68 protein-coding genes (2 of these 68 only partly in view) are annotated in these 54,318 nt (G+C 43.1%); 19 read left to right on the top strand and 49 right to left on the bottom strand.

Annotation, left to right across the window (positions count from 1 at the left end):
* The 4 genes from EAH55_RS29300 to EAH55_RS29280 all read left to right on the top strand — a co-directional run.
* Positions 1–1,359: the 3' portion of a glycosyltransferase family 2 protein gene (locus tag EAH55_RS29300; protein ID WP_121812813.1), read on the top strand. Its footprint begins 495 nt before the window's first position; the window shows 1,359 of its 1,854 coding nt (coding positions 496–1,854); its start codon lies beyond the left edge, outside the window; the stop codon is at positions 1,357–1,359.
* Positions 1,356–2,924 (top strand): hypothetical protein, encoded by a 1,569-nt coding sequence (locus tag EAH55_RS29295; RefSeq protein ID WP_121812812.1) that lies wholly within the window; start codon positions 1,356–1,358, stop codon positions 2,922–2,924. Before EAH55_RS29300 ends, EAH55_RS29295 begins: the two co-directional genes overlap by 4 nt.
* A 788-nt stretch (positions 2,925–3,712) precedes the next feature.
* Positions 3,713–5,101: an ATP-binding protein gene (locus EAH55_RS29285; protein ID WP_121812810.1), complete on the top strand. Its 1,389-nt coding sequence runs from the start codon at positions 3,713–3,715 to the stop codon at positions 5,099–5,101.
* Between the two features lies 1 nt (position 5,102).
* Positions 5,103–5,963, top strand: coding sequence for a DUF4435 domain-containing protein (locus EAH55_RS29280; protein ID WP_121812809.1), 861 nt, complete (start codon positions 5,103–5,105; stop codon positions 5,961–5,963).
* 182 nt (positions 5,964–6,145) lie between these two features.
* On the opposite strand, the gene EAH55_RS29275 is transcribed toward EAH55_RS29280, so the two are convergent.
* The 22 genes from EAH55_RS29275 to EAH55_RS29170 all read right to left on the bottom strand — a co-directional run bounded on the left by EAH55_RS29275 (position 6,146) and on the right by EAH55_RS29170 (position 24,646).
* Positions 6,146–7,213: an AAA family ATPase gene (locus EAH55_RS29275; protein WP_121812808.1), complete on the bottom strand. Its 1,068-nt coding sequence runs from the start codon at positions 7,211–7,213 to the stop codon at positions 6,146–6,148.
* Positions 7,214–7,590: 377 nt separating this feature from the next.
* On the bottom strand, positions 7,591–8,451 hold the full coding sequence (locus tag EAH55_RS29270) for a glycosyltransferase (RefSeq protein ID WP_121812807.1): 861 nt from the start codon (positions 8,449–8,451) through the stop codon (positions 7,591–7,593).
* An 83-nt stretch (positions 8,452–8,534) separates the two neighbouring features.
* The gene (locus EAH55_RS29265; protein ID WP_121812806.1) at positions 8,535–11,144 is read right to left on the bottom strand and encodes a hypothetical protein; all 2,610 of its coding nucleotides are present in this window, start codon (positions 11,142–11,144) and stop codon (positions 8,535–8,537) included.
* Between the two features lie 7 nt (positions 11,145–11,151).
* Entirely contained in the window at positions 11,152–11,961 is an 810-nt protein-coding gene (locus EAH55_RS29260; RefSeq protein WP_121812805.1) for a hypothetical protein, read from the bottom strand.
* Entirely contained in the window at positions 11,958–12,446 is a 489-nt protein-coding gene (locus tag EAH55_RS29255) for a hypothetical protein (protein WP_121812804.1), read from the bottom strand. Before EAH55_RS29255 ends, EAH55_RS29260 begins: the two co-directional genes overlap by 4 nt.
* The gene (locus tag EAH55_RS29250; RefSeq protein WP_121812803.1) at positions 12,439–13,269 is read right to left on the bottom strand and encodes a nucleotidyltransferase; all 831 of its coding nucleotides are present in this window, start codon (positions 13,267–13,269) and stop codon (positions 12,439–12,441) included. The genes EAH55_RS29255 and EAH55_RS29250 overlap by 8 nt, the downstream gene beginning before the upstream one ends.
* Positions 13,270–13,271: 2 nt before the next feature.
* Complete coding sequence (locus EAH55_RS29245; RefSeq protein ID WP_121812802.1) at positions 13,272–13,562, bottom strand: LysM peptidoglycan-binding domain-containing protein; 291 nt, start codon at positions 13,560–13,562, stop codon at positions 13,272–13,274.
* Positions 13,552–13,848 carry a hypothetical protein gene (locus EAH55_RS29240; RefSeq protein WP_121812801.1) on the bottom strand — a complete coding sequence of 99 codons (297 nt, stop codon included), beginning with the start codon at positions 13,846–13,848 and terminating at the stop codon, positions 13,552–13,554. The genes EAH55_RS29245 and EAH55_RS29240 overlap by 11 nt, the downstream gene beginning before the upstream one ends.
* On the bottom strand, positions 13,845–14,063 hold the full coding sequence (locus tag EAH55_RS29235) for a hypothetical protein (protein ID WP_121812800.1): 219 nt from the start codon (positions 14,061–14,063) through the stop codon (positions 13,845–13,847). The genes EAH55_RS29240 and EAH55_RS29235 overlap by 4 nt, the downstream gene beginning before the upstream one ends.
* Complete coding sequence (locus EAH55_RS29230) at positions 14,060–14,521, bottom strand: hypothetical protein (protein ID WP_121812799.1); 462 nt, start codon at positions 14,519–14,521, stop codon at positions 14,060–14,062. The genes EAH55_RS29235 and EAH55_RS29230 overlap by 4 nt, the downstream gene beginning before the upstream one ends.
* Positions 14,514–15,596 carry a hypothetical protein gene (locus EAH55_RS29225; protein WP_121812798.1) on the bottom strand — a complete coding sequence of 361 codons (1,083 nt, stop codon included), beginning with the start codon at positions 15,594–15,596 and terminating at the stop codon, positions 14,514–14,516. Before EAH55_RS29225 ends, EAH55_RS29230 begins: the two co-directional genes overlap by 8 nt.
* Positions 15,596–16,213: a DUF6046 domain-containing protein gene (locus EAH55_RS29220; RefSeq protein ID WP_121812797.1), complete on the bottom strand. Its 618-nt coding sequence runs from the start codon at positions 16,211–16,213 to the stop codon at positions 15,596–15,598. Before EAH55_RS29220 ends, EAH55_RS29225 begins: the two co-directional genes overlap by 1 nt.
* Entirely contained in the window at positions 16,213–18,003 is a 1,791-nt protein-coding gene (locus EAH55_RS29215) for a tape measure protein (protein WP_121812796.1), read from the bottom strand. The genes EAH55_RS29220 and EAH55_RS29215 overlap by 1 nt, the downstream gene beginning before the upstream one ends.
* Before the next feature lie 165 nt (positions 18,004–18,168).
* Positions 18,169–18,552, bottom strand: coding sequence for a hypothetical protein (locus EAH55_RS29210; RefSeq protein ID WP_162997096.1), 384 nt, complete (start codon positions 18,550–18,552; stop codon positions 18,169–18,171).
* 45 nt (positions 18,553–18,597) lie between these two features.
* On the bottom strand, positions 18,598–19,032 hold the full coding sequence (locus EAH55_RS29205; RefSeq protein WP_121812794.1) for a hypothetical protein: 435 nt from the start codon (positions 19,030–19,032) through the stop codon (positions 18,598–18,600).
* A 3-nt stretch (positions 19,033–19,035) separates the two neighbouring features.
* Positions 19,036–20,229: a DUF2586 family protein gene (locus EAH55_RS29200; RefSeq protein ID WP_121812793.1), complete on the bottom strand. Its 1,194-nt coding sequence runs from the start codon at positions 20,227–20,229 to the stop codon at positions 19,036–19,038.
* Positions 20,229–20,786, bottom strand: a complete 558-nt coding sequence (locus EAH55_RS29195) for a hypothetical protein (protein ID WP_121812792.1) — start codon at positions 20,784–20,786, stop codon at positions 20,229–20,231. Before EAH55_RS29195 ends, EAH55_RS29200 begins: the two co-directional genes overlap by 1 nt.
* Before the next feature lie 7 nt (positions 20,787–20,793).
* Positions 20,794–21,279, bottom strand: a complete 486-nt coding sequence (locus tag EAH55_RS29190) for a hypothetical protein (protein WP_121812791.1) — start codon at positions 21,277–21,279, stop codon at positions 20,794–20,796.
* Between the two features lie 5 nt (positions 21,280–21,284).
* Complete coding sequence (locus EAH55_RS29185; protein WP_121812790.1) at positions 21,285–21,761, bottom strand: lysozyme; 477 nt, start codon at positions 21,759–21,761, stop codon at positions 21,285–21,287.
* Positions 21,752–22,294: a phage holin family protein gene (locus EAH55_RS29180; RefSeq protein WP_121812789.1), complete on the bottom strand. Its 543-nt coding sequence runs from the start codon at positions 22,292–22,294 to the stop codon at positions 21,752–21,754. The genes EAH55_RS29185 and EAH55_RS29180 overlap by 10 nt, the downstream gene beginning before the upstream one ends.
* 103 nt (positions 22,295–22,397) lie before the next feature.
* Positions 22,398–23,516, bottom strand: a complete 1,119-nt coding sequence (locus tag EAH55_RS29175; RefSeq protein ID WP_121812788.1) for a hypothetical protein — start codon at positions 23,514–23,516, stop codon at positions 22,398–22,400.
* Positions 23,517–23,578: 62 nt separating this feature from the next.
* Complete coding sequence (locus EAH55_RS29170; protein ID WP_162997095.1) at positions 23,579–24,646, bottom strand: hypothetical protein; 1,068 nt, start codon at positions 24,644–24,646, stop codon at positions 23,579–23,581.
* Between the two features lie 249 nt (positions 24,647–24,895).
* Here EAH55_RS29170 and EAH55_RS29165 point away from each other — a divergent pair, with 249 nt between their 5' ends.
* The 8 genes from EAH55_RS29165 to EAH55_RS29130 all read left to right on the top strand — a co-directional run bounded on the left by EAH55_RS29165 (position 24,896) and on the right by EAH55_RS29130 (position 31,546).
* Positions 24,896–25,357 (top strand): transcriptional regulator, encoded by a 462-nt coding sequence (locus tag EAH55_RS29165; RefSeq protein ID WP_121812786.1) that lies wholly within the window; start codon positions 24,896–24,898, stop codon positions 25,355–25,357.
* A complete protein-coding gene (locus tag EAH55_RS29160; protein WP_121812785.1) occupies positions 25,357–26,880 on the top strand; it encodes a hypothetical protein in 1,524 nt (507 codons plus the stop codon). The genes EAH55_RS29165 and EAH55_RS29160 overlap by 1 nt, the downstream gene beginning before the upstream one ends.
* Positions 26,881–26,882: 2 nt before the next feature.
* Positions 26,883–27,296, top strand: coding sequence for a hypothetical protein (locus EAH55_RS29155; protein ID WP_121812784.1), 414 nt, complete (start codon positions 26,883–26,885; stop codon positions 27,294–27,296).
* Between the two features lie 21 nt (positions 27,297–27,317).
* Positions 27,318–28,676, top strand: a complete 1,359-nt coding sequence (locus EAH55_RS29150) for a phage portal protein family protein (RefSeq protein WP_121812783.1) — start codon at positions 27,318–27,320, stop codon at positions 28,674–28,676.
* A 35-nt stretch (positions 28,677–28,711) separates the two neighbouring features.
* A complete protein-coding gene (locus EAH55_RS29145) occupies positions 28,712–29,968 on the top strand; it encodes a PBECR2 nuclease fold domain-containing protein (protein ID WP_121812782.1) in 1,257 nt (418 codons plus the stop codon).
* Between the two features lie 98 nt (positions 29,969–30,066).
* The gene (locus EAH55_RS29140; protein WP_121812781.1) at positions 30,067–30,645 is read left to right on the top strand and encodes a hypothetical protein; all 579 of its coding nucleotides are present in this window, start codon (positions 30,067–30,069) and stop codon (positions 30,643–30,645) included.
* Between the two features lie 4 nt (positions 30,646–30,649).
* Entirely contained in the window at positions 30,650–31,183 is a 534-nt protein-coding gene (locus EAH55_RS29135; RefSeq protein WP_162997094.1) for a hypothetical protein, read from the top strand.
* Between the two features lie 15 nt (positions 31,184–31,198).
* Positions 31,199–31,546, top strand: coding sequence for a hypothetical protein (locus tag EAH55_RS29130; protein ID WP_121812779.1), 348 nt, complete (start codon positions 31,199–31,201; stop codon positions 31,544–31,546).
* 31 nt (positions 31,547–31,577) lie between these two features.
* Here the strand turns inward: EAH55_RS29130 and EAH55_RS29125 are convergent, their stop codons facing one another.
* From EAH55_RS29125 to EAH55_RS29115, 3 genes are read right to left on the bottom strand one after another with little or no spacing between them, the layout of a single operon-like run.
* A complete protein-coding gene (locus tag EAH55_RS29125; protein WP_121812778.1) occupies positions 31,578–31,787 on the bottom strand; it encodes a YodC family protein in 210 nt (69 codons plus the stop codon).
* A gap of 30 nt (positions 31,788–31,817) precedes the next feature.
* A complete protein-coding gene (locus EAH55_RS29120; protein ID WP_121812777.1) occupies positions 31,818–32,057 on the bottom strand; it encodes a hypothetical protein in 240 nt (79 codons plus the stop codon).
* A gap of 57 nt (positions 32,058–32,114) precedes the next feature.
* Positions 32,115–32,426, bottom strand: a complete 312-nt coding sequence (locus tag EAH55_RS29115; RefSeq protein WP_121812776.1) for a hypothetical protein — start codon at positions 32,424–32,426, stop codon at positions 32,115–32,117.
* 77 nt (positions 32,427–32,503) lie between these two features.
* Between EAH55_RS29115 and EAH55_RS29110 the strand changes: the two genes are divergently transcribed.
* Entirely contained in the window at positions 32,504–32,773 is a 270-nt protein-coding gene (locus EAH55_RS29110; RefSeq protein ID WP_121812775.1) for a hypothetical protein, read from the top strand.
* Here the strand turns inward: EAH55_RS29110 and EAH55_RS29105 are convergent.
* Positions 32,759–32,962 (bottom strand): hypothetical protein, encoded by a 204-nt coding sequence (locus tag EAH55_RS29105; RefSeq protein WP_121812774.1) that lies wholly within the window; start codon positions 32,960–32,962, stop codon positions 32,759–32,761. The genes EAH55_RS29110 and EAH55_RS29105 overlap by 15 nt on opposite strands.
* Before the next feature lie 328 nt (positions 32,963–33,290).
* Here EAH55_RS29105 and EAH55_RS29095 point away from each other — a divergent pair, with 328 nt between their 5' ends.
* Entirely contained in the window at positions 33,291–33,878 is a 588-nt protein-coding gene (locus tag EAH55_RS29095; protein ID WP_121812772.1) for a hypothetical protein, read from the top strand.
* A 507-nt stretch (positions 33,879–34,385) separates the two neighbouring features.
* Here the strand turns inward: EAH55_RS29095 and EAH55_RS31210 are convergent.
* The 18 genes from EAH55_RS31210 to EAH55_RS29010 all read right to left on the bottom strand — a co-directional run bounded on the left by EAH55_RS31210 (position 34,386) and on the right by EAH55_RS29010 (position 43,647).
* A complete protein-coding gene (locus EAH55_RS31210) occupies positions 34,386–34,733 on the bottom strand; it encodes a hypothetical protein (protein WP_208644977.1) in 348 nt (115 codons plus the stop codon).
* 200 nt (positions 34,734–34,933) lie between these two features.
* Positions 34,934–35,305 carry a hypothetical protein gene (locus EAH55_RS29085; RefSeq protein ID WP_121812771.1) on the bottom strand — a complete coding sequence of 124 codons (372 nt, stop codon included), beginning with the start codon at positions 35,303–35,305 and terminating at the stop codon, positions 34,934–34,936.
* A 4-nt stretch (positions 35,306–35,309) separates the two neighbouring features.
* Complete coding sequence (locus tag EAH55_RS29080; protein ID WP_121812770.1) at positions 35,310–35,705, bottom strand: hypothetical protein; 396 nt, start codon at positions 35,703–35,705, stop codon at positions 35,310–35,312.
* Positions 35,698–35,979: a hypothetical protein gene (locus EAH55_RS29075; protein WP_121812769.1), complete on the bottom strand. Its 282-nt coding sequence runs from the start codon at positions 35,977–35,979 to the stop codon at positions 35,698–35,700. The genes EAH55_RS29080 and EAH55_RS29075 overlap by 8 nt, the downstream gene beginning before the upstream one ends.
* Positions 35,979–36,407 (bottom strand): hypothetical protein, encoded by a 429-nt coding sequence (locus EAH55_RS29070; protein ID WP_121812768.1) that lies wholly within the window; start codon positions 36,405–36,407, stop codon positions 35,979–35,981. Before EAH55_RS29070 ends, EAH55_RS29075 begins: the two co-directional genes overlap by 1 nt.
* Positions 36,400–37,101: a P-loop NTPase family protein gene (locus EAH55_RS29065; RefSeq protein WP_121812767.1), complete on the bottom strand. Its 702-nt coding sequence runs from the start codon at positions 37,099–37,101 to the stop codon at positions 36,400–36,402. Before EAH55_RS29065 ends, EAH55_RS29070 begins: the two co-directional genes overlap by 8 nt.
* Before the next feature lie 4 nt (positions 37,102–37,105).
* Positions 37,106–37,330 (bottom strand): hypothetical protein, encoded by a 225-nt coding sequence (locus tag EAH55_RS29060; protein ID WP_121812766.1) that lies wholly within the window; start codon positions 37,328–37,330, stop codon positions 37,106–37,108.
* A complete protein-coding gene (locus EAH55_RS29055) occupies positions 37,330–37,683 on the bottom strand; it encodes a DUF4406 domain-containing protein (RefSeq protein ID WP_121812765.1) in 354 nt (117 codons plus the stop codon). The genes EAH55_RS29060 and EAH55_RS29055 overlap by 1 nt, the downstream gene beginning before the upstream one ends.
* A 75-nt stretch (positions 37,684–37,758) precedes the next feature.
* Positions 37,759–37,992, bottom strand: a complete 234-nt coding sequence (locus EAH55_RS29050; RefSeq protein ID WP_121812764.1) for a hypothetical protein — start codon at positions 37,990–37,992, stop codon at positions 37,759–37,761.
* 74 nt (positions 37,993–38,066) lie between these two features.
* The gene (locus EAH55_RS29045; RefSeq protein WP_121812763.1) at positions 38,067–38,300 is read right to left on the bottom strand and encodes a hypothetical protein; all 234 of its coding nucleotides are present in this window, start codon (positions 38,298–38,300) and stop codon (positions 38,067–38,069) included.
* A 2-nt stretch (positions 38,301–38,302) separates the two neighbouring features.
* The gene (locus tag EAH55_RS29040; RefSeq protein ID WP_121812762.1) at positions 38,303–38,944 is read right to left on the bottom strand and encodes a DUF3164 family protein; all 642 of its coding nucleotides are present in this window, start codon (positions 38,942–38,944) and stop codon (positions 38,303–38,305) included.
* Complete coding sequence (locus EAH55_RS29035; protein WP_121812761.1) at positions 38,941–39,249, bottom strand: hypothetical protein; 309 nt, start codon at positions 39,247–39,249, stop codon at positions 38,941–38,943. Before EAH55_RS29035 ends, EAH55_RS29040 begins: the two co-directional genes overlap by 4 nt.
* Before the next feature lie 11 nt (positions 39,250–39,260).
* On the bottom strand, positions 39,261–39,569 hold the full coding sequence (locus EAH55_RS29030; protein ID WP_121812760.1) for a helix-turn-helix domain-containing protein: 309 nt from the start codon (positions 39,567–39,569) through the stop codon (positions 39,261–39,263).
* Positions 39,570–39,974 (bottom strand): hypothetical protein, encoded by a 405-nt coding sequence (locus tag EAH55_RS29025; RefSeq protein WP_121812759.1) that lies wholly within the window; start codon positions 39,972–39,974, stop codon positions 39,570–39,572.
* Positions 39,975–40,134: 160 nt separating this feature from the next.
* Positions 40,135–41,034 carry an AAA family ATPase gene (locus EAH55_RS29020; RefSeq protein ID WP_121812758.1) on the bottom strand — a complete coding sequence of 300 codons (900 nt, stop codon included), beginning with the start codon at positions 41,032–41,034 and terminating at the stop codon, positions 40,135–40,137.
* A gap of 60 nt (positions 41,035–41,094) precedes the next feature.
* A complete protein-coding gene (locus EAH55_RS29015) occupies positions 41,095–43,137 on the bottom strand; it encodes a Mu transposase C-terminal domain-containing protein (RefSeq protein WP_121812757.1) in 2,043 nt (680 codons plus the stop codon).
* 64 nt (positions 43,138–43,201) lie between these two features.
* Positions 43,202–43,360: a hypothetical protein gene (locus tag EAH55_RS31105; protein ID WP_162997093.1), complete on the bottom strand. Its 159-nt coding sequence runs from the start codon at positions 43,358–43,360 to the stop codon at positions 43,202–43,204.
* A 20-nt stretch (positions 43,361–43,380) separates the two neighbouring features.
* Positions 43,381–43,647, bottom strand: coding sequence for a hypothetical protein (locus EAH55_RS29010; protein WP_121812756.1), 267 nt, complete (start codon positions 43,645–43,647; stop codon positions 43,381–43,383).
* 88 nt (positions 43,648–43,735) lie between these two features.
* Between EAH55_RS29010 and EAH55_RS29005 the strand changes: the two genes are divergently transcribed.
* The 3 genes from EAH55_RS29005 (at position 43,736) to EAH55_RS28995 (ending at position 45,874) form a co-directional block, all read left to right on the top strand.
* Positions 43,736–44,683 carry a S24 family peptidase gene (locus EAH55_RS29005; RefSeq protein WP_121812755.1) on the top strand — a complete coding sequence of 316 codons (948 nt, stop codon included), beginning with the start codon at positions 43,736–43,738 and terminating at the stop codon, positions 44,681–44,683.
* Between the two features lie 284 nt (positions 44,684–44,967).
* The gene (locus EAH55_RS29000; RefSeq protein ID WP_121812754.1) at positions 44,968–45,540 is read left to right on the top strand and encodes an REP-associated tyrosine transposase; all 573 of its coding nucleotides are present in this window, start codon (positions 44,968–44,970) and stop codon (positions 45,538–45,540) included.
* Positions 45,541–45,670: 130 nt separating this feature from the next.
* Positions 45,671–45,874, top strand: a complete 204-nt coding sequence (locus EAH55_RS28995) for a helix-hairpin-helix domain-containing protein (RefSeq protein WP_121812753.1) — start codon at positions 45,671–45,673, stop codon at positions 45,872–45,874.
* A 41-nt stretch (positions 45,875–45,915) separates the two neighbouring features.
* On the opposite strand, the gene EAH55_RS28990 is transcribed toward EAH55_RS28995, so the two are convergent.
* From EAH55_RS28990 to EAH55_RS28975, 4 genes are all read right to left on the bottom strand, one after another.
* Positions 45,916–46,848, bottom strand: coding sequence for a bestrophin family protein (locus tag EAH55_RS28990; protein WP_121812752.1), 933 nt, complete (start codon positions 46,846–46,848; stop codon positions 45,916–45,918).
* A gap of 31 nt (positions 46,849–46,879) precedes the next feature.
* Positions 46,880–47,371, bottom strand: a complete 492-nt coding sequence (locus EAH55_RS28985; RefSeq protein WP_114936225.1) for a hypothetical protein — start codon at positions 47,369–47,371, stop codon at positions 46,880–46,882.
* A gap of 739 nt (positions 47,372–48,110) precedes the next feature.
* Complete coding sequence (locus EAH55_RS28980) at positions 48,111–49,475, bottom strand: HAMP domain-containing sensor histidine kinase (RefSeq protein ID WP_121812751.1); 1,365 nt, start codon at positions 49,473–49,475, stop codon at positions 48,111–48,113.
* Positions 49,472–50,155 carry a response regulator transcription factor gene (locus EAH55_RS28975; RefSeq protein WP_114936227.1) on the bottom strand — a complete coding sequence of 228 codons (684 nt, stop codon included), beginning with the start codon at positions 50,153–50,155 and terminating at the stop codon, positions 49,472–49,474. Before EAH55_RS28975 ends, EAH55_RS28980 begins: the two co-directional genes overlap by 4 nt.
* Before the next feature lie 250 nt (positions 50,156–50,405).
* Here EAH55_RS28975 and EAH55_RS28970 point away from each other — a divergent pair, with 250 nt between their 5' ends.
* On the top strand, positions 50,406–51,554 hold the full coding sequence (locus tag EAH55_RS28970; protein ID WP_121812750.1) for a hypothetical protein: 1,149 nt from the start codon (positions 50,406–50,408) through the stop codon (positions 51,552–51,554).
* Positions 51,555–51,607: 53 nt separating this feature from the next.
* Positions 51,608–51,931 carry a toxin-antitoxin system YwqK family antitoxin gene (locus EAH55_RS28965; protein ID WP_121812749.1) on the top strand — a complete coding sequence of 108 codons (324 nt, stop codon included), beginning with the start codon at positions 51,608–51,610 and terminating at the stop codon, positions 51,929–51,931.
* A gap of 220 nt (positions 51,932–52,151) precedes the next feature.
* Here the strand turns inward: EAH55_RS28965 and EAH55_RS28960 are convergent, their stop codons facing one another.
* Positions 52,152–54,318 carry the 3' portion of a glycosyltransferase family 117 protein gene (locus tag EAH55_RS28960; protein WP_121812748.1) on the bottom strand. 971 nt of this gene lie beyond the right edge of the window, so the window shows 2,167 of its 3,138 coding nt (coding positions 972–3,138); its start codon lies off the right edge, out of view; it ends in the stop codon at positions 52,152–52,154.

The following is a 54,318-nucleotide window of genomic DNA, read 5'->3' as shown; positions in this document are numbered from 1 at the left end:
TTCACACCAACACAGCTCGCCCTTATTTTTGTTTTATGGGCGATTATCGCCATTGGCCTGTTCCTTAACTTTAAAACAGTATCCATCGGCATTAACCTTATCATTAGTTCGTTTTTCCTGGTGGCGATTATCTTTAAGCTGTTTTTAGCACTGGTAGGCTCGCGCTTTGAACTGCATCAGGCTGTTACCAAAAGCGACCTCAGAAACATTGTAAATGATGAGCTGCCCATTTACACCATATTGCTGCCCGTTTACAAGGAAGATAAACTGATTAAGAAACTCATCTGGAACCTTCAAAGTCTCGACTATCCGCGCGAGCAGCTGGATATTAAACTGGTTATTGAAGAGGATGATGACAAAACGCTGAACGCGGTAAAAAATCTCGACTTTCCATCGGTGTTTGAAGTTATTGTGGTGCCTTTCCACATGCCTAAAACCAAGCCCAAGGCCTGTAACTACGGTTTGCATTTTGCAAGGGGGCAGTACCTCACCATTTATGATGCCGAGGATATCCCCGATACCGATCAGCTTAAAAAAGTGGTGGCCCTGTTTAAAAAGCTGCCCGAAAACTATATCTGCATCCAGAGCGCCCTGAACTACTTTAACCGGAACGAGAACTTCCTTACCCGTATGTTTACCCTGGAGTATTCGTACTGGTTTGATTATATGCTGCCCGGTTTGGATACGCTTGATATCCCCATCCCGCTTGGCGGTACCAGTAACCACTTTAAAATGGATGCGCTGGTTGAGCTTGGCGCCTGGGACCCATTTAACGTAACGGAAGATGCCGATCTTGGTGTTCGTGCTTATGCCAAAGGTTATAAGGTAGCCATCGTAAACTCATCTACCTACGAGGAAGCCAACAACAACTATTGGAACTGGATCCGTCAGCGTTCGCGCTGGATCAAGGGTTACATGCAAACCTACCTGGTGCACATGCGTAACCCCGTGGCCCTTATAAAAAGGATAGGTTTTAAAGGCTTCCTGGGCTTTAACTTTTTTATCGGCGCCACATCTGCAACATTCCTGATTTACCCGGTGCTGCTCATCATTTTTGTGTGTTACCTGATATTTGATTTTTCAACCATCCGCAACCTGTTTCCGGATTGGGTGCTGTTCATGTCGATATTTAACCTCATGGTGGGTAACATCCTCATGATCTATATCAACATGATGGCCGTATTTAAGCGCCGTTATTTTGAGCTTATTTTGTTTGCTATAGCTAATCCCATTTACTGGCTGCTGCATTCGGTTGCTGCCTATATGGGTTTATATCAGCTTATCACCAATCCGTTTTACTGGGAAAAAACCAACCATGGTTTAAGTAAGGTTAATAACCCAACAAACGTTGTTAAATGAAAATTGCTAAAAGTACATACCTGTTTATTTTTACCCTTGCACTGGCAGGCTGGTACCTGTTTATAGGTATCTACCTTAACCAATTGGGCTACTATAACCAGGAGAGCCTGTTTTATATCGAAAAAACCAAAATAGTATTTGAGGGGCTTGGCAACCGCCTTAAGGTAATGGGCCTCACTGCGCCGCTGTTACCCTTTTACTCCACTTTTATATTCTCTTCGATAAACAGTTACCTGGCGCCGGTAATGGCATCGGCAATAGGTACGGCAGGTTTGTTCTACCTTATTTCACGCTCGTTTTTAATCAGGGTTAAGGACGATTTTTACCTGTTTATGGTAGCCATTCTGTTTGTGCTGCACCCTGGCATTATTTACATGGCCTGCTCGGGCAAAGCCATTTACCTGGTAGTTACGTTTTTGTACCTATTTTTCCTTAACCTGCTTAAGTTTTACCGCTCCAATACTACGTTTCACGTATCGGTAGCCAGTATGTGTTTGGTAACACTTATTTTTTGCGATTATCGCTTTATCTGGCTTACGCTGTTTTTTATTCCGCTGGTGTTGTCTATAACGCTGGCCAGCCTTAACCTGGGCGAAAAGGAATCCATTTTCAGGTTGTTCATGAGCTTCAACAGTCCCTCGTTAAGGCGTAAGCTCATTAATAAAACCTTTGCCATTTACGTGATATTGTTTATACTGCCGATAGCGTCGTTGATATGCTACAAGCTGCTTAACCAAACCCACGCCAGCGATCTTAATTACTTTATTGAAAGTCCGCTGGCTACCTGGAACGTTTTGGTTGATAAGCTTAATTACGATACCGTAGCCACTGCCGTGAATTATCAGCTGCCCGAACTCAGCATCCTGGTATCATTAAGGGTAATTTATTTTTGCCCGCTCATTTTGTTTGGCATGTACCTGCTGCGCGAAAGTACCTACCAGGTATTAACCGTTATCACCCTGTTTGCTTTTGTAGAGTTTTTGCACATTAAGTACGATAAGCTGTTCCTCACTTACCAGTATTATCTTATCTTTTTATTTGTGTCGTTACTGTGTATGGTGTTTAAGGTTCACACCATCAAAAACAAGCTGGCAGTTAAATTAGGACTTGCCTTTGTGATTGTATTGCAACTATATACCGGGTACATTTTTTTAACCCATTCGCTTATTACCGACGAGCGCCGCTTTATTACCACGCTTAACCGCTTGAACCCGAATACAGATCAAAGCGAAAGCAAGGAGATGGCGGAGTATATCAACAAACTACCCGACGATACGCACATCCTCATGGACGATGCCGTATCATACCCCATTGTAGCATTTACCAATAACGTAAAAAAGTTAACCCTGCCGTACCAACTTGATACGTTCCTATCGGCCATTGAAACCCCATACAAGTACGACGACTATATCCTGATAGCCACCGCTAAAAACCCGTTCACCGGCTACACCCAGCTCAATGATAAATACATCCCCGAAATCCGTAGGCTAAACAGCGGCGTAAACTACAAACGCGTTTACGAAACCGATAGCTGGATTTTGTATAGGGTGGTATCATTGCAATGATCAGTTTGCAGTTGGCGGTTTGCAGTTTTTTTAGTAGCAGTGGCTGTGAGCAGTAGGCAGTAGCAGTTGTTTTCAAGTTGTAGCAGTGGTGGCAGCAGTTGCCCTGGGCAAAAAAAATCCCCTCTTGAGAGGGGGCGCGGTGGAGATGTGCGGTAGCAGGGGTGTGTCTATACGCGCGACAGGTAAATGCTTTGCTCAGCACCCGGCTTAGCGAATGGGATGTTGAAACAAGTTCAAGATGACGAAATTTAATAATATGTCATTGCGAGCGATAGCGTGGCAACCGCATGCTATACAGGGCAAACGTGTACAATTGCCATATTGTTATTCCTGTCAAATAGAATTACACAACCCCTTAACCCCGAAATCAAAAATCCCCATTCCGAAATCAAAACAATGGCGTTCCCGTTAGCTAACGGGCCGGGCCGCCAACTGGCGGATACAAATCCTCGCCCTGGGCATTGCGCGCGAAGGCCTGCGCGGGCTGTGGGTTTTCCGTTGCAATCCCTAACGCGGCCGGGGCCCAAGGCCGAAAGTGAGGGGGATACAGATGCCAGCTTTGTTTACCGTTTAGCCCTGTATGCGGGCCACAAGGTACAACCTTGCGGCAGCGTTTTTGATTTTTTTGCTACTGCAAGGCTGTGCCTTGTGGTCAGTTTGCTAAGTGTTGGATTAGGTTGCGGTAGCAGGAGGAGAAACAACTTATTAAGTTCTAATTAAAGAAATATTTTTTTCCAATTCATATTTAAAATCTTTTACATTTATAAAATAACCTCATTTCAATATAAATGCAAATCAAAGAGTTCACCGTTAGGAAATTATACGGGTTTATGAATAAAGATATCTTATTTCATAAGCGAATATCAATATTAGTTGGAATAAATGGGTCTGGAAAAACAAGTATATTAAATTTAGTTAATTGGCTATTAACGTTAAACTTTGAAGAACTGTGTTTGATTGAATTTCAAAGTATTATCTTAAAATTTCACTATAAGGATTGTGATTATAATTTCTCTTGTGAACAACATGAGCTAAAAATCGTGTTTAAACTGACAAATTTAACACAATCTAAAAGTTACCCACAGATTGATGCTAAATTTTCCGTCCACCCAAGTAAGCTTACCAAAAACAAATCATTAAGAGATTCTATCAGAGGAGAATATAAAGGACTAAAGCCAGAACCTCGTGAGGTGGAAACTTGGTCATTTATTGTAAATGAATTACCTTCTCCAATGATTATAGGATTGGATCGAAACCTTTACACACAAGAAGGGAGTGAGCTTAGAGTACAAGAAGAATATAGTAATCTCGAAAGAAATAGGTTGCGCGAAAAGGCAAAAAACTCTTCTCCTATTGATAGAGTAAAATCCGAACTTATCAAAAACTATAACCTCTATAGAAATAATGTTCTCGAATTTTATTCGTCTATTAATAGAAAAATTATCCTTTCAGCATTTGACAATATAATAACAGATGAAAATCTTTCATCTATAGTTGGTGCGTCAAGACCAACGATTAAAGAAATTGAGATACTTCAAGAACAAGTCAAAGAATTTCTAAGAGAAAATCAAATAATAATGTCCCGAAAACAACAAAAACATAAGGACATTAATGAAATAACAAAGGTTGACGAATATTTCAAAAATCTAAAAAATATACTCAAAGATAGGGAGGGGCGAACAGAGAGCTATGATTTATTATACCTCATTAATGTAACTCAATTTAAAAAAATAAATGATTTAGTAATTGAATTTAAAAAATATGAAGAAGTAACTATTAAGTTATATAAGCCTTTAGAGGAGTTTTTAGTCACAATAAATAAATTCTTAATAGATTCCTCAAAAGAACTTTATTTCGATAAAAGAACATCTCAATTATTTTTTAATATTATAGACAGTAAAGGTCAAAAAATCGATAGCGACCGAGATATTGAAAACTTATCGTCAGGCGAAAAACAAATTTTGATTTTATTAACATATATTAAGTATAACCTAAATTTAAACTTATTCATCATAGACGAACCCGAACTTTCTCTACACCCTAAATGGCAAGCAGAATTTCTTGGAGCAGTGGAAAAACTGATGCCCAAAGACGCCCAGCTCATTTTGGCCACTCATTCACCTGAAATAGTAGGAGAAAACGAAGAATATTGCGAAGTATTATTACCGTATAATTGAAATGATTTCGAAAGCAGACAGTCTCCCTAAAAGATCAAAACAGGGGTTACAGGGGCAGGTTATTTTATGGGCACAATTTAATGACCTTACAATTTATATTGAAGATGAATTTCAAGAGAATTTATACTTCCAAATATTGAAAAAAATTTTTCCAACTATAAGACTCGAAAAAATATTCCCATTAGGAGGTAAAAAACCCGTTCTTAAAAAAGCTAAAGTTTCTCTCACAAATAAGAAAAAAGTTTTTATAGTGGATAAGGATTTTGACGAAATTTTAGACAACAAAGAGGCTATTCAAAATGTTTTCTACCTTGAAAGATATAGCATAGAAAACTATTTATTTGAACAAGACGCCATTGTTGAAATAGTTAAAGAAGAAAATCCCCAGGTTAAAACGAAGGAAATAAGGGATAAATTTAAAATCACGAATTTTGTCGCCGACGCCTCACATATGTTAGCCGAATTAAGTGCTCATTTTTTGCTAATAAATAAATTTGAACTTGGCTTGAAATTTCTAAACATTGACCCCAATAGAGATTGCGATTTTAAGTCAACACCTAAACAAATTAAGTCTAATACTGTCAACGATTTTTACGAAAAGGTAAAAATCGAGTTAGCCAAGAAAAAACCTCGGTTGAAATACTCAACACAAATACGCCTTGCAAAAAGACATTTTAAACCATCAAAGTCATTAATAAACATCCCCGGCAAGTACTTAGTAAATTTACTCAAATTTATGTTAAGGAAACTATTCACCTTCGTTCAGTGCTCAAGTGATAGCTTTATATATAGATTATTTAAAAATTGTAATTTGAACTCGCTGTCATCTCTAAAGAACTCAATTGAGTTGTATGCATTTTAAACAGCAAACTATTCTGGTTAATTTGTAATTTAATTCGTACCGGTATATCCTTTTCAACCGCTATCTGGCGCGAGTATGCAGCGCTGCCAAACGTCCGGCGTACTCGAGACTTTTTTAATTAATAGGTCACGAGTACCCAGCCCATAAGCCCCACGCTGCCTACTCGCGCCTTTATAAACAATTTACAAATGCCCATTCAACATCCTATTCACACTTCCAACACTCATGCCAAGCCGCTCGGCTATCTGTCGTTGGCTCAAACCTTCATTGCTTAATTTTTTAGCCTCGCGGTTCATGCGTTCACGCTCTTGCCTGGAGGTATCGCGCAGGTGGTTTTTCTCGCAATCGTTACCCGTAAAAACAAACTTTAAAAAGCCATTGTGCCGTTCCAGTTGGGCAAGGCATACATTGTCGGTACCATAAGTTTCGGCGGTGCTGCGCTGCTTAATCTGCTTCAGGTATCGCTGGCCGGGGGCGGAGTGACTTTCGCCCATGGCAAAGGCGCTGTCGCAAAAATTGATGAGCATTTTACTGCCCTGCAAATCATTGCGGCTAAGCGGCAGGCGGGGGTTACGCTTGGGCGTATGGGCCAGCACCAGGATGCTGATACCGTGGCGGGTTTTAAGCTTTTTTAGTTCCTTCATCAGGGTGAGGGCGGCCCCGGCGCTCTCGGTTCCGTTGCGCAGGCAGGTAATGTTATCAATAATGAGCACTTCGGCACCGGTACGCTTAATGCCCCGTGTTAAAGCCTCAATCACATACTTGTCGAGCTTTTGGTAGTGCGAGCTGGCACGGTTAAACTGGTTGTATTCGCCGCGGTAAAATTCGGTGGCAAAGTGATAGCGGTGTTGGCCGTCGGTATAGCGTTGTTCAAATTGCTTGCCGGTAAGCTCAAAATCAATATACAATACCGGAGAGGCATCGGCCCCGAGCGCAAAAGGGGCAATAGGCTCACCGCGACTGATGCTGTCGGCCAGTTGTACAGCCAGCAGACTTTTGCCCATATTGGTATCGGCAAACAGGATGCACAACTCGCCCTGCAGCCAAAAGTTGCCAAACAGCATTTGCGGCGTTTCGTGTTCGGTTTCCATCACCATCCACTCATTGGCCGGGTAAATATCAAATAGCTCAACCACCGCATCCGGGTCCGAAATTACAACCTGCCCCTTACGCGCGGCGGCATCCGCCATATCCCTCACATGCTTTTGAATAATTTGAACAACCAAAGGTTTCTCCGAAGTATGGTCCATAAAAACTATTGCCCCGTCCCGCAGTTAAAGCGGTACAATCCATCGCTATTTGCCGCAAACCTGCCGGCAATCATGAAGGGCACTCAAATTTATCCACTAAAAAGTCCGCTGTTGGTGGCATCATTTTGTCAGTGTTCAATTTTTAAAAACGAGGTGTTCAATGTTTTTTAAATGGATATTGTAAATGGTTGATTATCAGTAGTGATTTGTTCAAATAGTGTTTTTGAATAAACTCGATGATTTGCAAGTGTCTGATTATTAGATGTTCAATTTCGGGACAAAACGTAAAGTGTTTACACTTTCAAAAATTGAACAGTGTAAAATCGCAAAATCCACTTGTAATAAAAATTAAATCCACTTGTAAGGTTTTTTGTGGTTTATAGCCTTTTAATAAGTGCGGAAAACTTGCGGCGAATTAAATTTATCGTATAATAAAACACTCTCAACTTTCTATCAGCAGGCTTGTAAAAATCCCACCAAAGCATATTTAGACGATCTTCTACTCGCTGACTGCGAATATTGAGCAAACGTCCATTATAGTGCCATGGTTTATGATACCCCCAATAATGTATTACGGCAATATCGGTATCAAGTAAGCCATTTCTATAGCTAAACTTAAAGTGATTTAATTGGGAATAAATATCAACGTCAGGAGCGGGAACGTTGTATTTATGATCTAAATGCAACTGCTTATCGTTAGCCCAATTGCTATAAAACGAATGTAAAAAACCCTGATCGCTTCCGTCATTAGATTTCAACACCGGGACTAAAGAATACATTTCACCAGCAAGTGTTTTGTCGGGCACAACAACTAAAAGACCGGCATTAAGGTCTTTCCAATCACTACAGCCGGGATTCAACGCACCAGCTACAACTGACGACATGTGAGGGGAATTGAAAAGAGTTTCGATATTACTACACACCAACATATCAGCATCTATATAAACTATTTTATCAAACTCCGCTAATTCAAAGATTCGTAGTTTGGTATACATATGCCTAAAGTTACGCTGGTCATTTTCTAACACATTGGGGTTTTGGATTCTTTCAACGTGTTTATGTTGAATGTTTAGTTTATCTAATATCGAAAGGGATTCATTAGAGACTAAATCGGTTGTTAGTACCAATAAGGGGTATTTTTTATTAAATATACTTAGTGAGTTATATAACGCTATAACGCCTGGTAAAAAACTGTCTGTTCCTAAAAATGTAACAAAAGAATATTTTTTTATCTCCATATTGTTAACCGTACTATGATAGTATGGAGTAACAAATATATAAAACAAAAAGCCCCGCCATGTGGCAGGGCTACTTAATTAATTTATTGAACTATCCAGTTCGTGCCATTAAAAAACACTTTAACGACTGTTGAACCTCCGCCAGATACCACCGCCAAAGGAGTTGGCGAATTTGCGTCTGTAACATATGCCTCCATACCTATTATACCAGCCGGAAGAGTAGCAACTGTATACCCCTTAAGTTGTAAAGGAGCTGTCAACTTAAGCACCCCATCGCTACCTAACGTCATAACATCGGTGTACGCACCAAATGCACTCTCTACACTCGCCGCGAATGCAAGTACAGATGAGGTTACGCTACCAGAAACCGGGCGCAATTCGACTATAAACTCCTGAACCTTCGATGTTGATGAGCCCGTATTCCAAGAGTTAGCGGCAAGGTAAATACAAGGCGCGTTTCTAACAGGTTTGGCCTCCGAAGCTTGAGTGCCAGCAGCGAGATATACCCCTTTGAAGTGGCCCGTATCGGTATTGGCTATTATTGCAGCAAGGGTGGTAGCAATTATAGTATTGATATTCATTTGGCCTGTGTTGTCTACAGAAAACAAATTGCTTGCTCCACTACCTGATATATTACTAAAAGTTACGCCTCCCCAACTATTAAACTTAAGGCCGTCAGTCGCACCCCCTATATAATTAATTGCTCCACCTGACATTAGGTAAAGAATTTTAGGAAGCAGCTTGGCAATATCAGTCGGAGTAGTTGGATTTCTAACTTGCACTCCCGCGCCTGCATCGTCTTCTAAAAGCAAAGACCCTTTATCCCAAGCGGTATTTCCATTTGCATTTGATGCATTATGGAGGAAGTTTAAATCAGATGCGGCCTTTGAATAGGCTGATGGCTGATGAGTATTTAAATGCCCCCCGTTACCCTCATTGGTATTAACCAAATTTGCAATCGAATAATTAGCTATTGCACATTTCAAATGCGCAGTCGGGGAACCACCTGAACCGTCATTACTACAGCCATAGTATAAGTATGTTTTTCCATTAACTTCAACCAATGTTGCATCGCCTACACCACCTGTATTTAACCCAACGCCTTCATCGGCAGAGGTTCTTGTATAAACAGGGTTTCCGCCATTTCTTGGTGTCCATGTTATCAGGTCTGTGGATGAAAAGCTATAAATATCGCATGGCAATTGGGTTGCTGCGCCTCCATGACACCATACGTACCAAATAGAACCGACCTTTGTTAAATATGGGCCTCCAAAGTTTAGCGTTCCACTATTGCCTAATACAGGATTCGCGCTATGCTGTGTCCATGTAATGCCATCTGTGGAATGATAGTACCCAATTGTAAATGGGTCTGTGCCTCCCGAATTAGCTTCTAAAAGCATTTGCCATATGGCACCATCATAATAAACCGACGAATTAGCTATGCTATTACCATTCCATGAGCCGCCAGCACCACAAGTAATAACCGCCGCAGTGCCCAACGTCCAGTTTATTCCATCAGGAGAAGTATATCGGTTCATGGTTTTATACGACGATGACGATGAAACAGCATACATGTAATATGTGCTACCGACTTTAACAACAGAACTGCGAGCATGTCCTGTAACGCAAAATGTCGTGCTGCGTGTCCATCCCAAACCGTCTGTACTTTCAGCATAGGCAATATTTGGAGATGAAGCGCCAGCCGTAAACCACATCTTAAAAACGTTTCCAGTGGCGGAGGTCAAAACTTGCGGATTACCCTCGTATATTACCGTTGCTTCTAATACTGATACCTGATCTGCTACCAAATCACCTGTCATCACTGTACCAAACTTTTTCCAAACGCCACCCATCATATTAGGGATATTTAGCGTACTTCCCGATATAGACGCGTTTTCATTTGTGCCAATTGAAGTAACGGCCGTAATGCCACCACCACCGCCACCCGATGGCGCATTAATCCATTTTACATCACCGTCGGCATTACTGTTTTTAGCCAATATCTGCCCGGCTGTGCCGCCTGTTGGGATTTTAAACAATGCTGTGATTTGAGCCTGAAGCTTACCAAATGCCTGTAATATGTTGTCTGTAGCTGCAACCGCCGTAGAACTGCCAAACCCGATACCGGTTAAAAGGGAATTTAAAACCCTTGAAACGGTGAAGTACTTATTTGTTGATCCTTCGGGTACAGCATCGGTTGTACCTGGTGACGCGACGATTTGAATATAGGTTGAGCCGCTCCAACGATATTCGTTATTGTTGTCGGTGGTGATATAGATTTTACCAGCTTCGCCCGGTGCGGGCAATGCCGCGAAATTGGCAAACTCCATAACATCATCAACGTAACTGGGTAGCTGATCTGCCGAAACTTTGCCGGTTTCATCTAACCCGGCATAGCCGTTAGCTTGGTTTTTGTTCGCCACGTTTTCGGCAGTATAGCCAATACCGCCGCTTTCAGCCAGTTCATTAATTTGTATTTGTAAATCCTCATCGGCATTCGCACGGATAGTTGCTTCGCTTTGCAAGTCTTCAGATGACACCTTCCCGGCCAAGGTAGATGATAAGTTACCAATCTTATTGATTGGTATAGTATCTTCATCTTTATGCCAAAATGAATCAATCCACGAAGCAAACTGCCCCGCTGTTGGTTTTGCACCTCTTGTAAAAAATGATTTTAATTGTGCTCTTGTCATTGTTTTTTTATGCTAAAAAATTAGGGATTGGTTCAATAAACATTACCATTTTAACCGGCGGAATGATGGGTATTGGGGTCGGTGATGCTTGCCCGGTTGTTTTCGTACGGCCAAAAAGTCTACGCCATAAGCCACGCCCACTACCCCCATCTAAGTGGTTTGCCTCAATCTGTTCATCAGTGGTGTCAGTACCTGAAACGTATTGCTCGTGGTCGTGTTCAATCAGATTATCCAACGTCATTGCATGACCTTCAGCCCCCGCGAGGTCACCGACTTCAAAACCGTCAACGTCCGGCTTGTGTCCCATCGCTAATCTGCCGCGCCAATCTTCTACTTCGCGCCATCCGGTTGGCAAAGGCACGGAAACGGGTTTTCGCCACAATCTCATGCTTCCACCATCTATCTTATCAGGTGCTGTAAGCCATTCAAGGCGGTCAAGCCTTGCCAGTATGCCTTCGGCCGTATTTCGTTTGAAATTTGCCCATAAATAATTAGTAACGCCATCATCGCCAAACTTTGCAACGCGCTCAAACTTTACTGTGCGGGGGGTACCATCCTGATAAGAAATAGCCGTTGCGGTTTCTTGTATGATTACTTTAGTCTGTATAGCGCCACCCACGAAAGGCAAAATTTCGCCGTTTATTACAACGACACCATTAGTAACAGAGCCGCCCGCAACCGTGCAGCCTGAAAGTATAGCAAGTGATCCGGCTAATGCCGCTGTTGATGCCGCCGTGCTAATGCAATCCTGAATAAATTGCATAACGCCCTGATCGAACGGGAACCCGCCGGGCTGTGTAAAATCGTATCTGTTCATGCTGTACGGTATATTAAAAATCGTTTACTGACCAACTTGTAATATTTCACAAGCGCGGTCATTTCTATAATATCTTGTGGGGAAACCGGGACTGCATAAGGCACGTTAACTATAAAATCCACGCCCGTATCGCCGTAGTCGCCGGGATTGTGTAACGGTACTGTGCCCAGGTATAAGGGCTTATTTTCGTCAGGCCTAAAGATGTATACCCGGTCGAATGAAAAGCCATCTGTAATTGTTATACGCCGCTCTGTAGCGTCGAACCTGTCATTAAGCAACGCACGAAGGCTAAATACCCGGCCGTCGTGTGCAAGGTTGTACAAATCGGCATTACGCTTATTAACAAGGCGGTTGTATATCAACACAAACGGGCTGCAAAGTGCCCGCAACCAGGCAAAGGTTATCGGCTTACGTTTAAAGTTTGGTATCTCACTTAATACCAACCTATCGTAGTTTATTCCAAAAAGCCTGTCGTAATTAGGCATATGCGCGGTAGTTTATGGTAAAACCATCATCAGTCACGCGCAGGTATCCCGCATCGGGTATAACCCGTTCGTCAATTTCGGTAAATGGCCGTATCCCGTACTGTGATTGTGCGCTAAGTATGCCTACCAACACTACACCATCAACGCTTTGCAATTGATCTGACAGCCTTGTTTTAGCAAATTCACCATTGAATTTAAGCGCCTTTAAATAAGCTTTAATAGCGTCATTAACCGGTGTTGTAGCATTACCATCAATCCGTGCGCCAGTACCGTCTAATACCAGCGGATCATAAAATATGTCAATAACCAACTTTAATGCATCGGGTGGCAGGCTATCGATATTAATTCGCACACCTGCATCTTTAGTATCGGCTATGTATGCCTTAAACGCCAATATTTCGGCATCGCTTAACTGTGCATAATCGCCATCAAGTAGCTTAACTACTTTGATGCGCATCGACCCGTCATCATTTTCTTTTACGGCCGCCTGCGTTATTATCTTTTGCGCAGCAATTTGCGAAGCATCAAGCCCAACATTTAAATATTGATCCGTGTCGGGTATTAAGGCCTGACCGTACTGAAACCTTAAGGCAAGGTCGCGGTACCATTTTTCTGTGTGTGGCTTTTTTGTTGCCAACACATCTTGTACGTTAGCATCCCTGAAATCAAACAGGACATCAATTGTCCATGCTACATAAGCGATAATGTATGCCCATAACTTGTAATCAGCTACGGCGCTGGTATGGTCAAGGTCGCTTAACACTTCATCGCCATTTACCTTAGTAATAATTTGATTGTACCAGTAATCTACCGTTTGTGCCATTTTTAACTAACTATAAAATCATATTCAATTGCCCAAAACTCCACGCCTTCAGGGGCTAAATCATCTATCTGCACGGCAGAGGTCGCCGGGCTGATATTGTACTTTCGGAAATAATCGGCCACCGCAAAAACTGTAACATCACCGGCATCTATAAGCTGGCCGGATGTTAAAGCATCTGTGATGCCAATACCATTTAGCGCAGCCAGTATAAACCTGTTTTCGGCAGTGCCGCCATACTGCACGGCGATATCGCCCAATGTTTGGCCTGCTTTAACTATCTTGTTATTTGGCATAATCACCTACAATATTTAATAGCCCGTTTACAAAGCCCATTGATTGAATCTTAATGCCATCATCGCTAAAACGAAGGCGTATTTCTCTTAAAAGCGCTTCGCCTTGTGTATCACCTTCGTCATTTAAAAACTGAAAGGTTCCCACGGTTGCAGTAGGCGCTTGTTTATACTCTCCTTTTTCGGCCAGCAATAGTTTACGTTGCTGTTGCTGGTTACTTTCGCCCCGCACAAAATCACCGTTTTTAATCAACAGGTCGTCGTTATCATCCATCAGGTAATCAGTCATCGCAATTCGCCGTTAAATATTCCTACTACCGGATTTGTACCGGCTGTTAAACCATTCGTATAAACTATTTCTGCCGTCTTTATGTAATCTTCAAACTTATCGGCAAAGGCATCGATAAAAGCGTCTAACGCTGCGTCCCGGCTGCCTGTGGCTTCATATGTGGCAGTGTAAACCTCTTTAAGGTCTGTTTTTAGCTTCGCCGTGTTTAAACTCATTTTAAAAGATCATTAATTCTGTTAATCAGCAAGGTTAAAGCCGCCATATCTTTGGGCGCTGCAATACCCATAACCGCGTTAACGAGGTCGGTTAAAATCTTATTTAGTGTTTCAGTTCCCTTGCTGATAAGTACACCGTCGCTATTTAACTTAAAAACTGTTGCGCCCGTAGTTACCCGGTACATGGTTACCTGATCGCAGGCAAGTACGATATAATCATCATCGCCCAGCTTGCCCACTACTACAGCAGCTCCAACGGCGGGCAATACTTCAATACTTTGATTTTCGCTAACCACGGCGCGTAAACGCACTTCATATTGCGGCAATTCATTTAGCTTGATGTCGCATGTAAATGAATCACTGTCAACAGCTATAACCTCCGCATCGTAAAACCCAACGGGGCCGCCCGCGTGCGCCTGCTCTAAAAACGACTGCCGTAGTTTGCTAATCTCATCCATTCAATCGATAGGTTATTTGCGCTTTTCGCTCAGCGCCGTTCACTCCAAAACGCACCTCGGTACCGGCAACGAAATAAGTACCTGCACGGGCACCGGCGAAACGCTTGTCCATGATTGTAGCCTTCCAGCCTGGCTTGCAAAACGGCTGTAACAAACCGCCTATAGTACCTTCGTAACCATCGTATTTTAGCTTTTTTAGATATGCTGCCGCCTGATCTTGCAGGTATTGTTTATCATCGCTAAAAGGGATAATCCTTTCCACAATAGCGCCGCCCGGGTCGCCAGCTTCATACAAAACGTGTTTGCCGGATTTGCCACGGGTTTTAAGCCGGACGCGTACCTTGTTATCGCTACCAAGCCTTTGTTTTAAATCGGGCTGATCTACCGGGCAGTTATAGCCTAAATTGTATACTACTTCAGAAAGGCCGGTCAGGCTTTTGTTCCCGGCAATGTCGGCGGTGGTGCGCCCTTCCTCAATGCCCGCATACAATACGTTATCATCAAAGTAAACCGTCAAAAGCATTTTATCTTTCAGGTATTCCAGCACTTTTAAGCCGCTTTCGTTTTTTATATAGAAACTGGTCAAGTTGATTGTTGGGATATCAGGACTTAACACAATGTCGGTGCCCTGTATAATGCGGGTTAAAACCTCTTTAACTGTGGTTTTTTTCCAACTGGCTAATATGTTTTGGTTTCTTAATTGCCAGGCGTAACCCTCCATTTCAATTGTCACCGGCGTGGTTAAATTAACACGTCTTACAAAGCCTCTGAACTCATTACGCAGGTCGCCGTTATATCCCAAATCAAAAGCCACCGGGTCACCCTCTTTAAACAGCTTAGCCGTTTCAACACTGTTACCGGGCATATTTTTTACCGGCCGTTGAGTGCCGAGGCCAATTACATTTAAAGCATCGTTAATGGCGCTATTAATTGGTATCACTTGTCCCAATCCCGGTATTTTAAGCACGGCAGTATCAACTACTACGTGGATATTTTTTTTAATCACGAGGTCGTTAATACCACCCCTGAATGAGTAGCGGCCTATCTTGCTAATGCTATTTAAGGTAAAAGCCATTATTCAGGTTGATAATAAAGGGTAAAAATTGAATCGCTCTTAATCTGCAAGGCGAAGTCGCGTACCCCAATAACCTTCGGCTTTTCAGGAATGGATAGCTTATAAATTAGTACCTGGTCGTTGCTATGCAAAAAGATGTCAGACACCGCAGATTTTAACCTAACCGGCTTCGCAAAATCAAACACATCATTAAGCATTTTTAGCTTTTCGTCGGGAAACTGTTCGTAATCGCCAATCAAAAAACCTTTGATGGTGATAACCCAATCTTTTTTGTTAACAATCTGCTTTGCCGTGCCGCCCAACTCCGACATTTCGACTTCTTTTACCGTCAATTCTCTGTCGAAGCCGATAACCGCAAACGGGAAATAGTAATCCACGCCATCAACCTCTATAGTGATGGGCGAAAAAACTTCTCGGCCTATCATATCAGATTGACCGTAAAGCGGTGTTCCGTAAATATTCGTCGTTTTACGTGTGGCCGGTTGTATGTTAGCTAAATCCCCCTCAACCGGCGATGGCGGGAAGCCCGGCACGTGTGCGGGCTTATACCCATATAGCTGTTTAAAAATATCAGCTATATCAAAAACGGTATTAAGGTTTGCGTAAGAGGGTGACATTAGTTAGGATTTACGGCCGCGTTTCCGCTATTAATAACCTGGTTAAACATTTGAATGAAAATTGCCCGTATTTCGGCAGCTCCTTCCGTTACGCTGGCCGCATGTAATGTAAGTTCGTCTATACCCAGTTTAGCTATATTAATGGTTTGGTTACGAACGCCACCACCGGCAATACCTTTGGCCGAATCCGCAACACCGGCAGGAACGCCACCGCCGCCAGCGCCAGCAGTACCACCGCTTAATGAATCCATCCAGCTTGATTGCTTTTGACCGGCATCTTTGCGCTTAGTTAAACCAACTTGTTTCCATGAGTTGGCTATTGACTGCATTGAATTAGCGGCCGCCTTTAAGTTTTCGGCGCGCTGTGCTGATCGTTCCCTTTTGAGTGCATCAATTTGCTTGTCGGCATCGGTAGTAATGTGAGCCGTTAAAACCTTTTTAGCGCCGGTAAAATCACCACTAAGCGCCAGTTTCATAGCCTCAACAGTGTTGCTAATAAGCTGGCCTACAAACTGAAATACGCTCTTAGCCTTCAGGTAAAAAAGATCAAAGTAGTATAACCACTGCTGAAAGTTCTCTTTAAAGGCCACCCCAACTATGCTGAAAAAACTTGTAATAATTTGCCAAAGTGCTTTAACACTTTTACCCCAACCGTCGTAGCTTTTAACTAACCAAACAACTGCGCCAACCAACAAGCCAATTACCGCAATAGGCCAAAAGGCTATTGCATTTAATATACCCTGCCAAATAGCTGCCCTTTGCGTCCATACCGTATATAAGCCCCACGCTATCGTCATAGCTCCAATACCGGCAGCTATTCCATACATAAGCCCCTGATTGTTGCCCAGCCAGTTAAGCACATCAATCATACCGGCGGCAACCGGAAGTAAGCCCATGCCTATGGTGCCTGCAAGTGTTTCCATAGCCCCTTGAAAAGCCAGTATCTTACCTGTAGGTGTTTCGCCCATACGCTTCATACCATCATGAAACCGCCCCATCGGCCCCGTAGCGTATTGAAAAGCCCCGGCAACATCCTGAAAGGTTATCTTACTCTTTTCAACATCTTTTCGCAGGTCGGCCATTTTGCGGCCTGTTTTTTCGCTGATCGCCTGCAAAGGGTTAAAACCTGCATTGATGTATTGTAACAGATCCTGCCCGGTAAGCTTACCCGCACTTGATGTTTGGGAAAACACCAGGCTTAAGCTTTTCATTTTTTCGGCATCGCCCATTGCAACATCGCCCAGCATCTTTAAATCGGGCATAATGTCTTTGGCAGCAATACCAAAACCAAGCATGGTTTTAGCTTCGCCGAAAACCTCGTTACCATAGATGGTGTCGTTCGCAAACCCCATCAAATTGTTATGCAGTTTATCGCCTTGCTTATTACCCGCCATCACCTCAAAGCTGGTACCGGCCATCTGCCTGTCCATACCTTTTTTAAGTGCATTACCCCCTAACGCTACAGCGGCAGTAAAGCCACCTAACAGCAAGCTTTTGCCAAAAAGCCCTATACCACCGCCACCACCCGACGGGTTAGTAATGCGGTCGCGCTGGCGTTCAAGGTCGGCTATTTCGCGGTTCGCCCTTCTGATCTGTCGCGTATCCAATGAAATATCACGCGTACGGGTTAGTTGATCGATACGGGCGCTTAACTGATCGGCCGACATACCAATGCGGTTCATGCGCGAAGAAATACGGCTAAATGCGCCGTCGGCATTGGTAGCCAACTGGCGCATTTGTCCCGATGCCAAGTCACGTATTTTTACAAGAAATTCAACCAGGTTAGCCATTGTTATTTGATTGTTCGGCTTCGCGTTTTCGTAAATCGTTTATTTGCATGTATACTTCTGCCCAACGTTCGTCGGATAGTTTAGAGGGGTCATAAGTGGTGTAAAAGGCTATTGTAGTATCTATGTACCCTAAATAGTTGGCTTCAATTTCACCACGGGCAGCCTCTATAATTTTTTTATTTCCGAACCTTTGATGTCAAGTACATTTTGCACTTGCGGCATTACACTGTAAAATGCCTCATCGTCAATTTTTATTTGCTCATCGCCACCCAGCCAAAGCGCATCCAGCACTATTTCGGTATAGGTAACCGGGTCGGTCTGCTTTGAAGTAAATTCACGCATTTCGTCGCGTGTGGGTTTGCGCATATAGCCCTTATACAAAGGGACTGGCTTTTTAACCGGCGGCTTGCCTTCTTCGGTAATGGTTTCAAATTCGCCGCTATTTACAACCAACTCAAAAACGCCCGTCGGGTAATCTTTTTTCCAAGCTGCCAAAACTTCGGCCGTAACGTTTGCCGCACTTCTCGGCATAATAGATGATGATTTCACTTTAAAATGGATTTAAAAGGATTTTAAATAGTTGTTAAAAGAGGTTTAAAGCGACTTTACGCCCAGCGCTAAAAATGGCACGTCAACTTCCATCATTTTAGCGCCCTGTTCCATTGCCTTTTCCCATTCAGTAAACTTGATGCCCGAAATGATATCAGTTTCCTGCTTACGACCAAAAGCGACTTTGTAATTGAAGGTTGCTACAACGAGTTGGTAAGGAACGTCGCCAAAATCATCGTACCCGGCTTCGCGGGCGGCGGTGTTTAGCCTGTCTATTTCCGACTTTAAAAGCTTGATACTGCCGTCAACCTTTTTATTACCTGATTGGATACCCACAGCCTCGTCACCGGCAGCATGCAGGTGTTCGCTGTCGGTAGACTTTTTGTATTTGAAGCCGCGTAACCCGCGAATGGTAACACCTAATACAGCAAGTTGCGCATGCTTCCATTCAAGTTCCTGACTGTTTACATAGTTTGCCATTGCTTAGTTATTTTGCGGGTTATAGAAACCCAGTTTAATGTTGATTAATTTACTATACCCTTTGCGCCGGATACCGATGTTAACTTTGAGTGTTGACGTTTGGGTGATCTGCTGGCTATCGTCGATAAATACAACAGGGTCGCCGCTCATACTATCGGCCATGTTGAGGTTAAGCGCGTTCACCATCGAAGCTTCAAGCGCCTTTAAAACTACCGGCTCAATATTGCCATTGTCATCCAAATCCACATCGTCGTTAATTTCATTAACATAGGTTTGATAGGCTACAATAGCGGCTTTATCAATCACCCGGCCATAGGCAAGCGCGTTATAGTCGTCGGTTTCGGGGCAGGCCATGGGGTCGTTACTGATAAACAAGCCGCCTTTTTGGTCGTACTTTTTAACCGTGATGTATCCCATATCTATAAGCTGGTCAAGCTGCCTGTAATACGGGTCAGTAGGCGCATCAATATTTGGCAGGATGCTTTGCGAACCGATATAGTAATTACTAACCGGCAAATCGCCATCCTTAACCCGGCCGATATTGACATGGGGAGCGGTTGCAGCTATACGGCCTAAAACCAAGCCCAGCGAGGTAACACCATTGTTTTGCACACCACCAATCACAAAACCGACATTGTTTGCGGTTAAGGATTTAGGGCTATCAATAGTAGCGTTTGTAACGTCATTAACGCGGGCTGCAAGTAATATCCTTACCGGCTTATGCGCGTCAAACATGGCCTGCGCAAATACTTTGGCATTTGGAACGGCCGCCGCCACATCGCTATCAAGAAATTTAACAACCGGTGGCACGTATGATACAGCAGGGGTACGCGCTACGCCAACCACCCTGATTTCACCATTACCAAAATCCATTAGCTTTTTAAGGCCGGTAGTAACCGTCACATCGCAAAGGTTTACTAACGTGGTTGTGTTAGCCGCCAGCATGATATAAACCGGGCATCCACGGGTACCGGCAATGCTGTAAAACTCAGTAACAAACTGGTATGCTTCCGGCTCCGCTGCCAGTGTGATACCTTTAGAAACGGCATCATCAACACTTACAACCTTTACAGGGGTGAGCAATGGCAGCAAGCCAGTGCCAGCGCCGGTTAAAATTACCCCGGTAATATTATCGTTGGTGGCAGTGCTGCCACCTAACTGGCCATTGGCCAGCTGCACATTTACACCTGGTATCATTAGTTGTTACCCCCTTCGGTTGCTTTTGTTGCTTTAGTGATTAACCCTTTTTGGTATGGTGTCCTGTCGGCTTCAGGAGTGGCGAAGGCTATCGCTAAAGCATCCTTCGGCGCTTCATCTGCTGGTGGCTGATTCGATGGCGGCTGATTCGATGGCGGCTGATCTGCTGGTGGCTGATCTGCTGGTGGCTGATCTGCTGGTGGTACGTCTGCCGGTGGCTGATCTGCTGGTGGTACATCTGCCGGTGGCTGATCTGCTGGTGGTACATCTGCCGGTGGTACGTCTGCCGGTGGTTGATCTGCTGGCGCTTCGTCTTTTTGAACGGTATCCAATATAAATACCTGTTCGCGGGTAACCTCGATGTAGTCGCGCACCTTCAATTTTTGCCCGTGGCTATCTGCCATATTTTCGGCAAAAAAGGCCTGTGCATCCGAAGTGATATAAAATACGTCGACAGACGGGTGCGTGTCGAAAAGACTTTTCACATCTGCCTTGTACAAATCACTGTTTGCACAAATAGCATTTGAAAACTCTGTTGTAATTGCTGTCAGTTTCATTTTATGATTATTGAGTAATGAAAATTTGTTTGAAATACAGCTCCACCACGCTAACGGCTTCGCTCCAGGTGACTTTACCGTCACTTACTACCATGATAAGACGGGCGGCCAATACGTGATATAAAGCGTCTTTATCAGCATCATCACTGAATTTCACCTTGCTTAAAAGCTTATCAAGCATTACCGCATTATCCGGTGTTGTATCCAATAGGTTTTTACTGAAGGTTAAGCCGGTAAGCAGCGCCGGTATTGCCTGGTTAATTTTATCCTTTACAGCGTTATCTATTCCGGTTGGCGTAAAGTCAATTACAAGCCCCAAAATCGGGTTATTTACCACGGACTTTACTTTATTAACCACGTTTATAACAAGGTCTATTTCGGTAGTGGTGATGGCTATATCGGCCGGAAGCTCCACAGCTACATTACTGTTACCAGTGAGTTTTTTAAAAAGGACAGCGAAAAAACCGCCTATTGCTTTTAGTATTGTTGGCATTGTTATTAAATGGGGGTTATGAATAATTTTTGTTCTTTAGCCCGGCGTTTAACCAGTGCATCACTGATTACCTTTTTACCGGTTTTAGGGTCGGTTACTTTTGTCCAAAGGGCAAATTGAGCGGCGGCACCACCATAATCGCCCGCATTTAATTTTCTTAACAGGGTACTTGATGGCAGGCTACCGGTGTTAAAATGGAAGCTTAAAAGCGCGTCGTACTGGTTTTGGTTTAATGGTACAGTTACCACCCTGTTAACAGTGCGCTCAAAGTCTTTCAGAATTACGCAAAGCAGGTCGCTTGCACACTCTTTATTTACCAGCCTATCGCCTGGCTGTATCCGTTTTGCATTTGCGTAAAATGTGCAGCCATAGCCAATAGTCCACACACCGGCAATGTCCTGATATGCCGTAAGCCTTAAGCCCTCAAATGATTTAATGAGGTCTAAGCCGCGGGTACTGATTGCATATTTATTTACGGCCATAGTGAGGTTATTTTGTCTTTAATTTTATTGATCCACGCGGTTTTGTCTTTGCCATCAATTACGGCGAGGTTTTCAAGTATGGATACTATGTTTTCCTGTGCTATATGGATAATCAGGAAGTTTTGAAGCCAATCGAAGCAAACCGCCATAACCGTTTCCCCTTTGGCGGCATAGTTTTGCGACCAGTGGTAAGGGATAGCTATAAGTACCAGGTAGATAAATACCTTAAGCGTAAACCGCGATAGCCTGAAACTGCTAAACTGTTCTTGCCTGATGCGTGAGGCAACTATACCACTAACCAGCTCTACCACGAAGGCCAGCAGCATACTAACCAGTGCTGCCGTTTGAATACCAAGTGCCAAAGGGATTTGCGGAAAGAAAGCGGCTAACCATGCAAGGCCGGGATAGGTGCAGCTTACAAACAATAGCTGCCGGGTTATGCAATATTTAAATGACGGCGCTACGCTCTGAAAAAAATTGGTGAAGCTGTCGTAATCATACGAGGCAAGCATTTTATAAAACCAGTCTTTCATTATTCCTCAATCAACCCGCGCCGCCCCTGATCGTATCCGGGGACTATTAAGGCGCGGGGTTCTTTTTGTTTGGTTATTTGTGTTGATTAGGGGTTATCAGGTATTAAGCGGGTGTACCTTGAATCATGGCACCAACACCCAAATTATCAGCCCTACGGCGGCGGCCACCCATACGCAGCAATGCGCTGTATATGTCACCGTAGTATTCGGCGCGGTCGGGGTTTTCAAAAAACTTCACATCACCCAGTGCGCGGGCTACCGCATCTTTTTGCCATACCAGCGATACGGCACAGTCACCGGCTGCACCGGCAGCGCCTAAGGCTTTAATAGCATGAGCGGAATTGGCTACCGCCACGTTGCTACGGTCAAGGATGTCAAAACCGTATAGGCGGCCTAAGGTACCTTCGGCAGCGTTGTAGTATTGCGAGAAATCGCGGTATTGCGTGTTAGTGAGGCTTGAGGTAAATTGGTCAAGCATGTTACTTTCAAACATCACCTGTCGACCGGCTTTTGGTATGTTGTTTTTATTAAAAAACAACTCCCATGCTTTTAAATCCAAATGGTGTGTCCCATAGCGATTACCTGTAGCAGCATCAGTAGTTGCGGCTACCTGTATTGGAGTGTCACCACCACCACCGGTAGTATAAAGTTTTGTTACATTACTAACCGTTTCGTCAAGCCATTTTAAAATAATATCATCGGCTACAAACTCAACTAATGTCCCGGCATGATCACCGTAAACGCTATCGATTTTATCGTATGACAGTTCGTATTTATCTGCATCAGGAATATGTGTTGGATCGGTAGTATACTCATCCAGTACGTAAACGATGTCAGTATCTGTACGCCTTACTGCTGCGGCCGGAAACGAACCACGATTTTTAGTTACAGATGGCTTAGCGCCTGGTTGTGGAATATGCACCACCTTACCGGCTAATACTTTATCATCATCGCTAAATGCGCGTTTAATAAATGCGTTATCTTTCCAAAATCGTTCGATTATGTATTGCGCCCAAAGCTCTACCTGTACACCGGCTGTAAAAGCCGCGGGTTTATTTGGTTGGAGTTTTGAAAGCTGGTAGAATACAAAGCCAGCGCCGCCAACAGCCACCGAAGCGGTTAGCATATCGGTGTGGGCGACTGCCGCGAAGGCGTTAACAGCCAGCGAGGCAAAAAGAATAAGGCCAATGGTGGCAACTAAAAATTGCTTGAAATTTTTCATTTTGTTAATTAATAGGGGTATTGTTTGGGGGTGTTAAAAGATTATTTAAAGGCCGTTAAGGGCTACTTCTTTTCGGTTTTAATTGGGAATTTTTCGGCGCGCTTGTCTAAATACGCTTGCTTATCAAGTTGCTGCAGGCGCTCCAACTTGCCTGTTTTCCACAGGTCGTCGTAGCTTAGCTTAATCAGCTCTTTTACTTCTTTGTCGCTGCCTTCGCTGGCTGTGCTGATTTGTTCCTCTACTGTTTTAAGTACCGGCATACCTTCCAGCAATTCTTTTGTGCCGTCAAAATCAACCTTAGCCAAACGAATGTATTTTTCACGCTGGCCGGGCAGGTATTTGTTTTTATGGTCGTCGGCCAGCTTAATTACTTTGGCTTCGTTCTGATCTGCTTTAAGCTGCGATACTTCATCCTTCAAAGTCTGCTTTTCGCCCTTAAGCGTGTTTATGTCAGTCGCCTGGGTAGCATTAAGCTGTATCATATCATTCACGGCCTTTTGCACCTGTACTTCGGTGGCGGTTTCATCCAGTTTAAGCGAAAGCAAAATGCCGTTCAATGCTGCGCCTGTCAGTTGAATTAATTTCATGGTGTCCTTATCGTCGTTTTTAGTTTGTTGTAGTGAGTTGAAAAGCTTGATAAATCCATCTTTATCCAGCCCGGATAATTCAATCCTTTTTTCGTCATGCCCGTATAGTTGACAGGCACACGCATCATCATTGCCGCCAATGTCCACGCAACTGATATCGGTTACTTTCCACTTGGTTATAGTGGGGCCGGTTTGGCCGGGTAACATCATTGAAGGATCTTCTGTCCATTCAAGTGGTATAGCGCCCAACGAAACCATATTTAAAATGCCAGCTTCGTACTTATTGTACAGCTGCATAGCAAAAGGGTCGTTTTCGTCAAACTCCAAATAGCAACTCCATTCGTCGCCGTGCAGCTCTATTTCTACAGCACATCCCGGCGGCAGTATTTGGCTTTTATCGTTGCTAAATGCCCGTTGGTGCATCCATAGAAGTATTGGATTTTTCAAATATTGAACCCAATCGCCCCCGTCCGACATTACGCGGTACTTGTAGCAATTAAGGCCGCTGGTCGTGATTACATACCGCTTAGTCGTACGTTTCATTTTTTTCGGTTGAATACGCCAGCGCCCCTGTTAATTGCCTTTTTTTCATGTTTCGTTTTTTAGTTTTTCATAACCGTTTATTGGTTTCGTTGGGACAAACGTACAGCGGTATTTCGGCCATAAAAAACCGCGTTTATGAATGATTAAAGGGGTTTTATGGTATGATTAAAGCTGCGTTAATCATCCAATTACCGGGTTATATAAGAGGTAAAAAAGCCTGCAATTTTGGGTGTAAATCAACCCCAAAACATGGCCGAAAGGAAAAGTAGAGCCGACCTTGAAAGGTTAAAGGAACTGGCAAAAAGGTATTTTATTGACGACAATCTTTCCCAAAAAGAGATAGCCGCAAAAACGGGCATATCAGAAAAAACGATTGGTAAATGGGTGGCCGAAAATGACGGCCTTTGGGAAAAGCAAAAGAAAAATTTATTGCTTACCCGACAGGAGCAAATGAGTTATTTACTTGATGAACTATCGGAACTAAACGCCGCTATCAGGAAAAAACCAGCCGGGTCGAGGTACGCCGACAGCAAAGAGGGCGACGTAAGGCGCAAGCTTGTAAAAGACATTAAGGAACTGGAAACCAAAACCAGCAAACCCGAAGCTATAAGCGCCTGCATAGCGTTGCTAAATTTTGCCCGTAGTGTGTCATTAGAAAAGGCGCAAGCCCTTGCGCCTATAATTGATGGTTTTATTAGATCGCTTTATTAATGGCTTTAGCAGAAGATAGAAAAGCCCTTGATAAATGGGATGAGTATGTAAAATCACTACTCCGCGCCACGGTAATTGACGTTAACGAAAGTGAAGCCGACAAGCTTAAAAGGAAGGAAGATTTAGAGAAAAAAGGGAATGAAGAAAAGTGGTTTAAATACTACTTTCCTAACTACTATTATGCCGAACCTATGCCGTGGCACAAGGCTGCAAGCCGCCGGGCAATTTACAATAGTGAGTGGTACGAGGTAAGGGCATGGAGCCGGGAACTTGCCAAGTCAGCCCGTACCATGATGGAAACAATTTACCAGGCATTAACCGGCCTTAAAAAATCCATCCTGCTTATTAGTTCAAGCGAAACGGCGGCTATAAACCTGCTAAAGCCTTACAAGCTAAATTTCGAGAATAACCAGCGGATCATTAACGATTATGGTAAGCAGGAAAATTTCGGCGATTGGAGCGAAAAGCAGTTTATTATAAAAAAGGGCTGTTCGTTTTTGGCTATCGGCGCAGGCCAGTCACCCCGTGGTTCGCGTAACGAGGAAGTAAGGCCGGATAAAGTTATCATGGATGACTTTGATACCGACGAGGAATGCAGAAACCCCGATACCATTGACAAGAAATGGGACTGGTTTGAGCAAGCGGTTTACGCTACCCGGTCAATCAGTAACCCGATGCAGGTGATATTTTGCGGCAACATCATTGCCGAAAATTGCTGCATCAACAAGGCTATCAAGATGGCCGACTACTTTGAGATTATTAACATAAGGGATAAAGACGGTAATTCAACATGGCCGAACAAAAACACCGAACCGTTAATAGACCGGGTACTATCAAAAATCAGCTACGTATCACAACAAAAGGAATACTATAATAACCCTATCACCACCGGCAAGGTGTTTAAAAAGCTGCATTACAAAAAAATACGGCCACTTAAGGAGTACAAATATTTAGTAGCCTATACCGACCCGTCATACAAAAAGAAAGGTGACTTTAAGGCCACCGTTTTAATAGGCCGATGGAAAGACGAATACCATGTGATACGCGTATTCTGCGACCAGGTATCGACCGCACAAATGATCGACTGGAACTATGAAATATATAAATGGGTTAACGGGCAGGTACCCGTTTACTTTTATATAGAATGGCCGTGGATAGACGAAATGTTTATTCAGGAATTAGCGCAGTCAAACGCCAAACACGGCTTTAAGCTTGTACCCAAAGCCGATGACCGCGACAAACCCGATAAGTACCACCGTATCGAGAGTAATCTTGAACCGCTCAACCGCGAAGACATTGAAAAGAATGTTATACCACGCCTATACTTCAATATCGACGAAAAGGGAACGGTACACATGGATAACATGGAGGGGCAGTTTTTAGCCTTGTCGCCTACCAGCCGTGCACATGATGACGGCCCCGATGCCGTGGAGGGCGGCGTGTGGATAGTTAATAATAAAGCCACCGGCGACCTTTCAAAAATGCAAGTAATCAGACCACCACGAAACCCCAAACGATATTAACTATGCCATTTTTAACCAAAGCCGATTTAACCACGGATATATACACAGAGGATATAGACGCGATAACCGAAGGCAACGACGACGACGTTACCGCCGCCATAAACAAAGCAATAGCCGAGGCACAGGGCTATTTTGACAGGTACGACGTAGATGCACTGTTTGCCCGCACCGGCGATGAACGCGACCCTATATTAATAGGATCGCTAACAGCAATGGCCTTACAGTGGCTTACCCGCAAATGCCCGGCAAACCAAAACGTCAAACAGATAAGGGAAGATGCCACCACCGCCCGCGTGTGGCTTCGCCGGGTTCAAGCTGCCGAAGTAAAACCGAGGGGATGGCCGTTAATAGCGCCGCCTGAAAAGGCTACCTTTTTTCACATGAGCAGCAACCCAAAACGCGGCAACCATTTTTAATTATTTAATACCCCTTTAAATATGCCAATAACAAAAAAAGCTACCGTTACCGCCGACGGTACACAACCCAGCATCGCAATAACCAAGCTGGACATAATGCCAATTGTCCGCGAAAATCAGGACATCGTAAAATGGCGAAACTATACCCGTAGTGCCGAATCACGGGTGCCGCGCCGCGCCCTGCTCTACAGTTTATATTTTGATGTAATATTAGATGCCCAGGTGATAAGCGTAACCGGCAAACGCCGCGATGCTATTACTACGGCAGGGTGGCAATACGTAGATAAAGACGGGCAGCCAGTACCCGAGATCAATGAGCTGATAGATAGCATTGGTTTTGCCAAATTGCTTGAAGAAATTATAGATAGCCGTTTTTGGGGTTACAGCATGGTTGATTGCAATATTTTCAAAGACGATGAAAATACATGGCAAATGACCGCTACCCAGTTCGACCGTAGGCACATGCGCCCCGAATTGGGGATGGTGGCATTCAGGCAGTACGATGACGAGGGTTTTAGCATTCGTGAAGGTGTGTACACTCAAACAGTTTTAGAGGCGGGCGAGGAAAAGGATTTGGGGTTATTATTATCGGCAGCACAGTACGCCATTTACAAACGCGGCGGTTTAGGTGATTGGGCTACGTTTGTTGAGGTTTTCGGCAATCAGATTTTAGACGCACAGTGGGATGGTTACGACGAAGATCAACGGCTATTACTTTTAGATGCCATTGAAAAAATGGGCAACAATGGCAGATTGGTGCGTCCTAAAGGCACCGAGGTACAATTTGTGCCCAACCAAAACAACGCTACCGGTGCTTTACAGGAAGGTTTTGAAAGATGGCTGGATGAACAAATAGCAAAGGCGCTGTTAGGTAGTACCGAAACATCGGGCACCAGTGAGCGCACCGGCTACGCCATCGGCAAGGTACATGCCGACCAAGACGAAAAGAAAAACGAAACGGATACCGATTTTGTACGCCGTATCCTTAACAGCCGTTTCAGGAAGATTTTAAAAGCCTTTGGCCTACCGTATGAAGGTGGTAAGTTTATCATTCCCGAAAAAAAACAAAAGCTTTCCCTTACCGATGAGATTAATGTTTACGTGGCAATGGCTACAAAATTAGGTATGCCGGTGGATCACGATTTTATATATCAGCGCGTAGGGATGCCGAAGCCAGCCGACTACGACGCGCAAATGAAGGAAAAAGAGGCTCAAAAGGCCTTTAACGCGCTAAATACGCAGATTCCGGACGATGATGACGACGAAGAAAGTGCAGATACCCCCCCGGCTAAAAAGGACAAAAAGGCCAAAAAGCCCGCTGGTGTGAAGCTCACTTTTCGTCAAAAGCTGGCTTTGCACATGATGGATTTTTTCGGGTAGCCCCGGAATTAACGGGGCACATTAAACTCAAAGATTTGTATAGTGATGATTGCGATTGCGGCGAACACCACAACCATAAACCAAACACTATATTACTGGCCGGTGGCTATCGGGATATATTGAACGATTTTTTAAAGCAGGTACATAGTGGGGAACTAAAGCCCGGCAGCATACAGCCCGACTATTACAACAACCTGGCTACAAAACTGGCCGGGGCTGTTGCCGAAGGGTTGGGCGGTAAGATATTCGCGTCGGACGATGACCGCAATGCACTGAAGGCATATTTTGACCATAATATTTACGTATTTAGCGGCGCTAAAAGCCTTGTTATGCTTAAGGAGTATAACAGGCTATTGCTTGATGATAAGGGGCAGGTACTGCCATATAAAGAGTTTGAGAAGCGGGCTTTAAAGGTTGACGCGCTGTACAATAAAACCTATCTCGAAGCTGAATACGAAATGGCGGTGGCATCATCGCAGATAGGTGCAAGCTGGCCGGGCTTGATGAAATTTAAGCTATTGGAATGGAGTACTACGGGCGGGGAAAACGTTTGCCCTATTTGCGGCGGCTTTGACCGGATGATTATAGCCAGCAATAACCCAGTGTTAAACAGGCTTTGCCCCCCGCTACATTTTAAATGCCATTGCAAATTTATACCGGCAGCAGATACCGACACACCTACGCCCGAAGATCATATCAACAACGTAGAAAAGGCAGCCGATATAAAACCCTACTTCAAAAATAACCCCGGTAAAAACAAGGTGATTTTTACGGATGGGCACCCATATTTTAAAAACTTAGGCAACAACAAACAGCGCGAATTGGATGCCGAGAAAAATTATAACATGCCATCGGGCGAAAGGATTTACGCAACCATTAACCTGACATCATACACCGAAGCCAAAAGCAAAGAAGAAGCTAACAAGTGGTGGACAGATACAGCAGGCGGCCAGCGTAAAACCATTGATATTATAGCGCGCGACGGTATTACCGTAAGCATGGATAACAGGTTTAGAAACCATGTTTTAGAGGAAAATAAAGACAATCGTTACCGCTTCCTGCCGCCGCTGCCGGATATTTTGAAAAACCCCGACGAAGTATGGAGTAACAAAATAAAGGGGACTATTCAAACAGCTTATATCAAGTATTACAAAAATTGCCCTATAGTAATAGTAACTGATTCACGAAGCAATGTAACTGCTATTACAGCCTACGAAGTACAGAAAAATGGGCGAACAAACTTTGGCGCGCTTGCCAATATGAGGAAAGGTATTTTGAAATATAAAAAGTAAAGCCGTTTACACAGTTCCGGCAGCGGCTAACCAAACAGCGCCCCGCCGGTGCATAAACGGCTTATTTATAACACAAATATAAAGATATTTTATAAAAAATGGATAGTGCCACTTTTGTTCGCACAAGCCGCCGAAAGGCTGCACAGATCGCAACATATGTGAATGATATAGCCCCGGCAATGGTGGTACGCAAAACGTTGCGGTTTGTTGACGGCAACTTCAGGGCGCAGGGCTGGCAGGGCGAAACCTTTAAAAAGTGGAAGGATAAACAAAGCATTGCAGGCAAACGCAGGCAGGGGCAAAACCTGATAGTAACCGGCAGGTTAAGGCGTGGCGTAAACTATACCACCAACGGCCGGGGCGAAGTTCGTTTTTACAATAACGTTCCTTATGCCAAAGCACATAACGAAGGTTTAACCATAAACGCCACCGTACACGTTAGCGCCTACACACGCAGGCGTTTTTACACCGACGAGGTTAGCGCACCCGGTGCCCGTAAAACCAAATTTGCAAGAACGCAAACAGGCGAAAGCGAAGTAAGATCGCATACCCGTGTAATGAAAACGCAAATGCCACAACGCCAGTTTATGCCCTATGAAGGCCACGGCAGCCCGGTACTGGAAAACTCTATAAAACGTGACCTTGAAAAGGATTTTAACAAGATTTTAAACGCTTAACAACATGAGTGAATTAACAATGGATGCCATATTGGCGAACGTATTTTTAACCGTACAGGAACGGTTAGCCACGCTGCCCGAATTAAAATTTATAGATCAGGACATGGGGCAGTTGGAATTTGACGACAGCGACCAGCTTTGCCCTGTTAAGTTTCCGTGCGCTTTATTCGACCCGGTAGAAATACGTTACACCGATAACAGCGAATATAGCCAGCAAGGCGAAAGCGTACTGGAAGTGCGTTTAGGAGTAGCCGCCTATACAGCAGCAACGCACTATTACCAAAACGATAGCCATAAAATAAACGCGTTGGGATACTTTAACTTAGAACATCGGGTTAACCAGGTATTACACGGGTGGAGCGATGAGCGATATTTTAACCCGCTTAGCCGGATCAGCGCCCAAACCGAGCGCAGAAAGGATAACGTAAGGGTACGGGTATTGCGGTACGCGTTTGGCTTTGTAGATAATACAGCCATGAAGGTAAGAACGCTACAGGCGCGGCCGGACTTGGAAGTTATACCGAATGTATTACCTTAAGTATTATATTTGGCTATGAAGAAATTAATACCTATAGCCTTATTACTATTTTCGTTAGCAGCCTGTAGCGATGACGAAAAAGCAAATAAAAAACCCGAATTGTGGCAAGCATATACAGTTGCACAGGTAGCAGTTAAAGCACATTTAAAAGACCCCGACGGTGCGGAATTTATTGAGGGCAATCGAAAAGAAAAAGAATACCCTGACAGCAGCTACGTGTTCCGTGGCTATGTAAAAGCTACTAACGATTTGGGATTAAAAGCGCCTATTGAATATAATGTTGGCATCAAATGGAAAGGTGGCGACTGGATGAGCGACACGAGTTGGACAATAAAATTTGGCACAGTAGGAGGAGATAATTAACAAAAAGGCCGCTTAGTTAGCGGCCTTTTTGTTATTGTGGAGGTATTGAGCCTCTTCGTTTTGGTGTAATATTTTTAGTAAGCGAAGTCTCCACGAATTGCCCCGATTTTAGTTCAGCATCTAAAAACCACTTACATGTCCATCCACCATTAATGTGATAACTATCCACCGTCATTTCGGGGCCACCTGATTTAAGTTGAACCACATCTCCCGGCTTTAATTTTTCTGTTGTTTCTTCCATATTATTAAGGTTAAGTTTATTGAAAATTCTTTATTTGATATACCAGCTACCTCTTACGTTTTCTAAGTAGTGATGTAAACGGCCGGTATTTGCCTCGTAGTCCCAAACTTTTTGATTGAACGTATACTGGTATTCTTTCCCGTTTCTGTAGCCTGTCATCGTTATACTATCGGTTTTGATAGAGATATTGAAACGAATATTGTCAAAAAGATCACTGAAATAATCGCTTAATTCCTGCTGAATAGTGCCGAGGCTTATATATATAGACATATTTAAATTATTTATAAAACGATGAAAAATAATCGTTTTATAAATAATAACAAAGCACTAATACCAATTAAAATGCGGGATAAGTTTTTGCAGGTATTTGCGGTCGGCCTTGTCTGATTTGAGTTTTTCGAGGGTGTCGCGTTCCTCCATGATTATTTGCGAAATGGTGGTTTCGCCTAAATAAAATTCGTGGTTTAATTCCTCTACGGCACGTTCATATTGCAAACCCTTTATTTTATAGTGGTAATACAGGCGACACACGATATCATGATCCCTACGGGCTTTAAACACGCCTTTAACGTGCTTAACAGTGCTACGTTTAAGAGGTTCAGAAAGGATACTTGCAACTAATTGTTTACCGAGCGCCATAGATTAATCAGGTGCCATAAAATTACCCAATACTTAAAAACTTAGCAAAACAAACCAGCGCACATTATATTTGCCATATGACTATTGAGTTTGACGCTACGTTTGGCGAAGAAGTAAAGCTGGTTACAATTGGCTGGGATGAATGGGGGCACAAAGGTTTCAATATTCATTTAAATAAACGCTATCAGGGCTACATCATTAACCACAACGGCAAATGGGATCACTGGTTAAAGGTCAAATATCCTCAACATGATTTTACCACCGATGACATTCAAATAATCATTGAATTGATAGAGGAACACCCCGACTTTAAAGCCATTGCAAAAAAAGCTTTAAATACCCTTTAATTGCCCTGCTTCCGTTAGCATTTCGCTTAATAAATGTGTTAGGGTATACACCTCATCTGCATTAGGCGGCGTTTCAGGGTTTTGGTTTCCCATTAAGTGAAGCAATGACCTGTACAGGTGTACATAATCATCACGGTCGCCATTTAGTGTAATAATAATCTTTCTCTCTTTCTGCTCAAACGCTACCATAAACCCGGCCGGTTAATCAATTTAAAATCTGTTTAAGGTTCATTAGGTAGATGTATAAGCCGGGCAAAAAAAATGACGCAGCTAATACCTTAAAGCCCATCAAGGGAGTCGAAGCCCTATACACGCAGAAAGATACAGCCACGCCATTACTGGCGTACTATTTGGCTTGTGCTGCGTGTATCTGTAATTTTCGACTTTTAGATGATGGGCAGCACTTTAAAAAGTACAATTTCTTTTACCTTACAAAGTTAGGGCTTTTACGGGGATGAGTAAATAGGGTTTCAGTAATAAGAATAATTAATTAGTATTTTTTATCTTGGATATAATTATGGCAAGGATATTTACATCAAAACAAAAGGCAATTGAACTTATTAGCAACAGAATAAATGAGCTAAATAGCTATCAAAATTTCAATCACGTGGCCTGGAAAGCACGAACGGTGTCTGATTTAACTGAAATATTCGGCCCTGCAAGTAACCAGGTTTTTAACGCGCAAAGACTTAACTTTTTTGAAATTGTTACAAATGAAAACCAAAAGGTTATAGAAAACTTTAGGCAATTATTGCGAGGCTATGTCGAGTTTATAAAAGACCACATATTAGACGCCCCGGTGAAAGTGGCGGAACAAATAGATTGGGAAAAACAGTATCACGAAATGCATAGCATTGTAATTCAAAAAAGTGAGAATTTCGATTCCCTCCATAAGATTGTAGAAAGTAGAAACTCTGAAATAGACGAATTAGAGTTGGAAATCGAGAGGCTTAAAAACAACGTGTTTCAAACAGAGAATGTCACACCATTACGCCTTTGGCGATTTTTTATAAATTTACCTTGGGAAAGCGTTACCATAATAGGTGGGGTATTAGCGGCCACTTTTGGTTTGGGTATATGGTTGGCGCATTTGCTTAAACTATAAAATGAGCCCCTTTTTAAGGGGGCTCATTTTTGCTTTTTGTTTTACGCTGCTTTTGCCTTCGTGGCTTAAGCTTTCTGATCAAATCAACTGCGTTACTGCTCAAAGTAACAACACCTGAAGCGCAACCAATCAGCGCGGCGACATCATTAATAATGCCCATAAAAATTTTGCTCAGAGTTTTAACAACCTCAAAAACCCCGGTGACAATTGTTAACCAAACAAATTTGTTTGATAATTTTGGTATATACCTTTTTATGACATACCTTTGTCACGACAAATAAGAACTTTCAAAGTATACAAAATTGGCCGCTTTCCCAGAGTGGCCTTTTTTGTTTTCTCTTCGCGTAGCAAATATAACCATTTAGCCTACTGATTATCGGCCGTTTGATTCTTAATTATGCTAATAAAATGTGCAAGTTTTCCACAAATACCCGTTACAAAGGGGTACCTTTAAATTTCAGCCCATTTGCATGTTGAAAAAAGGGACGAGAACAATTTAAAACACATTCAAACACCGCACTTATCAGCTAACCTAATTAACCACTCCGCAAACTTTATCGGTGTAGCTTCGCGCTCCTTCTTCGTTATGATCTTAGCGCCGGTGCCATTTCGCGCAGGTCTAACTACATATTCTATGGCATCAAATGAAATTGGAATAGGCGGCAATTTATCGGGCGTACAGCCTACAATGTAAAGCAGTGTTTTCTTTTGCGCCTTGTGTCCCCACCAACTTTGGTTAACACAAATAGAATACCCCCCCCATGTGTCTCTTTTACCTGGCATTGGTAACGGCACTTCATTCCATAGGGTTGAGCCGTAAGGATGTTCAAGTACACCTCCGTGTTTACGCACCATATCAACCGCGTAAAGCGCTAATTTTTTTTCGTCCGGCCGGGGCTTTGCAAATTGAGATAAGCGCCCCCATGCCCGACAAGGCGGGTGCGCCACTACCGGGTTACCTCCCGGCCATTTCCTTGCGTCGCGTTCAATATCCTAGCAATCCACATGCAGGGTATTGTATATTGATTTTGCTTGTGTAAATAAAATTGATACCATTAATCTAACTCATCTAATTGGTAGTACACGGGGTGAGTTTTCCCGTTGATTGTTTCAAATTCTATCACCACCATAGGTTCATTATCGTAAATAGCGAACTTAGGGTGGCTCATTATAATGCGGTTTTCGTAGCCGGGTATACACCTAACACCTAAAATATACACTTCGTTATCTGGCTTTTTAACACCAAAACGCCCCAAACTTTGCTCTAAAACCGTCTGAACAGGTGGGGGTATATGCATAATTATTTCACGCGGCTTGTACATTTTGGCGGCAAAATAGTCGCGTCCACGCGCAATCATTTCAACCAAAACGTGCATTTCTGCACATTCAGGCTGATAATAAAGGCGGGGAACGCGTTTGATCTGCATGGCTTTAAATACCCTTTAAATACTTTGTGTAAACCTGATTAAAGGCGCTCACAGCCTTCACAAGGTCGAGGTAAAACAAACCATCCAGCGGAGCGCTAAACATGCTTTCGCACCAATCGTTAACCCGCTTCATATCTACCTTAGTAGTACCTGGCTTTTCCCAATGCATTTCGTGGGCAAGGCTTATTATTTTACGCTTCATTTTGTCGGCTTCGCTGGGTGGCTGGCCTACCAACTGTTCGAGGTGGGCAAACAGTAGTTGCGTATCCTCATAGCCCATAGCGGTTAGGCTGTCGGTTTGGCCGTCCGAAAAGCTAAACACCAAGTCCTTTTTATTTTCTTCGGTAAGCCCGGCTTTTGCAAGCAATGTCCGGGCTTTTTTGATTTGATCTTTAGTCATGGTATTCGGGATATGCCATGTGTGGCGGGTTAGCATCAAAACTATAAGCCGGGCGGTTATTTATATCAACAAGGTAAGGCAGCGGCTTCATTACGTCCCTTAGTTCAATTAAGGCTATCGGGTTTAGGTAGGCAACATTTTTTTTAACTGTAACACTATTTGCAATTGTATCAATCTGCAAATTTGTTATACCGATAATTTTTAAAGCTTTCGCTAAGTGTTCAATCGCTTCGTAAAGCGGCATGTATTTGTCGGGTATTGTTTCGTTATTCATTACTGTTTGCTCCAATCTGTTTTATAGTATTCACGTTTTAAAAATCCTTCGGGGTTGGCTTGTGCTACGCCGGTGCGCGACAGGTAAGCTTTATAAGCCGGTATACATTTGAGGTAAGCAAGGCGCTTAACGTCGCTTAATTTGTTCCAAAATGGTTCGCAACGGTGGGGGTGTATCTTCTTACCATATTCGGTTATGAAGTTTTCAAAACTCAAATCTTCCGACACCTTCCGAACGGTGAAATATTGCTTTGCGTTAAGCGCTGTTAAATCGGCCTCCTCACGGGGTAGTTTTTGCAGCAGGGTAACCAATTGCTTTTCGTCTAATTCGGCATCCAAAACGCTGTAAAACACCATTAAACCGGCATTATCGTAATCAAACTGCACACTGCCTTTGTAGTGGATTGAGGTTAAAATATACTTACTCATTTGCAAATACCCCCTCCTGTTCGGGCGTGTTTTGCGCAGCTTTGGCAAGCTTTAGCGCCATTTTATCAAGCCTATCGAAGTACTTATGTTCAAGCAATCGGGCACGTTCTTCCCAAATAGCTTGCGGGATATTGCCGCCAAAACGACTTTTAGGCCATATCATGAAGTTTTTAACAAAGAGTTTAACGTCACATAGATATTTTATATCCTTAGACGATTGCGTTTTAGGCTCACTACCCAAGCTCCACATAATGAGTATGATGATTTTATTTTTCAGCTTCTTACGCATGTATAAGAACTGTTCGGGTGTCATTTTCCAAACATCAATACTGTCTATAACAGCAACATCAGGTGAGCCGCGCCTACAGAAATATTCTACCACTTCTTCAAAAGTTGCATTTGCAGCGAGTATAATTTTACCGCTATAATGGTCTATTATTCCTTCACGCCTTAATGCATCCTGCATAGTAGCGCTATGCCCTTCTTCGAGGCTGACATATGTTGCACGTAACCCACAATCACAAAGAGCCTTCAATAGCCTTAATATCCCCGTTGTTTTCCCGTTCCCGCTACCACCCCAAATAGCGCAGCTGAAATTTTTATCAACTAAGCCGATGGTGTTTTTCCAAATTGTTTCTAAGTCTAAACGGTCAAATACCATCTGCCCAACCTGGAACATTCCTTTTGTCTCCATTTATCTAATTAGTATGTCGTAAAAAAATTACTTCAGTGTTTTTGTCAATTGCTTTCGGGTATTTGGGGTTTGTGTTTGGCGGCAGATACCATAGCTTATAAGTGCGGTATTCGGTTTTCTTTTCGTCATGCTCTACCATTTCACAAACCGTTTTGGCTTTGTCGTTAGCCTTGTAAAAGCGGTCGCCTACCCGTAGCTTTTCCGCTGTAGTTCGGGTGTTACGCTCCATTATTCGTACATGGTATTAAGCCCGAACTTTACCGCCTGCATATGTTCAAATACTGCCCCTTGGCTATCTTTCCAGTCCGGTAGCATATAAATATGGTCGGCCATATTTAACAGCGTTGTAGCCTTCCGCATGGCCGTTTGCCAGTCTTCTTCGGGGCCGATAAAGTCGCAAGGATTAAGCACGTGAAAACCTTGTGCGGTTAGCCTTTCTTTTGCGGCTTTAAATTTAGCCTCATACTCTGCAACCGGCAGCCCGGTTACTTTTCCGGCGATATAAACCACCTGGCTTTTTGATTTGGCTAAATGGGTGGTTAGTTGTATTAGAAAACTTGTTTTTGTCAATAGCTTTAACATAGTTTAAAGGGTGTTTAAAGGTTAATTAATAGTACCCGGCCGGGGATGCGAACCCCGGCATAGCACCATGCCGGGTTAAAGGTTTTTAAGTAGCCGGATACAGGTAGCGGCGGTTTGGATAGCTTCTTTTCTAACTTCCTCAACATAACCACCTTCGTATTTTTCTTGTAGGGCAGCCCTTACAAGCTCTCCACTTTCTTCTGCCACAATAGCGGCCGCGTGTATCCTGTCTTTAGGCCATTTAGGATGTTTAGATTCTGCCCTATTTACCTCTATGAGGATTTCGTTTACTACCTCTGATAATCTCATGTTGTTATGTGTTTAACTGGCTTTATTGCCATTGTACCCGCCCCAGCCTCGAACCGGGGTGGCTGCCTGCCGGGTTAAGGATTGATGAAAAAATCGAAGGGGATTAACTTGCACTCCAATTGCTTTAAATCAGCTTTCGGAAACTGCTTTTGAACTTTGCCTTTTACTAAATCGTAAGCTTTTTGACCTGCTATTTGAGCGTTCGCTGCAACCACCAATCCTTTTACTACAGACGGTTTGTATTTTATTTGAGGCTGGCCGGGTTCAAATGCCTTTAGGCGAACGAAATACATATTTTCTTTTGCCATGATTATATATTTGAAAAGTTTAAGTGAACATCAACGTAGTCGCCTTTTTCGTTACGCACATAGAGGCTGAAATACTGCTTACTTTTAGGCTTGCGAATAGCCTGCCTAACAAATGCCATAGCCTGTTTATATCTTACATCGGGTATGTTTTCTTCGTGGCGTAACAGGGCTAAAATCCGCTTACTATCCAACCTGCCATCGCGGGTACTAAATGCATCCATGATGATAGTTTTAAGCCAGTCGCTTGCAGATGAAAGGCCATCGTTAAGTATTTCATCCAGCTTGTTTTTAGCCAGCATTAACAACCCTTCGTCAAAGGCAATAGCCTCATTTACATTGATCTCAATTTTAATAGAGCGGTCGAAATTGTAACGGGTGATATTGCCTTTGCCTTTGCTTTTATTGTTAATTCCTCCGTTTTCGTTTAAAAAGGCTTCGTATAATTCAAAAGCTATATCAAAGCATTTCTTCTTATGCTTTTCGAGTACAGTCCGAAGGGACAACCGCTCTTTAGCCAGTACCGATAATTTGGCTTCTGCAAGGCGTTCGCTTTTGTTGATCCTGTCTAAAGGTATCAGGTCGCCGCTTTCGTTTACCCACTTCTTATCGGCCGGTTTCTGTTGTTTAATTGTTAATCCTGTCATGCGTATCGTTTATTGAGTTCATTAATTTGGTTACTGATAAATGTTTGCTCATAGAGCCACTGGGTGCCGAAATTGCGGCTGTTGAAGTACACGTAATAGGCTTTAGCTTCAACATCGGTAAGGGATATGCTATATCCCCGCCCTTTTAATTTCGATTCCAGTTTTGAGCGTAGCTTTTTGAAAACTTGCGTTATTAAATCCTTTACAAGGCTTTCGGCTACGTCAGTTGCAGGGGTTGGTAGTACCTCACTTACAAATAAGTTGTAAAGTGCCTCCGCTTGCTGTATTGTGAGTTTTAAAAGCATTTTAAAGGCATTTAAAGGATTGTTAAAAGCAATCGGGAATGATCACCGCGCAAATCGGCATACAACTTTAGCCAGGCTTTTAGCTTGCTTAGCGCTTTAGTGATATTTTCGCGGTTCATGTTAAAAAAGTCGGCGATTTCCTGATGCGTATAACCTGCCTTTTCCATCAGGGCGAAGGTGATGTAACGGCGCTCTGTTGGCTTGCGGCGGTCATCACTAACGTCTTTCAGGTCGTCAATCAATACGCCTAACTGATCTGCTGCCTGTTTAGCAAGTAAGGCAAGTGATTTCTTTTGTATTTCTATAGTTTCGGTGTTCATTTATAGTATGTGTTTAATTAGCGGTTTTACTGTTTTAAAGACTTCCTGTAGTATCGAACTGTGAGGGGTAAACTCAAATGTTTCAGGATTGTGCATGGCATCGTACAACTGCATTCGTTCGTCCAAATCACGTTTGCGTATGCCATCATAAGCCACAACCAGGCTTTCGCATTCATCCACAAAGGCCATATCTGTTTTATGCCAATGGTTACGCCACCATGCCCAAAAAGTCGGGTTGCTCTGCAAGGCTTTGGTAAGCGTGGTATCACCTGTGTGCATTTGTAAGTAATCATAAGCGGCAAACATTACCACGCTGCCGTACTGCACTTCAGTAAGTTCAAGCAGGTGCATAACCCTTTGGCGGGTGGCCTGCTGAATGGTTATTTGTTGCTTTATTTGGCTCATATTAGTTTTGAAAAATATCTTATATGAAAAATCTGTTGCTCTGTTCTCATAGCTGATAACCAGTATCGCATGTGGAACTTTTTGCTAAGCTTTTTTTTAAGCTTACGTGGTAAGCGAAATTTCTTATCTGCGTGAACTATCAGGGGTTTGTTATACTTACTCATGCTGCTTCCTCCTGATTTTTCATATCTTCTAATTCGGCTTGTTTTTGTTTCCAAGCATGCACCAGGCGTTCAACACGGCGCATATCTACAACGCCGTTTTTGATAGCGGCACCGTTGGCAATAAAGGCAAGTGATTCGGTATCTGTCACCCCGTTGGTTTTGGCTACCAATATGGCATCATCATAATCGGGCGTAGGTATTTCGATGAACTTGCCACCCAATCGGCTAAGTATCTCATTAAAGCCGATAGAGCCACGCGCTTCGCCCAGTTCAATACGATCGCGCAGGTTGTGGGTACCAATCAAAACAATACCGCAACGCTTCCAAAGGGCGTTATACAGGTCGATAAACAACAGCAATAAGCCGTTTCTAACCTTCTCCATTTCATCTATAATGATGATAGGCTGTTTGTATTTGTCGACACGTTCTTTGATGATAGAGGTTAGCAGAGATACAGTACCGGCATTTGATTTAATGCCCATTGATTGCAGTATTTTAGCTAACAGTTCCTTTTCGGTCATGTGGCGTTCGCACTTCACATAAAACACGTTTTTTTCTTCCTTCACGTAGTTGTCAAGCATGTCGGTTTTGCCGCTGCCGGGGGTGCAAACCAGCCCGAACACGTTGCCGTGCATACGGGCATCATCAAAGTAGCCGCGAAGTTTTATGGCCGGGCGGGTATCGGCATGGTACCAAATTTGGTCAAGCCTCATGCCTAATTGTTTGGAGATTTTAACCCACATGGCATCACCTAAACCGTCGTCTTTGCCCGCAATGATCTTGCTTACGGTGGCGTTTGATACTTTCAGTTTAGCGGCTGATTTAACCTGACTGCCGGAGTGCGACACATGTTTGTTTAATTCGGCGCGAATTAGTTCTTTTGCTATGTTATCCATTTTTAATTAGCTTTTAAGTGTTTAACTGGCCGGATACGTGAGGGTGTCCGGCCTTTATTTTTACATTTCGTCGTAAATACTTTGGGTTATTTGTGGCGCTTTTGGCCGGGCTTTATGCTCTATCTTCACGTTTTCGTACTGATCTTCATAGCCACCTATTTGCTTTTGCGCCTTGTGGTTAATTGCTTTAACCAGTACACCGGCCTGTAACACACTTTGCGCATCTATTTCAGCACGTTGTAGGCGTTCGTCGCGGCTGGTTACATAGTCAACCATCTTTTGCGTAATGGCTTTCTTTTCTTCCTTGCGTTCGTGGAGGCGCTGGCCGTCGCCTTCTTGCATATCAGCTACCGCCGATGGTTGTAACACGTATTGGCCGGTTACAAAGCGGATACCGTTGTGATCCGTTACAAGTACCTGGCTCAAATCTGCCGGGTCGTAATACACATCAACCTTTTTGTTAACACATTCCGGGAAATACTTAGCCGGTATATCAAAGCTGTATTTGATATTGTTAAGCTGGAAGTTAAGCCCGGCCGGTTGCAGGCGTAACGATTCGCGCGGGTCGCGTAGTTGGTGTTTCGCGCCCAATATTTCTATTTTGCGCTCAATACTTAAGCGTTTCTTTTGGCTCATTGCGCTTTCTTGGAAGCCTTTAAGCCAATATTCCTGCCTGCTTAAATCGGTGCCCGGCATTGGGGCATGCCTCATTTGGTTGATGGTCATTTCTACCACGGCAGGCGCGTGTTTTTTATCGGGGAAGTTGGCACTTCGTTTTTGCAGCGCTTCGGCGTTAGGGCGGGCATTTGCGCCGCGCGCTGTAATGTTGGCACCCGAATAGTTAGGATACATTTTGAGTATTTTATGCAACGGATTGCTAAATACCCTTTCAATGTATTTGGATTGAGCAACAGAAGCGGTAAAAAACGTGGTTTCGCCACCCATCTTTAAAAATGTAGCCAAATCGCCTTTTAAAGCCGGGTCAATACTCCATTTATCAGATTTAATCTGATGCCATAAGTATGCGTCGCCGGTAAGCTCAACAATGTGAGCCATAGCGTTGCGATAGGCTTGCTTTATCAGTTCAATAGTAACCGTTTCGCCTATGGCATAGCCTAAAACGTAATCATTGTAGTTGTCAACAACCACGTACATCACCGGGCGGTAATAGCGGTTGGTATTTTTGCGGCCATTGCTGTAAGTGGTTTCAGTGAAGTATAAGTCTAACACGTTATCATCACTGTTTACATAAATGAGCGGCGCGGTGGGACGGGCTTGCTTAATTTGCTTGTTGTATTTGTTGTAGGCAGCCGCTTTACCTTCGCGGGCTATAACAACCTCGTGGTAGTTATCACGGCGGCGATAGCCCACAGCTTGCGGGGTTATGGTTTTGCGGCCATTTTCAAGCGCCCAATTATTATAGGCTTGAGATATAACCACATCATCATGTTTGTTATCAAGCGCAATAAGGTGCATCAGGGTATCTTCGGCCTGCTGATCTTTAACCTTTTTGCTATTGTCGTTGCCAAAACGGTATTCTTCTACCAAATACCGGAATCCTTGCACTTTATAGTGCTTAATCTTCTCTTTTAGGCGGGTTTCATTAGGGGGTAAACCCACTTTTTCGGCTTTAATAACATCGGCTACGATAGACCAAAAGGCAGCCATTTTGATATTAAAATCACGTTTTAAAGCCTGTTTATCGGTGGTATAATGGCTTATAGCATCGATATAGGTAGCCGCTTTGGTGTATTTGTCGCGGTACGCTTCGGGCAAGTTCAATCCGCTGGGCAGCGTGTACCCCTTGCCATTGGTATTATTATAAAAGTCGAATGCTTTTTGGTTCCAGTTGATAGTTACCCAGTCAACAAGCGGCTGTTTAACGATATACTCGTAAGGGTTGCCGTATTTTTCTATGATCTTCTTTTTACGTTCGTCCGATAGGCTTTCGTAATCTATCAGTACTTCTCTACCTAAGCCACCATACCCGTAAACGGTTATGGTACCCCGCTGACGAGATTTATTATAGTTCTCTACAGACATAAAGCCCGGTACCAACTCATGGTATTCAAGGCAGAGGTTATTTAATTCGTTATACTTCATTTGGCTAATTAGGGTGTTACAAGCCCCGGCCTCGAACCGGGGTGGCTGCCTGTCTGTAAGGGGTTTAATATTTGTCGATTAAGTGCGGATCAACGATGTTTAGCACAATGGCCGCTATCGAGAACAATGCTATTGATAATGCGATGAACTGAATGAGTGTCAGTTGATTGTTCATTAGCGCATGAGGAAACATTTTGATTTCTTTGATAATTAGCTTTTTCATGATTTTAAGTGGTTTGAGGGTTATTTATTTATGAGGGCTTTTTTGCTTTCGATTATTTCACCTACAAATTGCAGTAGTACCGCCTGGCCGTCAATAAGCAGTTCATTGCAGTATTTAACCAGGTCGGTAGCCGGGGTATCTGCTGTACGGTCGCCGGTACGAACCTTTTTAACATAACTGGGCGACACGCCAACTATATCAGCAACCAGTTTTGCCGTAGGTGCAGGTAACACCAGCGTTGTAGATTTTTTATTACAAGTGGATATTATATTTTTATCTTTGGTCATAATAGTGTTCCTTTGCGGTCACAAATATTAGAACTTAGTCTAATAAAAACAAATATTTAATAGAATTTATTCTACTATTCTTGAAAACATGCCTGAAAAACGCCTTATTGATAGGTTTATTGAGTATCTGACAGCTAAAAACATTAGCTTTTATCGTGCTGAAAAAGATTTAGCTGTCGGAAATGGCTACATTCAAAAGGCAATTACCCGCAACGGTCAGTTTGGAAGCGATGTGATTGAGAAGATAGGGAGCGTGTACTTAGACATTAATCTAATATATTTGATAACTGGTACCGGCGGAAGTGCGATATTAGAATATAATCAAGCTAATACCCCATATTCTATGAGTGCCTTTAATGACCAGTCGGCACCATTCAATACAGATACCCCTACTATCATCGGGAAGGCTATTGCAAGCAAAAACGAAAATCCTGTCCACCCTACTGTCCATCCTCCTGCTATTTTGCACCCAAAAGTGATTACTGTTGATAGTAAGGGTAACGAAAACATTTTGCACGTATCGATAAGGTCGGCGGCTGGTTATTTGGCCGGTCATTCAGACCCGGAGTACCTTGAAAAGCTACCGTCGTTTAGGCTACCCGGCCTCACTGGAAAGACTTACAGATCATTTGAAGCGGATGGCGATAGTATGGACCCGACAATAAAACACCAAGAGATGGTAATAGGGGAATGGGTTGAAAGTTTGGAGGATATTAAAGATGATCGGGTATACATTATAGTGACCAAAAACAGCCGTCCAGTAATAAAAAGGCTGTTAAACCGCATAAATTCGTTAGGTTTTATTATAGCCAAGTCAGACGCTACTAACAATAGACAGCTATACAAAAACTATACTATAGACCCTGATGACATATTGGAAGTGTGGTACGCCAGGTTTCACGGCAGCTTCGATTTTCAAGCTCCGTCAGATATGTGGAAGCGAGTTAACAACCACGAGGCAGATATCACCGTATTGCAGGATACAGTAGATAAGCTTATGAGCGTCATTAAAACGGCAGGTTTGTTAAACGAATAGAATCCACCCCTTTAAATGCCTTTAAATTTTTTCGCAAAATGGAAGGCAAATTAACCCTAATTGTACAAGTCGTTTTTACAGCACCTTGTAAAAACCGCCTTAATCGTACTAAAAACGGACTTTTTTATATTCTAATTGTTACAAGTGGTTTTAACCCCCTTAAGTGTGGTTTTATTGAGTATTCCATAGAGGAACTTTTCTTGCGCTCGTTTGTAACGAGCGCTTAACATGGTCTTGCGATTGCATCGCACGATCGTTAATTTAGCCTAAACCTCTTTTTCACAATGTCACATCAATACAGGGTCAGAAACCATGAAGAAATTCATTTTATAACTTTTACGATAGTAGACTGGATTGATGTATTTATACGGCCCGGTTACAAGCAACTTATTATTGACTCACTTATTTATTGTCAGAAAAATAAAGGTCTTGACATATACGCATTTTGTTTGATGAGCAATCATCTGCATTTGTTAGTATCCGCTGTGGCGCCCAACAGGTTACCCGACATTGTGCGCGACTTTAAAAAGCATACCAATAAACAGATCATCAAGCTCATTGAAACAGAAAATGAAAGTCGCAGAGATTGGATGTTATATCGGTTCAAGTACCATGCAAAATTTGACGACCGTATACAAAATCATAAAGTATGGCAAGATGGTTATCACTCGATTGAATGCGACCGGGAAGACATACTTTTCCAAAAATTAGATTACATTCATGACAATCCGGTCAAAGCAGAGATTGTAAGCTATCCTGAACATTATATTTATAGTTCGGCGGCTAATTATGCCGGGCAACCGGGTTTATTGGAAGTTACCTTATTGGAAAGAGGCTTTATAACTGTAAACTTTTAGTTTGCTTACGTTACAAACGTAAGCCCATGTTAAGCGCTCGTTACAAACGAGCGCAAGAAGTTGCGTAGCTGTATGACATGGCTTTTATTAATATGATCGTTAAATTTGATCATCAATTAAACCGTTTGTTATGAATACTGAAGAATCAAACAGCCCCTTTGGTAAACTGGGTAACCCGGCGCGGCGTGCATTGGCTAATGCGGGTATTACATCGTTGCTTGAGTTATCAAAACTAACCGAGAAAGAGTTTTTGCATTTGCACGGCGTGGGCAAAAGTTCGGTGCCGATAGTGAAGGAGAAAATGAAAGAAGAAGGTTTAGGCTTTAAGGAATAAATAAGTGAACCCCTGTGCCTTCCCGCACAGGGGTGTAAAGCTTACAGTATATAATACACGTTTGCTTTAGCGGCGGCAGGTTGAACTGCTGCCTTTTCACTCTCATGTTTATCGTTAAGCATCTGCTTCAAATCGCGTTCAATGGTTTGCGAAATGGCAGTTGTTGGGGTGTCTGTTGGTTTGCTTTCAAATGGGTCTTGCAGATGAATAGCCATTTTCTCTACCAGTAAAAATGCTGCTGCTATAGCTATGATCAGCGGTACTTCAAACATACCGAAGAACTCGATAAGGCCAAAGGGCAGCAGTATGATGAACAGGTACAGGCAAAAATGAATATATAAGCTATACGTAACCGGGAACACGGTGTTCTTGATCCGCTCGCATTTACCCATGGCATCGCACAGGCGGGTAAGCGTACCATCTATCTGCACCTGCTGGTAATCATTAAGCCATCCGTTTTTGTAGGCCAGCCTTAAATCGAGCCCGTGCAGTTTTAACAAGCTGTTAGGTACGTTGCTAAAGCGGTGGGTAAACTTCACTTCTTCGTCAACTAACAGATGGGCGTTTTTGGCATAAGGGTCTTGCTTGCGTAAAGATTGACTTAAGCCGTAGCACCAGGCTATCTGGCGGTAAACAAAGCGCTTTTTAAAACCTTCTATTTCTTCGCAGTCAGCTTTATCGCCATCTAAAAAGCTGATCAGCTCGCGGGTAAGTGATCTCGAATCGTTCACTATGGCTCCCCAAATGCTGCGGGCTTCCCACCAGCGGTCATAAGCCTGGTTTGAGCGGAAGGCCAGCAACAATGATATGATGGTTGCCAATATAGCCGGAACAGCAATAGGGATTGAAATGCGGTATTCAGGGAAAAAGCGATGGAACAGGGCGATAGTTATGGCATAACCGGCAACAAGTAAAAGCTCGTTCTTGATTTTTCCCACCACATACTTTACCGGGATATTTTCTTTTAGTAACATAGATAAATGTTTTAAATGATATTAATAAATATTAAACCTCCAGCAGCTCGTGCTCTGCTTCGTTCTTCACTAAGGTTAAAGGCTGTTTAACCTCAGTTTTAATGGTAACTATCTTATACCCGCTGCGCTGCATGAGTATAGTAGGGTCGAAACTGTTGGGTGTTAACCTTGCGTAGCTATGATTTTCGGGCATGGCAATCAGTTCGGTTTCTTTTGCTTCCAGATAGTTTTTGAATACAGCTACGGTGTTGCCATAAAAAAAGTCGGGCGTAATGTTCTCTATCTGATCTGCATAGTCGTTTTTCAGCATGGTACAGCCCGCGTAAAAATCGTCGTCAATTAACTGGTATTCCCGGCTGCGGCGGGATAACAATAACAGATCGGATATAGAGTCGGATAGTTGCAGGAAGTGAACAAGCGATATATTCAGTTTTTGTTTTGAATAGCGCTCGGCTAAAACAGGTATAATGTTTAATGATGATAAGGTGAAATCAGACGGGATAATGATGTTTAATGTTTTCATGATGATACCTTTTTTGTGTTTACTACTGTTTGTTGATACAATAGTAGGTACCGGGCATTAAAGCGGTTTAAGAAAGAAATTAGAATGTGATTAGAATTTTTAAATAATAAAGAAAGTTAGGCTGGTTGGGTGAAGCAAAGGACTGCAGGGAATAATATCCACCGTCATGCCGAACTTGTTTCGGCACCCCATAAGCCGGGTAGGCGATTTGCTTAGCTGGCGGCTCAGCCTGTGGGATCCCGAAATAAATTCGGGATGACGCACGGGCAAAGCTACTAAATTTTCTACACCTCGCCACCGCGCCATTGCGAGGTACGAAGCAATCGCGAACTGTACAGAGGGATTTGCATAGCTGTGCTGTAAGCTGGGGATTATTGATTGTGGTTTGCTTTTTATGGGTATTAATGAGCGCCCTTAAGTCGGTTATCTTAGTGTTTTATAAAAACGTATTTGTGAGTTATTACCTATTAAGTTTTCGTTTTGTGACTATGGGCGTTGCCTCCGGCCCGTGCTATCCGCTCATACTGCACAGGCATTAGCCACAAGGCCGGTATCCGCTACTATCACTAACGCGGCCCCCGCACAAGCAAATCTTAATGGCATATACAGATATCCTCCGTCATGCCGAACTTGTTTCGGCACCCCACAAGCCGGGTAGGCGATTTGCTTAGCCGGCGGCTCAGCGTGTGGGATCCCGAAATAAATTCGGGATGACGCAGGGGTAAAGCTACTACTTTTTCTACCCCTTATAAACCGGCAGCATCACCCTGATATCGGTACCTTCATTTTCTTTGGAGATAATGCCGATATTACCCTTATGCAGCCTTACAATGTTCAGCGCCAGCGGCAGGCCTACACCATGCCCCTCATACTTGCCTGTATTTGATGCGCGAAAAAATGGCTCAAAAATATGCTGCACATCGCTTTCGGGGATACCAATGCCCTGATCCTTTATGCTAAAGATGATGCTGTTGTTTTCGGTATACACCCTAAGCGTTACCGGCTTGTTTTCAGAATATTTACAGGCATTGAGGCCTATGTTACTTATAGCCAGTTTAAGCAGGTTGATGTTTCCTTGTGTTACCAGGCTATCCACATCATCGGGTAGCGACGAAAAATCGATGCTGAGGTTATTGGTGGGGATAATATGGTCTACAGCATCTTTTACCATAAAGGCCAGTTCATCGGCACGGATCTGTTCCCAATTCTGCTTTTTACCGTCGAAACCGCTTTGTGCCAGACCTAATAAACTGGTGATAATGTCCTGCAAGCTTTGAGTGCCTGTCAGGATTTCTTTAAGGTTTTTATGCAGATCGGCTCCCGGTGTATCAATGTTTTTGAGCGAAAGTTCGGCTTCGCCCTTAATAATCGCCAGCGGGGTACGCAATTCGTGCGAGGCATTGCTGATAAAATTGTTTTGGGTTTCAAAGGCGGTTTCCAGCCTGTCGAGCATGTTGTTGAACGTTTGGGTAAGCTCGGCTATCTCATCTTTACCGCTATAATCTTCCAGGCGTAAGTGCAGGTTGCTTGCTGTAATGGTATTTACCTTTTTTATAATCTTACGTACCGGCTTAAAGGTATGGTATGAAAACCGGCGACCGATAATATAAACGATTAATATGGAGCTGAGAAAGCAGATGATCAATACCTGTTCAAGGTCATTAAGTTCGCTTAGGCCCGATGGGTTGGTTGCCGAAACAACAATAATAGCATCGCCTTCCGGGAAATGGAATATATTGCCGGCGTAAAATACATTGTTGGCTTTAAATCTTGATTTTCCGTTGTAGAGGATATTATTTATCAGTTCGCGGGGAACGCCTTTTACAGTTTTGCCTTTGGTATAAACTTCGGGTTTAATAACGTACTGCTTTTCGGCAATGAGGCGTTCAAGATAGCGCTGCCTGATCTCCTTGTACATGCCAAGGCTGTCGCGGTCATTAAGGTGATGGATTTGGGATGAGATGTTTACCCGGGTTTCAAGCCGTTTATAAAAATCATCAAACGTAAACTGGTGTACAAAGTAAAAAACAGCGCTGCTCAATATCAATATTACCGATACTGTTAGGCCAAAAAACAGCAGCGCTACTTTTTTCTGAATGGTCATGCCGCGTTATTTTTTAAAATATAACCCATGCCAATAACCGTGTGGATAAGCTTATTGTCAAAATCCTTATCCACCTTTTTGCGCAGGTAGTTGATATACACATCAACCACGTTGGTACCCATGTTAAAATCAATGTTCCAAACGTGCTCCAATATTTCGATGCGGCTAAGCATGTGGTTTTTGTTTTTAGCCAGAAACTCCAGCAGGCGGTATTCGGTAGCGGTAAGGTCGATGATCTTATCGCCCCGTTTAACCGATTTTTCGTCGCCGTTGATGACCAGGTCGGCAATTTGGATCACGTTTGCAGGTTGCGCAAGGTTTGTATTGCGACGGGCGAGGGTACGGATGCGGGCGTTAAGTTCGGCCAGGCTGAAAGGCTTAACCATGTAATCGTCGGCACCGCTGTCAAGGCCTACCACCACGTTTTCGGTAGTGCCCAGGGCGGTAAGCATTAGTATGGCAGCGTTTTGGTTAGCCTGCCTTAAGCGTCTGCAAACCTCAATGCCATTAATACCGGGCAGCATGATATCCAAAATGATCAATTGAAAATCCATTTTCATGGCCATATCCAGCCCGGTTGTACCATCAAGGGCAACACTTATTTCGTGACCTTCGGCAGTAAGGTCGCGCTGGATAATGGATACCAGTTTGGGTTCATCTTCAATTAACAGGATCTTCATTGTGGCAAATATATATTACGCTTAGTATAAACAATAAATAAGCATGATGTTTTAGTTAAACTCAACAGGAATATCGGTAAACTTCGGCCAGTTATTGGTAAGCTACTGTATTGGCACCTCTGTCCGCAAGGTGCCGCCCCCGCTACCGGACGGACACCATCCTTATAAACTTCAACCAGTTATGTGATGTTTTAGTTAAACTGATCAGGAATATCGTTAATTTAAAGCGATAATAATTGTAAGCCAGCTTATGCCTAATCCTTTCAAAATCATCAGCAACGCGATGTGCCTTGTGCTTCTATTAGGGGTATTGGGCTGCCATCATGAAAGCAAGCCGATACATAAAAAGCCACCTAAAAAATTGGTTAAGGCAAAAGCAAAGGAATATGTAGAGGTTAAATACACCGAGCCGCAGCTTATTGCTTTTTTTGATAGCGTGGGTAGGTTGCCTGTTGAGCCTTTAGCTAATAAAGCTGCTTTTTGGGCTGATTCTGTTTTTGAGAATTTTACTGAGCCGATGAGCAGGGTGCTGTCTGATGCTGATTTCACGTTATTGAAAAGCTGCATACGTAAGGGGATGATAAAACCAGTTGATGCCAGAAGCATATTTGGCGAACTGAAAGTTGATAGCACTTGTACATCGAAAGGACTGTTTGATTCTGTTAAAAAAGGAAATGTTTATTTGCAATATTATCCTTTTGGAGGTAAGAAAAGCAAGTTTGACGAATTTGGAATATTAGTAGGGGATGCGGGACATTGCGACAGCTCAGAACTGTATTTTTTTAAGGGTAATAAAATAATAGCAAAGCAAAGTGGCTACAGCAGGTATACTGATAATGTACAATACTTTAAAAATGTGGATGGCGAAAGTATAGTTTACCGGCGAATGGAATTTAATGAGGGTTCGGGTATTTGGTGGTTTAATTCTTTCTTTTATAAATACGATGGCGATAAATTAATCCCTGTATTAAATGAATTAATGAATTCAAACTTGTTACAGCCTTCGCCATGGGGCATTCGTGAAATTTGGCTGGAATCGACCATTCAACATACCAACCCTTTAGTCATGAAGTTTGTTTATCATCAACAATTTCAGGATACCGCCGAATATGATCATTATGTAGCTGATCCTAAACGAGGGCCTATGATAGTTAATGATTCAACATTGGTAAGATATGCTTGGAATGCGAAAACAAAAAAGTTAGAAGCGCAGTTTGAATCATCTAAAATAAACAGGCCTCAAATATTGTCATGCTACCTTATTGATAATGAGCTTTTGTTTATAAACGCCTATCATCAGCGGTTAAAAAAGATGATGCTCAACAAAAAAAAGAAAAGGTATATACTTCACTATTTGAATAACATAAAGAATTATCAAAACGAACCTGGTGAAAAGTAAGGAGGCGCTTTCTAAACGTCGACCCAATAAAATAACACGATAAAATAAGAGGGATGAGCTTGATAGTTAGTTATGAGGATGTTGAACAAAAAGGTACTGATGCCGGCGGTGATATAATTTATTATTACCAGAACGAACCTTTAACTGGAATAATTAAAGACTATAAGGATGGTGTATTAGTGGGTGAAGCTGAATTTACAGATGGGCACAGAGGAGGTATTCAAAGGGAATATAATTATCCCAGCGGAATATTAGTTGAAGAATATTTTATAAAATTTAACAAACTGGAAGGTTCGTTTAAAAATTGGGATGACAACGGCATTTTGGTAAGCCACACTGTTTGGCAAAATGGAAAATGTGTACAAACGGTACTGTAACGACAGGCACTGGTCAAGGCAATCCTTCACCATCCCGTCATTGCGAGGTACGAAGCAATCCCCGATTGGTAGAGCGGCTAAGCAAATCCCCAGTACAGTTTGCGATTGCTTCGTGCCTCGCAATGACGCTTTTTGTTGGCTAAACTTCAACCAGAAATTTATTAAACAAAAATGCCCGCCTTTTAAGTTAAGGCGGGCATTTCAAATATAAGAACAGAACTTATCTCTTCCCTGTCACTCCAAATTTCTTTTCAAAGCCACTCAGTTGTGTATTGAATTTGTTGAATAGTTGCGGTTGCTTGTATTGCTTGCTAAACTCAACCAGGCCACCTAATATCTGCATAGAATATTGCAGATCACGGTTTTCGAGGTTTGTTTCGCCTTTTTGCAACAGGGCATAGCTGTAATTAAGCTGATTGTTTACATAATCATCAACCAGGTTAGCCAGTTTGTTGCCTAACGGAATGTCGTTTAGGCGGTAAGCGTTTTCGATCATGTAATATTTGCGTACCGCAATCTCCAACGAGTTGATGGTGGTTGGCATTACCTCATCATATTTCTTCAGCACTTTACGGGCCGAATCAGGTTTACCTGCTTTCGCCAGATCATCGGCCAGGGTTGAGTAAAGCCTGGTGATAAGCGGGTAAAACATGGTCATTGATTCATGATCAAGGTAGCTGGCGTTTTTCATATTGCCCCACCTGTATTTGGTCATCATGTTTTCGTACATTTTACCGGTATTGCTGGCTTCAAGCGGCCCAACAGCTGTATCCGGTTTCAGCGGCAATAAACGATACGCAAAACCTTCATTATACATATACTTATCCAAACCAATCATGTTGCTGTTTGGCACGGTAACCGAAAAATAAATCGGGCGTTTCCAATCATTATGGGTCAGGATATCCATCATGGCTAATACATCTTTGGTTACGTAACGACCGTTAAATGTCCAGTCCATTTCAGGTGTTATCCTGTCTTTATCGGTAGCAGCAACAGTACCGGTTTTAACAACCTCATCGGCATTAACCGTTAATTTGAATTTGTTGGTTGGCAGATAGTTGGCAACATCACCATTATTATACTCAACCATAGCTTCTTTTTTATCAGAAGTGATGAAGTCAAAAACATCTTTTAGTTCGGTTGCTTCGGGAATCTTCTGGTCGTTGAAATAGATCACGTCGCGTACACCGGGTTTAAACTTATCGTTAGACATGCTGATAGGCAATGGCTCCGACTCATTCATCTTGTTTTTCATACCGCGGATGTACCAGTCGGTACCCAGCAAGCTCAGGTTTACGATTCGCACATCCGGACGGACGTTTTCAACCTCCTGAATGTACCAAAGCGGATAGGTGTCATTATCGCCATAAGTAAACAATATAGCGTTTGGCGCGCATGAGTTAAGATAGTTATAAGCCATATCATGCGGCGTAAGCTTGGTGGAGCGGTCATGATCATCCCATTCCTGGTTAGCCATTAGTAAAGGGGCAGCCACAAGGCAAACCACTGTTGAGATGATGGCGCTTACCCTGGCGTTAAGTTTTTTACTCAACACATCGGCAATACCTATCACGCCCAAACCTATCCATATTGCAAAGGCATAGAAAGAGCCGGCATAAGCATAGTCACGCTCACGAGGCTGCAGCGGGTCCTGGTTCAGGTAAAGTACAATGGCTAAACCGGTGCAAACAAACAGGATGGCCACAACACCTGCTTCGCGCTGATTGCGGGCAAAATGAAATACCGCGCCAAAAAGGCCTATGATAAGCGGTAAAAAGAACAGGCGGTTATAGCTTTTGCTTTCGGTAACCGAGTAAGGAAGGGGCTTGCTGAAATCCCATCCGCTGATCCACTCGCCATCGGCTCCGGAGCCAAGGCTTTGGCCGTCAAGGTCATTAGAACGACCAACAAAGTTCCACAAGAAGTAACGGGTGTACATCTGGTTAATTTGCCATTTAGCAAAAAAGTTAATGTTTGAACCGAAGGTTGGATGCTCGCTTTCGCCAAGGCCTGTCCATTCACGGTAAAATTCCGGGTGACCAGGTTTATCGCTAAACATACGCGGGAATATGGTATTGCGGTCATAAACGGTATTCAGCTTTTTGCCGGCAACCTCGTATTTAGTTGCTCCGCGACGGTAAATATTAGCACCCTCGGTTTGTGCTGTAGCTTCCGAATCAAAAAACTGACCGTACAATAATGGGGTATCGCCGTACTGGTCGCGGTTAAGGTAGCTGTTCAGGGCGAAGGCATTTTCCGGGTCGCTGTTGTTAAGGTTGGGGTTAGCTTTTGCACGTACCACAATCATCACAAATGAGCTGTAACCAAACAGGATAAACAGCAGGCAGATTAAAAAGCTGTTAAGTGCAAAGCGCTTTTCGCGGATT

It is taken from the genome of Mucilaginibacter kameinonensis, from assembly GCF_003675385.1.
GTDB lineage: Bacteria > Bacteroidota > Bacteroidia > Sphingobacteriales > Sphingobacteriaceae > Mucilaginibacter > Mucilaginibacter kameinonensis.
Note: the sequence above shows the minus strand (reverse complement) of the source record. Positions and strands in the feature narration are given on the sequence as shown.

Excerpts from the sequence above, each read along its gene's own strand:
- EAH55_RS29130 (WP_121812779.1), top strand. The coding sequence starts at position 31,199 with ATGAAGAAATTAATACCTATAGCCTTATTACTATTTTCGTTAGCAGCC.
- EAH55_RS29040 (WP_121812762.1), bottom strand. The coding sequence starts at position 38,944 with ATGACAGGATTAACAATTAAACAACAGAAACCGGCCGATAAGAAGTGG.
- EAH55_RS29055 (WP_121812765.1), bottom strand. The coding sequence starts at position 37,683 with ATGTTAAAGCTATTGACAAAAACAAGTTTTCTAATACAACTAACCACC.
- EAH55_RS29250 (WP_121812803.1), bottom strand. The coding sequence starts at position 13,269 with ATGGCACAAACGGTAGATTACTGGTACAATCAAATTATTACTAAGGTA.
- EAH55_RS29140 (WP_121812781.1), top strand. The coding sequence starts at position 30,067 with ATGGATAGTGCCACTTTTGTTCGCACAAGCCGCCGAAAGGCTGCACAG.
- EAH55_RS29185 (WP_121812790.1), bottom strand. The coding sequence starts at position 21,761 with ATGGCCGTAAATAAATATGCAATCAGTACCCGCGGCTTAGACCTCATT.
- EAH55_RS29155 (WP_121812784.1), top strand. The coding sequence starts at position 26,883 with ATGCCATTTTTAACCAAAGCCGATTTAACCACGGATATATACACAGAG.
- EAH55_RS29025 (WP_121812759.1), bottom strand. The coding sequence starts at position 39,974 with ATGAGCCAAATAAAGCAACAAATAACCATTCAGCAGGCCACCCGCCAA.
- EAH55_RS29245 (WP_121812802.1), bottom strand. The coding sequence starts at position 13,562 with ATGCCAAATAACAAGATAGTTAAAGCAGGCCAAACATTGGGCGATATC.
- EAH55_RS29215 (WP_121812796.1), bottom strand. The coding sequence starts at position 18,003 with ATGGCTAACCTGGTTGAATTTCTTGTAAAAATACGTGACTTGGCATCG.
- EAH55_RS29230 (WP_121812799.1), bottom strand. The coding sequence starts at position 14,521 with ATGGATGAGATTAGCAAACTACGGCAGTCGTTTTTAGAGCAGGCGCAC.
- EAH55_RS29220 (WP_121812797.1), bottom strand. The coding sequence starts at position 16,213 with ATGTCACCCTCTTACGCAAACCTTAATACCGTTTTTGATATAGCTGAT.
- EAH55_RS28995 (WP_121812753.1), top strand. The coding sequence starts at position 45,671 with ATGAATACTGAAGAATCAAACAGCCCCTTTGGTAAACTGGGTAACCCG.
- EAH55_RS28970 (WP_121812750.1), top strand. The coding sequence starts at position 50,406 with ATGCCTAATCCTTTCAAAATCATCAGCAACGCGATGTGCCTTGTGCTT.
- EAH55_RS29175 (WP_121812788.1), bottom strand. The coding sequence starts at position 23,516 with ATGAAAAATTTCAAGCAATTTTTAGTTGCCACCATTGGCCTTATTCTT.
- EAH55_RS29150 (WP_121812783.1), top strand. The coding sequence starts at position 27,318 with ATGCCAATAACAAAAAAAGCTACCGTTACCGCCGACGGTACACAACCC.
- EAH55_RS29295 (WP_121812812.1), top strand. The coding sequence starts at position 1,356 with ATGAAAATTGCTAAAAGTACATACCTGTTTATTTTTACCCTTGCACTG.
- EAH55_RS29205 (WP_121812794.1), bottom strand. The coding sequence starts at position 19,032 with ATGGCAAACTATGTAAACAGTCAGGAACTTGAATGGAAGCATGCGCAA.
- EAH55_RS29050 (WP_121812764.1), bottom strand. The coding sequence starts at position 37,992 with ATGAGATTATCAGAGGTAGTAAACGAAATCCTCATAGAGGTAAATAGG.
- EAH55_RS29240 (WP_121812801.1), bottom strand. The coding sequence starts at position 13,848 with ATGACTGATTACCTGATGGATGATAACGACGACCTGTTGATTAAAAAC.
- EAH55_RS29080 (WP_121812770.1), bottom strand. The coding sequence starts at position 35,705 with ATGACTAAAGATCAAATCAAAAAAGCCCGGACATTGCTTGCAAAAGCC.
- EAH55_RS28975 (WP_114936227.1), bottom strand. The coding sequence starts at position 50,155 with ATGAAGATCCTGTTAATTGAAGATGAACCCAAACTGGTATCCATTATC.
- EAH55_RS29015 (WP_121812757.1), bottom strand. The coding sequence starts at position 43,137 with ATGAAGTATAACGAATTAAATAACCTCTGCCTTGAATACCATGAGTTG.
- EAH55_RS29005 (WP_121812755.1), top strand. The coding sequence starts at position 43,736 with ATGCCTGAAAAACGCCTTATTGATAGGTTTATTGAGTATCTGACAGCT.
- EAH55_RS29045 (WP_121812763.1), bottom strand. The coding sequence starts at position 38,300 with ATGGCAAAAGAAAATATGTATTTCGTTCGCCTAAAGGCATTTGAACCC.
- EAH55_RS29070 (WP_121812768.1), bottom strand. The coding sequence starts at position 36,407 with ATGAGTAAGTATATTTTAACCTCAATCCACTACAAAGGCAGTGTGCAG.
- EAH55_RS29110 (WP_121812775.1), top strand. The coding sequence starts at position 32,504 with ATGACTATTGAGTTTGACGCTACGTTTGGCGAAGAAGTAAAGCTGGTT.
- EAH55_RS29030 (WP_121812760.1), bottom strand. The coding sequence starts at position 39,569 with ATGAACACCGAAACTATAGAAATACAAAAGAAATCACTTGCCTTACTT.
- EAH55_RS29165 (WP_121812786.1), top strand. The coding sequence starts at position 24,896 with ATGGCCGAAAGGAAAAGTAGAGCCGACCTTGAAAGGTTAAAGGAACTG.
- EAH55_RS29010 (WP_121812756.1), bottom strand. The coding sequence starts at position 43,647 with ATGACCAAAGATAAAAATATAATATCCACTTGTAATAAAAAATCTACA.
- EAH55_RS29190 (WP_121812791.1), bottom strand. The coding sequence starts at position 21,279 with ATGCCAACAATACTAAAAGCAATAGGCGGTTTTTTCGCTGTCCTTTTT.
- EAH55_RS29115 (WP_121812776.1), bottom strand. The coding sequence starts at position 32,426 with ATGGCGCTCGGTAAACAATTAGTTGCAAGTATCCTTTCTGAACCTCTT.
- EAH55_RS28980 (WP_121812751.1), bottom strand. The coding sequence starts at position 49,475 with ATGACCATTCAGAAAAAAGTAGCGCTGCTGTTTTTTGGCCTAACAGTA.
- EAH55_RS28985 (WP_114936225.1), bottom strand. The coding sequence starts at position 47,371 with ATGAAAACATTAAACATCATTATCCCGTCTGATTTCACCTTATCATCA.
- EAH55_RS29200 (WP_121812793.1), bottom strand. The coding sequence starts at position 20,229 with ATGATACCAGGTGTAAATGTGCAGCTGGCCAATGGCCAGTTAGGTGGC.
- EAH55_RS29195 (WP_121812792.1), bottom strand. The coding sequence starts at position 20,786 with ATGAAACTGACAGCAATTACAACAGAGTTTTCAAATGCTATTTGTGCA.
- EAH55_RS29170 (WP_162997095.1), bottom strand. The coding sequence starts at position 24,646 with ATGAAACGTACGACTAAGCGGTATGTAATCACGACCAGCGGCCTTAAT.
- EAH55_RS31210 (WP_208644977.1), bottom strand. The coding sequence starts at position 34,733 with ATGGTGCGTAAACACGGAGGTGTACTTGAACATCCTTACGGCTCAACC.
- EAH55_RS29255 (WP_121812804.1), bottom strand. The coding sequence starts at position 12,446 with ATGCCTAATTACGACAGGCTTTTTGGAATAAACTACGATAGGTTGGTA.
- EAH55_RS29020 (WP_121812758.1), bottom strand. The coding sequence starts at position 41,034 with ATGGATAACATAGCAAAAGAACTAATTCGCGCCGAATTAAACAAACAT.
- EAH55_RS29275 (WP_121812808.1), bottom strand. The coding sequence starts at position 7,213 with ATGGACCATACTTCGGAGAAACCTTTGGTTGTTCAAATTATTCAAAAG.
- EAH55_RS29125 (WP_121812778.1), bottom strand. The coding sequence starts at position 31,787 with ATGGAAGAAACAACAGAAAAATTAAAGCCGGGAGATGTGGTTCAACTT.
- EAH55_RS29075 (WP_121812769.1), bottom strand. The coding sequence starts at position 35,979 with ATGAATAACGAAACAATACCCGACAAATACATGCCGCTTTACGAAGCG.
- EAH55_RS31105 (WP_162997093.1), bottom strand. The coding sequence starts at position 43,360 with ATGAAAAAGCTAATTATCAAAGAAATCAAAATGTTTCCTCATGCGCTA.
- EAH55_RS29105 (WP_121812774.1), bottom strand. The coding sequence starts at position 32,962 with ATGGTAGCGTTTGAGCAGAAAGAGAGAAAGATTATTATTACACTAAAT.
- EAH55_RS29225 (WP_121812798.1), bottom strand. The coding sequence starts at position 15,596 with ATGGCTTTTACCTTAAATAGCATTAGCAAGATAGGCCGCTACTCATTC.
- EAH55_RS29120 (WP_121812777.1), bottom strand. The coding sequence starts at position 32,057 with ATGTCTATATATATAAGCCTCGGCACTATTCAGCAGGAATTAAGCGAT.
- EAH55_RS29265 (WP_121812806.1), bottom strand. The coding sequence starts at position 11,144 with ATGACAAGAGCACAATTAAAATCATTTTTTACAAGAGGTGCAAAACCA.
- EAH55_RS29285 (WP_121812810.1), top strand. The coding sequence starts at position 3,713 with ATGCAAATCAAAGAGTTCACCGTTAGGAAATTATACGGGTTTATGAAT.
- EAH55_RS29260 (WP_121812805.1), bottom strand. The coding sequence starts at position 11,961 with ATGAACAGATACGATTTTACACAGCCCGGCGGGTTCCCGTTCGATCAG.
- EAH55_RS29135 (WP_162997094.1), top strand. The coding sequence starts at position 30,650 with ATGAGTGAATTAACAATGGATGCCATATTGGCGAACGTATTTTTAACC.
- EAH55_RS29035 (WP_121812761.1), bottom strand. The coding sequence starts at position 39,249 with ATGCTTTTAAAACTCACAATACAGCAAGCGGAGGCACTTTACAACTTA.
- EAH55_RS29160 (WP_121812785.1), top strand. The coding sequence starts at position 25,357 with ATGGCTTTAGCAGAAGATAGAAAAGCCCTTGATAAATGGGATGAGTAT.
- EAH55_RS29270 (WP_121812807.1), bottom strand. The coding sequence starts at position 8,451 with ATGGAGATAAAAAAATATTCTTTTGTTACATTTTTAGGAACAGACAGT.
- EAH55_RS29280 (WP_121812809.1), top strand. The coding sequence starts at position 5,103 with ATGATTTCGAAAGCAGACAGTCTCCCTAAAAGATCAAAACAGGGGTTA.
- EAH55_RS28965 (WP_121812749.1), top strand. The coding sequence starts at position 51,608 with ATGAGCTTGATAGTTAGTTATGAGGATGTTGAACAAAAAGGTACTGAT.
- EAH55_RS29000 (WP_121812754.1), top strand. The coding sequence starts at position 44,968 with ATGTCACATCAATACAGGGTCAGAAACCATGAAGAAATTCATTTTATA.
- EAH55_RS29235 (WP_121812800.1), bottom strand. The coding sequence starts at position 14,063 with ATGAGTTTAAACACGGCGAAGCTAAAAACAGACCTTAAAGAGGTTTAC.
- EAH55_RS29085 (WP_121812771.1), bottom strand. The coding sequence starts at position 35,305 with ATGCAGATCAAACGCGTTCCCCGCCTTTATTATCAGCCTGAATGTGCA.
- EAH55_RS29060 (WP_121812766.1), bottom strand. The coding sequence starts at position 37,330 with ATGGAGCGTAACACCCGAACTACAGCGGAAAAGCTACGGGTAGGCGAC.
- EAH55_RS29095 (WP_121812772.1), top strand. The coding sequence starts at position 33,291 with ATGGCAAGGATATTTACATCAAAACAAAAGGCAATTGAACTTATTAGC.
- EAH55_RS29065 (WP_121812767.1), bottom strand. The coding sequence starts at position 37,101 with ATGGAGACAAAAGGAATGTTCCAGGTTGGGCAGATGGTATTTGACCGT.
- EAH55_RS28990 (WP_121812752.1), bottom strand. The coding sequence starts at position 46,848 with ATGTTACTAAAAGAAAATATCCCGGTAAAGTATGTGGTGGGAAAAATC.
- EAH55_RS29180 (WP_121812789.1), bottom strand. The coding sequence starts at position 22,294 with ATGAAAGACTGGTTTTATAAAATGCTTGCCTCGTATGATTACGACAGC.